The 57,671-nt window shown below is 32.6% G+C and carries 36 protein-coding genes and 8 pseudogenes; 5 read left to right on the forward strand and 39 right to left on the reverse strand.

Annotation, left to right across the window (positions count from 1 at the left end):
- Positions 1 to 119: 119 nt before the first annotated feature.
- Positions 120 to 2,225, reverse strand: coding sequence for a peptidoglycan D,D-transpeptidase FtsI family protein (locus ABH955_RS05970; RefSeq protein WP_078178670.1), 2,106 nt, complete (start codon positions 2,223 to 2,225; stop codon positions 120 to 122).
- 655 nt (positions 2,226 to 2,880) lie between these two features.
- Here ABH955_RS05970 and ABH955_RS05975 point away from each other — a divergent pair.
- Positions 2,881 to 3,729 (forward strand): LysR family transcriptional regulator, encoded by an 849-nt coding sequence (locus ABH955_RS05975; RefSeq protein ID WP_404455347.1) that lies wholly within the window; start codon positions 2,881 to 2,883, stop codon positions 3,727 to 3,729.
- A gap of 161 nt (positions 3,730 to 3,890) precedes the next feature.
- Here ABH955_RS05975 and ABH955_RS05980 read toward each other — a convergent pair.
- The 11 genes and pseudogenes from ABH955_RS05980 to ABH955_RS06030 form a co-directional block, all read right to left on the reverse strand.
- A pseudogene (locus tag ABH955_RS05980) lies at positions 3,891 to 3,992 on the reverse strand (IS6 family transposase); the annotation flags it as partial.
- A gap of 375 nt (positions 3,993 to 4,367) precedes the next feature.
- A complete protein-coding gene (locus tag ABH955_RS05985) occupies positions 4,368 to 5,210 on the reverse strand; it encodes an arylamine N-acetyltransferase family protein (RefSeq protein WP_404455344.1) in 843 nt (280 codons plus the stop codon).
- Between the two features lie 634 nt (positions 5,211 to 5,844).
- Positions 5,845 to 6,135 (reverse strand): annotated as a pseudogene (locus tag ABH955_RS05990) (two-component sensor histidine kinase); the annotation flags it as partial.
- Positions 6,132 to 6,818, reverse strand: coding sequence for a response regulator transcription factor (locus ABH955_RS05995; protein ID WP_404455341.1), 687 nt, complete (start codon positions 6,816 to 6,818; stop codon positions 6,132 to 6,134). The gene ABH955_RS05995 and the pseudogene ABH955_RS05990, both read right to left, overlap by 4 nt.
- A 1,135-nt stretch (positions 6,819 to 7,953) precedes the next feature.
- The gene (locus ABH955_RS06000) at positions 7,954 to 10,419 is read right to left on the reverse strand and encodes a transglycosylase domain-containing protein (RefSeq protein WP_404490962.1); all 2,466 of its coding nucleotides are present in this window, start codon (positions 10,417 to 10,419) and stop codon (positions 7,954 to 7,956) included.
- A gap of 424 nt (positions 10,420 to 10,843) precedes the next feature.
- Positions 10,844 to 11,712: pseudogene (locus ABH955_RS06005) on the reverse strand (serine hydrolase).
- Positions 11,713 to 12,123: 411 nt separating this feature from the next.
- Positions 12,124 to 12,387, reverse strand: a complete 264-nt coding sequence (locus ABH955_RS06010; RefSeq protein WP_242488377.1) for a hypothetical protein — start codon at positions 12,385 to 12,387, stop codon at positions 12,124 to 12,126.
- Positions 12,388 to 12,646: 259 nt separating this feature from the next.
- A complete protein-coding gene (tnpB, locus tag ABH955_RS06015; RefSeq protein WP_404490963.1) occupies positions 12,647 to 13,768 on the reverse strand; it encodes an IS200/IS605 family element RNA-guided endonuclease TnpB in 1,122 nt (373 codons plus the stop codon).
- Between the two features lie 186 nt (positions 13,769 to 13,954).
- Positions 13,955 to 14,020: pseudogene (locus ABH955_RS06020) on the reverse strand (response regulator); the annotation flags it as partial.
- 213 nt (positions 14,021 to 14,233) lie between these two features.
- Positions 14,234 to 14,425 (reverse strand): annotated as a pseudogene (locus tag ABH955_RS29165) (Y-family DNA polymerase); the annotation flags it as partial.
- A 434-nt stretch (positions 14,426 to 14,859) separates the two neighbouring features.
- Positions 14,860 to 16,134, reverse strand: a complete 1,275-nt coding sequence (locus ABH955_RS06030; protein WP_404455328.1) for an alpha/beta hydrolase — start codon at positions 16,132 to 16,134, stop codon at positions 14,860 to 14,862.
- 247 nt (positions 16,135 to 16,381) lie between these two features.
- Here ABH955_RS06030 and ABH955_RS06035 point away from each other — a divergent pair, with 247 nt between their 5' ends.
- Positions 16,382 to 16,831 carry a MarR family winged helix-turn-helix transcriptional regulator gene (locus ABH955_RS06035; protein ID WP_088010268.1) on the forward strand — a complete coding sequence of 150 codons (450 nt, stop codon included), beginning with the start codon at positions 16,382 to 16,384 and terminating at the stop codon, positions 16,829 to 16,831.
- Between the two features lie 551 nt (positions 16,832 to 17,382).
- On the opposite strand, the gene ABH955_RS06040 is transcribed toward ABH955_RS06035, so the two are convergent.
- Entirely contained in the window at positions 17,383 to 18,819 is a 1,437-nt protein-coding gene (locus tag ABH955_RS06040) for an MBL fold metallo-hydrolase (protein WP_016126969.1), read from the reverse strand.
- A 66-nt stretch (positions 18,820 to 18,885) separates the two neighbouring features.
- Entirely contained in the window at positions 18,886 to 20,085 is a 1,200-nt protein-coding gene (locus ABH955_RS06045) for an NAD(P)/FAD-dependent oxidoreductase (protein ID WP_016126968.1), read from the reverse strand.
- Positions 20,086 to 20,608: 523 nt separating this feature from the next.
- On the opposite strand from ABH955_RS06045, the gene ABH955_RS06050 reads away from it, so the two are divergent.
- Positions 20,609 to 20,863 carry a DUF5065 family protein gene (locus tag ABH955_RS06050; RefSeq protein WP_080118804.1) on the forward strand — a complete coding sequence of 85 codons (255 nt, stop codon included), beginning with the start codon at positions 20,609 to 20,611 and terminating at the stop codon, positions 20,861 to 20,863.
- Between the two features lie 681 nt (positions 20,864 to 21,544).
- On the opposite strand, the gene ABH955_RS06055 is transcribed toward ABH955_RS06050, so the two are convergent.
- From ABH955_RS06055 to hblC, 4 genes are all read right to left on the reverse strand, one after another.
- Positions 21,545 to 24,154 (reverse strand): putative mucin/carbohydrate-binding domain-containing protein, encoded by a 2,610-nt coding sequence (locus ABH955_RS06055; protein WP_404490964.1) that lies wholly within the window; start codon positions 24,152 to 24,154, stop codon positions 21,545 to 21,547.
- 511 nt (positions 24,155 to 24,665) lie between these two features.
- Positions 24,666 to 25,799: a hemolysin BL binding component B gene (gene hblA / locus ABH955_RS06060; RefSeq protein ID WP_404455317.1), complete on the reverse strand. Its 1,134-nt coding sequence runs from the start codon at positions 25,797 to 25,799 to the stop codon at positions 24,666 to 24,668.
- Between the two features lie 31 nt (positions 25,800 to 25,830).
- Positions 25,831 to 27,060, reverse strand: a complete 1,230-nt coding sequence (gene hblD, locus ABH955_RS06065; RefSeq protein WP_404455390.1) for a hemolysin BL lytic component L1 — start codon at positions 27,058 to 27,060, stop codon at positions 25,831 to 25,833.
- Positions 27,061 to 27,122: 62 nt separating this feature from the next.
- Positions 27,123 to 28,442, reverse strand: a complete 1,320-nt coding sequence (hblC, locus tag ABH955_RS06070) for a hemolysin BL lytic component L2 (protein ID WP_404490965.1) — start codon at positions 28,440 to 28,442, stop codon at positions 27,123 to 27,125.
- 607 nt (positions 28,443 to 29,049) lie between these two features.
- Here hblC and ABH955_RS06075 point away from each other — a divergent pair.
- Positions 29,050 to 29,136 (forward strand): annotated as a pseudogene (locus ABH955_RS06075) (undecaprenyl-diphosphatase); the annotation flags it as partial.
- 7 nt (positions 29,137 to 29,143) lie between these two features.
- On the opposite strand, the gene bla reads toward ABH955_RS06075, so the two are convergent.
- Entirely contained in the window at positions 29,144 to 30,070 is a 927-nt protein-coding gene (bla, locus tag ABH955_RS06080) for a class A beta-lactamase Bla1 (RefSeq protein WP_404491022.1), read from the reverse strand.
- Positions 30,071 to 30,352: 282 nt separating this feature from the next.
- Positions 30,353 to 32,488, reverse strand: coding sequence for a peptidoglycan D,D-transpeptidase FtsI family protein (locus ABH955_RS06085; protein ID WP_404455311.1), 2,136 nt, complete (start codon positions 32,486 to 32,488; stop codon positions 30,353 to 30,355).
- A 410-nt stretch (positions 32,489 to 32,898) separates the two neighbouring features.
- Here ABH955_RS06085 and ABH955_RS06090 point away from each other — a divergent pair, with 410 nt between their 5' ends.
- The gene (locus ABH955_RS06090; RefSeq protein ID WP_404490966.1) at positions 32,899 to 34,659 is read left to right on the forward strand and encodes a peptidoglycan D,D-transpeptidase FtsI family protein; all 1,761 of its coding nucleotides are present in this window, start codon (positions 32,899 to 32,901) and stop codon (positions 34,657 to 34,659) included.
- Positions 34,660 to 34,670: 11 nt separating this feature from the next.
- Here ABH955_RS06090 and ABH955_RS06095 read toward each other — a convergent pair whose 3' ends face one another.
- The 19 genes and pseudogenes from ABH955_RS06095 to ABH955_RS06185 all read right to left on the reverse strand — a co-directional run bounded on the left by ABH955_RS06095 (position 34,671) and on the right by ABH955_RS06185 (position 57,211).
- The gene (locus tag ABH955_RS06095; RefSeq protein WP_404490967.1) at positions 34,671 to 35,498 is read right to left on the reverse strand and encodes an SH3 domain-containing protein; all 828 of its coding nucleotides are present in this window, start codon (positions 35,496 to 35,498) and stop codon (positions 34,671 to 34,673) included.
- Positions 35,488 to 36,021, reverse strand: a complete 534-nt coding sequence (locus ABH955_RS06100; RefSeq protein WP_002127457.1) for an RNA polymerase sigma factor — start codon at positions 36,019 to 36,021, stop codon at positions 35,488 to 35,490. Before ABH955_RS06100 ends, ABH955_RS06095 begins: the two co-directional genes overlap by 11 nt.
- 203 nt (positions 36,022 to 36,224) lie before the next feature.
- Complete coding sequence (locus ABH955_RS06105) at positions 36,225 to 36,905, reverse strand: lipoprotein BA_5634 family protein (protein ID WP_002127456.1); 681 nt, start codon at positions 36,903 to 36,905, stop codon at positions 36,225 to 36,227.
- Positions 36,906 to 36,940: 35 nt separating this feature from the next.
- Positions 36,941 to 38,878, reverse strand: coding sequence for an FtsX-like permease family protein (locus tag ABH955_RS06110; protein ID WP_404490968.1), 1,938 nt, complete (start codon positions 38,876 to 38,878; stop codon positions 36,941 to 36,943).
- Entirely contained in the window at positions 38,853 to 39,623 is a 771-nt protein-coding gene (locus tag ABH955_RS06115) for an ABC transporter ATP-binding protein (RefSeq protein WP_404490969.1), read from the reverse strand. The genes ABH955_RS06110 and ABH955_RS06115 overlap by 26 nt, the downstream gene beginning before the upstream one ends.
- Before the next feature lie 128 nt (positions 39,624 to 39,751).
- A complete protein-coding gene (locus tag ABH955_RS06120) occupies positions 39,752 to 40,738 on the reverse strand; it encodes a sensor histidine kinase (protein ID WP_002017026.1) in 987 nt (328 codons plus the stop codon).
- Positions 40,739 to 40,740: 2 nt separating this feature from the next.
- Positions 40,741 to 41,445, reverse strand: a complete 705-nt coding sequence (locus ABH955_RS06125; protein ID WP_404490970.1) for a response regulator transcription factor — start codon at positions 41,443 to 41,445, stop codon at positions 40,741 to 40,743.
- 395 nt (positions 41,446 to 41,840) lie between these two features.
- Complete coding sequence (locus tag ABH955_RS06130; protein WP_404490971.1) at positions 41,841 to 43,814, reverse strand: penicillin-binding transpeptidase domain-containing protein; 1,974 nt, start codon at positions 43,812 to 43,814, stop codon at positions 41,841 to 41,843.
- 451 nt (positions 43,815 to 44,265) lie between these two features.
- Positions 44,266 to 44,859: an SGNH/GDSL hydrolase family protein gene (locus ABH955_RS06135; protein ID WP_404490972.1), complete on the reverse strand. Its 594-nt coding sequence runs from the start codon at positions 44,857 to 44,859 to the stop codon at positions 44,266 to 44,268.
- A gap of 170 nt (positions 44,860 to 45,029) precedes the next feature.
- Positions 45,030 to 46,061, reverse strand: coding sequence for a VanZ family protein (locus ABH955_RS06140; protein ID WP_404490973.1), 1,032 nt, complete (start codon positions 46,059 to 46,061; stop codon positions 45,030 to 45,032).
- A 161-nt stretch (positions 46,062 to 46,222) separates the two neighbouring features.
- Positions 46,223 to 46,354: pseudogene (locus ABH955_RS06145) on the reverse strand (Fic family protein); the annotation flags it as partial.
- A gap of 89 nt (positions 46,355 to 46,443) precedes the next feature.
- Positions 46,444 to 47,601 (reverse strand): acyltransferase family protein, encoded by a 1,158-nt coding sequence (locus ABH955_RS06150; protein ID WP_404490974.1) that lies wholly within the window; start codon positions 47,599 to 47,601, stop codon positions 46,444 to 46,446.
- A 142-nt stretch (positions 47,602 to 47,743) separates the two neighbouring features.
- Positions 47,744 to 48,257: pseudogene (locus ABH955_RS06155) on the reverse strand (transglycosylase SLT domain-containing protein).
- Between the two features lie 754 nt (positions 48,258 to 49,011).
- Positions 49,012 to 50,325 carry a D-alanyl-D-alanine carboxypeptidase family protein gene (locus tag ABH955_RS06160; protein WP_404455290.1) on the reverse strand — a complete coding sequence of 438 codons (1,314 nt, stop codon included), beginning with the start codon at positions 50,323 to 50,325 and terminating at the stop codon, positions 49,012 to 49,014.
- 523 nt (positions 50,326 to 50,848) lie between these two features.
- Positions 50,849 to 51,931, reverse strand: a complete 1,083-nt coding sequence (locus ABH955_RS06165) for a sensor histidine kinase (RefSeq protein ID WP_404490975.1) — start codon at positions 51,929 to 51,931, stop codon at positions 50,849 to 50,851.
- Positions 51,928 to 52,536: a response regulator transcription factor gene (locus ABH955_RS06170; protein ID WP_404490976.1), complete on the reverse strand. Its 609-nt coding sequence runs from the start codon at positions 52,534 to 52,536 to the stop codon at positions 51,928 to 51,930. Before ABH955_RS06170 ends, ABH955_RS06165 begins: the two co-directional genes overlap by 4 nt.
- A gap of 344 nt (positions 52,537 to 52,880) precedes the next feature.
- On the reverse strand, positions 52,881 to 54,047 hold the full coding sequence (locus ABH955_RS06175) for a hypothetical protein (RefSeq protein ID WP_033731040.1): 1,167 nt from the start codon (positions 54,045 to 54,047) through the stop codon (positions 52,881 to 52,883).
- 538 nt (positions 54,048 to 54,585) lie between these two features.
- Complete coding sequence (locus ABH955_RS06180; protein WP_404490977.1) at positions 54,586 to 56,433, reverse strand: FtsX-like permease family protein; 1,848 nt, start codon at positions 56,431 to 56,433, stop codon at positions 54,586 to 54,588.
- A 16-nt stretch (positions 56,434 to 56,449) separates the two neighbouring features.
- The gene (locus tag ABH955_RS06185; protein ID WP_404490978.1) at positions 56,450 to 57,211 is read right to left on the reverse strand and encodes an ABC transporter ATP-binding protein; all 762 of its coding nucleotides are present in this window, start codon (positions 57,209 to 57,211) and stop codon (positions 56,450 to 56,452) included.
- Positions 57,212 to 57,671 lie beyond the last annotated feature (460 nt).

Genomic DNA, 57,671 nt, shown 5'->3' on the forward strand with positions numbered 1-57,671 from the left:
CCCATCGCTATCAAGTTATTTCATACTTTAAAAATAGTTCCCAATTCCATGTCTTTCTACAGTATTCATTCAGATTACTGCCTTAAGTCAATTTGGTTCTACTTCCTTATTACATAGTTTTAGTTTGCATACTTCTCCTGATTATTTTTTAAATTAAAATACGCATCTAAAACCTCTTTACCAATTATTGAATTAACTTTATTGCCTTTGTCATTAATTATCCATGGGACAACAACAGAAAATGCCACCTCTGGTTTATCATATGGAGCGTACCCTGTTAAAGTTAAATTATAACAACGAACACGATTGCCTTCCTGATCCTTACCAACACTATTATCATCACCGCCATAAACTGTTTGTGCTGTCCCAGTTTTACCAGCAGGCTTATAAGGAAGGTTTTTGAAAGTACTCACACCAGTTCCGTCACCTTCTTGAAATACACGTCTAAACCCTTCCTTTACTCGATCTATATATTCTTTTTTCATATCTACATGGTTCAATACAACTGGTTCCATTGATTTCACAATTTTACCAATGTCTTCAGTTTTTGTAGTTTGTTCTCTAATTTCCCTCAAAATTTGTGGTTTCAATCGATTTCCTCCATTTGCAATAGTAGAAACATACTGTGCAAGTTGCAAAGGAGTATACGTATCGTACTGTCCGATAGCTAAGTCTAGCAAGAAACCTGGTTGATAATTTTCTTTTTTCATTATTCCAGATGTTTCGTTTGGGAGGTCAATTCCAGTTGGAACCCCTAATCCGAATTGCCCAAAATAATATCTCATTTTTTCAAATGCACTTGCCTTTATATCTAATGAGCTATTTGGTACGTAATCTATTCCTGCTATTTTTAATGCCGTATTAAACATATAGACGTTAGAAGAAACTTGTAAGGCTCTTAAATCATCAACAATCCCAAAATCTTTCCAAGATTTCTTCTCCTTTGTCCCTTTAAACTTCATAGGCGCATCATTAAAGTTTGTACCAGGTGTAATAGCCTTCGTTTCAAATCCCGTTAACACTGTGGCACCTTTTACAGTTGATCCAAGTTCATATGAGCTCGTCATCGTACCTAAAGCATAATCAGCTATTTCTATGTTCCGATCTTTCTTCCCTAATTTTTTACCCGCCATAGATAATACTTCTCCAGTATTCGGATTCATCATCACTACAAATGCCCGATCTAAAAGAGGCTCTGACCCCTTATAAGCTTTTAATTGCTTTTCAAGAATTTCTTCTACCGCCTTCTGTAATTTCATATCAATTGTCATAATTAAATTATTGCCACTTTTCCCTTTAGAAATCGTTTCCGTTTGAATAACATTCCCTTTTTTATCAGCAACATTCTTAACTTCTCCCTTAGTTCCATGTAGTACGTCTTCATATCGTTGCTCGATATAACTCTTTCCCACACGATCATTGCGATTGTAATCACGAACTAAATAGTAATCTAAATTTTCTTTTGGAAGCCCCTCTTCAGTACTTGTTATATTACCTAGTACAGAACGGAATAATTCACCATTTACATAATTACGTTCCCAGTCAATAGTTGCATCAATACCTGGAAATTCCGATAAGTTTTCACTAATTGTAGCGTATTCTTTCTCAGATACATTTTTCTTTATAATTTGTGGTGTCATTTTATAACCTGAATTCATTCTCCCTTTAATATTTAATATCTTTAAGTCTTGTGGACTTAATTCACTCAATTCCTCTGCTGTGACGCGTCCTCGTCTCAATTCATCTATTTTCTTATCAAATTCTTTTCCTTCAATATTTTGTTTACGTAGATTTTCTTCATCTTTTTTTGTAATCTTTTTTTTCGTTTTTTCCTTGTTTAACTGCATCCAGTAATCTTTTTTGTCTGTTTCAGTCAACCTATTTATATCTTCTTCTGTTATTTCAAGTATTTTCGAGAGCTTTTTTGCTATTTTTAAGATTTCTTCAGAAGTGATATCTTTCCCCTTTGTATACGAAATGGTACGAACAGCAGTATTATTAACCACTTTCTCACCTTCCCTATCAAAAATTTGACCACGTGGAACAGAAGTACTAACCGTCGCATTTTCTTGCTTTTCAACTGCATTCTTATAACCCTCCCCGTCAACAATTTGTACTTTTCCAAGCCGAATGATAATAGCTGAAAATGATAAAAAAATGCACAAAAATAGTATATTTAACCTTATAGATACCTTATTTTTTTGTAATGTTTTTGATTGCTTCATATTAATCTCCTTTTAATACTCAATACAATGAACTAATATCCTTAAAAAATCCCCATCACGTAACCCAAAAGTATTTCCCCCTGCATTTACATTATGTCTACAATAACTATTTGAAAATTTTCCAATAATAAAATTTCCATACTCACTAGATAAAAACATATGCAACAGAAAACAACATAAATTTTATATAAAGATTATATAAAGATGTATATTTCAAGAAAAAATTTAGGGTGTAAATTCATGTGAAAAATAAATATTTAATACGTAGAATTTATATAAAAGTTCTCAACAGACTGATTTTTTTATATAAATCTGTTTATTCCAAAAATGTATAATTGTAACATGCGAAATAAAAGTTATACGTTGATTAAAGATATTGTCGTAAGTAATAATGTAATTCAAGAAAAATTCAAAACACATAGCCATCATTATTTAAAGTTTAAGCTCTTTAAAGTATAAATGTATTAGTATATTTGAGCTTTAGTACATTGAGACCCCCATAGTTTCTATGTACTAAAGCTATTTTTACAGTTAAGAGTTAAAAATCTATCTTTAGTACATTCTATACTTATCAATCGTATTATGAAAAATTGTTAAAAATAATGGAACACATCATTCAAAATGATCACAATAACATATAAAGGTGGAGAGAACGTTGGATTTTCGAGACTTAAAAATTTTTCAAACCGTAGCAAGAGTTCAAAATATTACCGCAGCTGCACGAAACCTTAATTATGTACAATCAAATGTAACAGCGCGCATTAAACTGCTAGAACAAGAGCTAAATACATTGTTGTTTTATCGACATGCTCGGGGTATCACATTAACTGGTGATGGACAAATATTTCTTAAGAAAGTTAATAAATTGTTAAAAGAATTCGAAGAATTACAAAATACGTTTACAGATGATAATAATCCCACAGGTCTTCTCAATATTGGAACTGTAGATACTGTTCATCCCTTACCAACCATTTTGGCCAGCTATCATAAACAATTTCCTAATGTAGATATCTCTTTAAAAACTGATGTTAGTCAACGTCTGATCTTAGACATCCTAGAATTTAAGCTAGATGGTGCTTTTGTAACAAGTCCGATTCAAGATTCTTCTTTAGAACAATATAAGGTAAGTACGAAGACACTTGTTCTATTTTCAAATCGTCCTACATTTGATATACAAGATTTGAAAAATGAAACATTTTTAGTGTTTAGCTCCGGATGTGGCTATCGTTTTGTTTTAGAAAAATGGTTGAAAGATGAAGGAATTCTTCTTAAGAAAATTATGGAGTTTAATATGTTAGAAATGATTTTACATAGCGTATCACTTGGTCTAGGCATTACGGTTCTTCCAGTTACAGCTCTAACTTTTTTCTCAAACATTCCCAATATTTATTGGCATGAAATACCTGAACAATATGGGAAAATTGAAACAACATTTGTTAGAAATAAGGATATGGCTTTGTCGCTTACTATGAGAAAATTCATAGAAAATATACAGAGTTTATAGTAAATATCTATAAATAATAATATTTTTATAACAAATATGACTTCCTTCACACATTTCAATTGAAACATATTCCTTTGCGATTTCTTCTAAACTTCTCATTCCTATAATTGATTTGAATAATTTACGGAAAATAACCGCAGTTGATGGTGACCTTCTTTTTGAAGCGATAAAAAAATTAAATGGTACCGCAGGTACCACCTTACTGTTAATAAGATTAGTTCGGGCTGATAATGCTTCCAATTAAACAAATTCTCCTTTTCCATACTGATCACGCACCCTTTCTAGAGTAATAGTATCAGTATGTCCAAGATTTATAGATTCATTGCAATTTTCTCGAAGTTTTTGCACCAGAACCCCTTAAAATACAATATTATTCGAAATTATTCTATTAAAAGTAAAATACAAATCAGTTACTTTTATAGCTATATTGATTTATAATTTTATGAATGAAAAAAGCACTCTTTCGAGTGCTTTTTCTAATACTGCATAAAAAATTATACTTTTCCACTCTTAAAACATATTGTAAATAAAGTATACTAACTATCTCAATTGAAATTATATAAAGGTATAAAAATGTAATTTTATTTAAACAAATCTATTTTTAAACGACAAAGAAATTTTATATGAGTTAGTTTAAGCTAGTCTCTTTCTAAAATTTTATCGAGGTATTTATTTAGAGAAATATTAAATACTTCTTTAAGAATCTGCTGATATTCTTCTTCATTTATAGTTCGTTTACTTTTTTGGCCTTTTCTTGTTTCTGTAAAACTTTTTTTAGTAAGTGAAATATGTCCATCTTCAATTAATTTGCAGACAATGTATCCTTTGTTAAAAGGTGATTCGGGGTGCTCTACAATAATATTTTGTATAGCATTTACTTTGTTTGTATCTATTTCATCTAATGAAAACGCAAACCCAGTGCACCATGTATTAGTAGGTTCAGAATTAAGGAATTGGGCACTCTCCCCATCTTCTCCTTTTTTCAATTCTAGTAGGTAAGTTCCTTTTTCAGTATTCTGTTTACGAATACGATATTTTCCCGTTTGAGATGAGATCACTTCACCACTAAATGGAACTGGGTGTAATGGAAGATGTGAGGCAAGCCCCCCATCTATAATATATTTCTGATTATTATAATTTAAAATAATAATCACATGTCCATCGTCAGGCTTCCACTTATCACCACCTAAATCGTAGACCGTACCAGATATACGATAGACATCAAATCCACAATCAAGTAAAAAATAATATAATACGGTATTGAGCTCGTAACATAGTCCTCCGCGTTGAGTTAGGAGTAATTTTTCTTGAACATTTTTTCTAGTAATTTTCCGGATATTTTTGTTCATAACGTCTAAATTTTCATAAGGTATTACATATGCCATTTGCTGAAGAATTTCATGTAAATTTTCAAAGCTTACATCTTCTTTCGGAGATATCTGTAACCGTGAGAAAATTTTTTTTTGTAAATCAGTCAACATTGTATATAACCTCCCATTTATAGAAAATTTAACCATCGAACACAATGATACACTAAATAAATATATAATCAAGTGTAATAAAAACAAATCAAGTTATTTTATGGCTTGTTTTTACATAAGAAGCCTCACCATATCAAAAAAAGAAAATTGTAAGCTTAGACATAATTCAGGCAAACTTTCATTTTCTATTGATGTTCTTCTTATTTACAGGGCAATTAACTTTTACTGGCTAATTTTTTAATTTCTGGAAAAATATACTTATTTATCCCTTTTCTCATATAGTATCTTTAATAATCATTTATGAAAAAGGCGAAAACAATACTATTGGTTTTATCTTCCCTTGTTGTTAAATACAGCAATGGTATCCCTGATAGAGTTTTATACTACTTAAATATGAGATTAAAAAATTAATTTTAAAAGAAAAGAGAACCCATATAGGCTCTCCTTCCTTGGCATACTTACAACATGGAGAATGTTGAGACAACTCTTTCAAAACTTTATTAGGGGAAAGTTTTAAAAAATGTACTCACAATAACCTTTACATAAATGTAATATATAGTAAATTGATATAAATTTTTCTAATTATTTGTAACTTTCTGATACCCATTATAACCCTTGTCCTACAAGAAGGTACCAATTTTCCATTGGCAATATCATTCACATTATCAGAAATGAGCTTCAAATATACTATTTTCTTTCGAACCAATATCAAAAAAATTACTATAAAGTTAAAGATTGCGAACGTGAATAAGAACAACATTGCGAATCTGAATTCAAACATGCCAAAATCTTCGTGTTTTATAAATAATGGATCTATGACGTATACCAAAATGAGGATTGTTAAACCAAATGAAACAAAAAAACTAACTGCAACAGCACCAAGAAGTTTTATAATGATCCTATTTCTAAAACTAACATTCTTCATATTTTATACCCAATTCCCCAAACAGTTTTAATATAAATGGGATGTTTAGAATCCTCTTCAATTTTGTCTCTTATTTTTGTAATATGCACCATGACGGTATTATCTGATTTATAAAAAACCTCTTTCCAAACTGCTTCATATATTTTTGCAACACTCAGGACAATCCCTTTGTTACGGGCAAGTAGTTCGAGAATATCAAACTCTTTTGGAGTTAGCCTTGTTTCCTTTCCCCTTACCCATACTTGACGTGTATCTGTATTCACGGTTAAATCACCAATTTCTAGGATGCTTTTATTATGATTTATTGACGTATTGTATTTTTTAAACCTTCTTAATTGGGATTTTATCCTAGCGATTAATTCCAATGGATTAAACGGTTTTGTTAAATAATCGTCTGCACCAGAGGCTAGACCCTGAATTTTGTCTATATCCTCAGATTTTGCAGATAGCATAATGATAGGCATATTGCGGTCTTCCCTAATCTTCATACACGCTTCAATACCATCCATATTAGGCATCATAATATCTAAAATAATAAGATCAAACTCCTTTTCTTCTAACAGTTGTAAAGCTTCAATAGCATCTTCAGCCTTTTGAGTTTTCAGACCTTCATTTTCCAAATAAACAGAGATAAGATTTCTAATCTCTTTATCATCATCAACAATAAGAATTTTTGACTCCATATTATTCCTCCACATTTTTTCTAATATTGAACAATTAAAGACATTTGCAGGTGAGACATGTCTATCGTCTCTTTATTGTTAACTTGCAAACGGAAAACAAGAAATAACATAATGAATATAGTGATATCAATCCCCTAATATATTGTTCAATATATACTGCTAAGCCATATTACAATTCATAAGATTCCTTCTTCTTATAATTAATTTCCCTTTTAATACACGTGTGCTTGGCCCATATTTGACAATGTAATTTACTTTCTTCAAATCAATTCCTTCAATCATTTTATCTCCAATAAACCTTAAACTTGGAAGGGCTGCACCAACTGATTTTTGGCTCATTATATACAGAAATAAGAAAGTGAATTGTATTCATACTTAATCACCCCACTGGTAAGAATTCATACTCATACTCTAGAATCCAACCCTTAAGAAAAAGGGGCAAAAGTTCTTAAGAATTCTTAATCTTTCTACAGCAGTTTGTCTTAAAAATATATAGTCACTCTTGAAATGTCCACTATTAGCTTCTCATTGTAATAATATTTATTAATAACACCTAAAAAATAAAGTAAAGTATTAGATTCAACTTCCAATAATCCAAGAGGGAGTCCATAGTAATTTATAGAAGATTCTGGGGTAGGCATTACATTAAATAATATCGTAAAGAAATTCGTAAATTTAGTAAGATATATACGCTAGCCCAAAAGGAGACTGGTGCAAATTTTCTTAGCAGATAAAAAGTTGGTATGATTGCAGATGGATTTTATGCGATCGTTAGTAATTGATGTAATTCATCGTACACTAAAAAAACGAAATTTCGTTGTTGCAAAAGGATTATGAATATCTAATCCAATTAGAAGAATACAATAATCAATTATCCGAAGTTAACTTCATACAAAACTAATAACAAGCATTAAAAAACTTTGCCTACTCTTTAAAATGGAAACATAATCTATTTATCAAGTAGTCAATAATGAATAGAAATTTTGGGGCGCTTTACAAAGAGACTCCGCCTTTTCAGCGTACAATGAATCTCAACAATTACTAGCTACTTCCTAAACATTGTTTCTCATTTATCAACCTGTTTATGCTGGTTATAAAATTTGCAACAGAATCAACAATTTCTTTATATTACTTATTAACCATTAGTTGCTGGATCTTCTCCTGTATTCCCATCATAACTTGGTTGCGTTGGCGTTCCACGACCATCCCCATTGTTTGGCGGCGCTGTATTTCCTTGACCACTACCGTTGTTTGGCGATGTTGTATTTCCTTCGCCTCTACCATTGTTTGGCGGCGCTGTATTTCCTTCGTCTCTACCATTGTTTGGCGGCGTTGTATTTCCTTCGCCTCTACCATTGTTTGGCGGCGTTGTATTTCCTTCGCCTCTACCATTGTTTGGCGGCGTTGTATTTCCTTCGCCTCTACCATTGTTTGGCGGCGTTGTATTTCCTTGACCACTACCATTGTTTGACGATGTTGTATTTCCTTCGCCTCTACTATTGTTTAGCTCACTTTGCTTTTGCTCTTCTGGTTTCTTTTGCTTTTCTTGTTGCTTATTTTGATTATTATTACTTGGCTGTTCAGTCATATTTGGGGAAGAATCACGTTTCTCACCTTTAATACGTAATTCGCTACCTTCTTGAACTACACTGTTCGGCATTTTAAATTGCGACTTATCTGTAGCAAACTTACTCATCATTTCTTTAAAAATTAACTGAGCAATTTTCGTATTTTTACTACTAATATAATCGTCTTTACTATCTTTAATATATCCAGTCCATACTGCCATCGTATATTGTGGTGTATAACCAGCAAACCAACTATCACGAGTTGCACTTTCTGGTAGATTATATTGTGCTATTTGTTCTAAAGAATAGTTTGTTGTCCCTGTTTTACCCGCTACATCTAAAGAACCTATATTAGCTGCTGTACCCAACCCAGAAGAAACAAAAGTACGAAGCATATCAGTAATCATATATGCTGTAGAATCCTTCATAACTCGTTTGGGCTTTTGCTCAAAGCTTTTTGATTTACCATCTGAATAAACGACTTTCTTAACAAAATGTGGCTTCGTATACTTACCATCATTACCAAATGCCGCATAGGCACCTGCAATTTCAGTTGGTGACGCTTCATTTGTACCTATCGCTGTTGATTCGGTCGGTGCTACATTAAATGTAATACCTAGCTTTTCAGAGAAAGCTTTTGATTTATTCATTCCTACTTCTTTTGCAGTTTTAATTGCCGGGATATTTCGGGACGTTTTCAATGCATCACGCATTGTAATTGGTCCTAAATGCTTTCTATCTGCATTTCTAACTTCTTGTCCTGTTGAATACTTAAATGGAGAGTCGTCAATTTGATGGTAAGTAGCCCATTTTAAATATTCAATTGCAGGAGCGTAATCAAAAATTGGTTTCATCGTTGAACCTGCTGAACGATTTAATTCAATCGCTATATTATGTCCTTTAAATACAGCTTTATTTTCACCACGCCCGCTACCAATTGCACGAATTTCTCCTGTTTTCGTATCCATAAATGTGAAAGCCCCTTGGAATTTCTCATTTGGATAATTTATAATGTTTTCATTTAAAAGCTTGTCCGCAAAATCCTGTGCCTTTTGGTCTAATGTAGTATGAATTTCTAAGCCGTCAGATCCAATATTAGCATCTGGCAACTCTTTTTCAACCTCTTTCACAACCGCATCCATAAACGCAGGATATGGCATTTCTTTTTGTTCAGTTGCTTTCTTAAGTCCTTCTGTTACTGGAACTTTTGATGCTTCTTCCATTTCTTTTTTTGTAATATAACCATGTCGATTCATTAATTCAAGTACAACATTTCTTCTTTCTGTTGCTTTTTTGATATTTTTTTCTTTTGTTGGATCATAGTTATTAGGTGCTTTCATTAAACCAGCAAGCATCGCAACTTCTGGTAGTGTTAAATCTTTCAATTCCTTACCATAGTAATTTTGTACTGCTGTTGCGATTCCGTATGAACGGTTGCCTAAGTAAACTTTATTTAAATACATTTCTAAAATTTCATGTTTTGAATACTGTTGTTCTAGCTTATACGCTAAAAATATTTCTTGCGCCTTTCGCTTTGACGTTTTTTCCATCGATAAGAAGTAATTTTTAATAACTTGCTGAGTAATCGTACTTCCACCTTGAGAGCCGTAATCACCTTTTAGGCTGACTAAAACTGCACGTGCAGTACCTTTAAAGTCTACGCCACTGTGCTCGTAAAAACGTGCATCTTCTGTCGCTAAAAACGCATTTTCTACTAATTTAGGAATTTGATCATACATAATATTCGTTCGTTTTTCTTTCCCATATTCATATATCAATTTTCCATCTTTATCATAAATTTTTGAGGATAACGGATTAACAAGTTTTGCTTTCTCAAGTTTTGGTGCATCCTTGATCATAACGAAAAAAGTAGCAACCCCTGCGACTAACCCTACAATACCAAGTAGTAAGCAACTGATTAAAAATTTGCGAAGAAACAATGTTTTACCTTGTTGTTTTTGTTTTTTAGAAGTTGGTTGTTTTTTCATTTTAACTTGTCGTCGCTCCTCTCGAGAACGATAATTTTCTGACATGTTACTTTCTCCTGCCTTTCAATTCTCCCGTTGATTTACTTAAAACTATTGAGGTCACCTTTAGAAATATACTTATATTAAAAAAGTATGGTAATCGAGATTAGTAAATATTTTTCTAATCAGCAGATTATAAAACTTAGATTAACTCTTGAACAAAATAGTTTCATATCTATTCTTTATAATAATGCTGCCCTTTAAAGTAAGGGAATGGTGAGCTGTTCCTCACCTCTTTGTACTATATCTAATGTTTGTAATAGTGAGTTCTTGAATTACTCGTCTAATTTAATGGTTCTTGTTAGCATAATCATAATGAAAAGAATGTGAAAAACGATTCTTTTGATGTAAAAAAGAATCGACTTCTAATTTTATCCTATAGATGGTATGGAATATAGGGAATCAGAAAGCAAAGGTAAAATCAATACCCTCACTTGAGAGCATCTATTGTAACCTTGGCAGTCTGCGCGATTAGCTCAGTATCATATATAGCATCTTGACTGGACAGAATTGCAATGATAATCGGTTCTCTGGTTCTCTATTCGGTGGCTAAACGATGGCAATATATCATTAGGTGTTCCGTAGCTTCCGGCTCCAGATTTATCATCGACTTCCCAATCTTTTGGTACACCCGCATGGATGAGTTCGTCTCCTGTAGCGTTTCCACGCATCCAATCCGTAGGGATTTTACGTTTATCAGTTTGGAGTGCATCTCTGACCGTGAAAGCCTTAAGATTGGTAGCAAGTGTTTTTGCTGTACTTGTATCACAAATGTCTCCCGGAATAGCTTCGTTCAAATCCTTTAGGTCCGTCTAATTTCTTGAATAAAGTGTTCCCCGCAGTGTTATCACTGTAACGAATAGCAGCCTCCGCAATTTTCCCAAGAGTCATACCGCTATCCACATGTTTCTCTGTAATTGGTAAATACTCTACTAAATCATCTTTTGTATAAGTGATAACTTCGTCTAATTTGTCAATTGGATATTGTAGTAACAATACCCCTGTAACCAGAGCCTTAAAGGTAGATGCGTAAACAAACCGTTCATTAGGTGATCGATAAGTAACTGCCCAGTTTGTACTGGTTTCGATTTCATAGACACCCAGTCGAGCGTCAAACTTTTTCTCGAGTTGTGCGAATTCTCAATGAGCCGCATGATTTGTATGTTTAGTTTTCTCTACTTTTTCTTTTGCTTCCACCTACAATGGTTCACCTGTAAAAAGTTTTACACTTGCAAGACTTAAACTTAGTATTCCAACACACATCCCTATTTTTAACATCCTTGTACTTTTCAAGATAATCAGTCCTTTCGTATTTTGCAGTACTTAAAATAGATGTCAAACCAGATTCAGTGTATCAAGTTTGGGCACTAAGTTTTTAGGATTACACTTAATAGACAATCTAAGTAATAAATTTGTTCCACATTTACAAATAAATTAAATTTAAGATAAAATAAAATCTTTGGTTTGTATAGTAACGGAACAGAAATGGTAATAGGGGTACGGCAATATCGCCATTAAGCTAAGATTTTAAAGTACCCCCTAAACGAAAATTTTCTTTCTCTAAAGGTAGTTACTTTGAGAAGTCAGATCACTTTTTTCGTTTTGGGGGCTAATTAGTTTTTTAACTTGATACGTTATGGTGGAACCCAATATGTAATTATAGTTATAGATAATTGTAATTCTTAAATACAGTTATCATGCTGATATTCTTCACAAATATTTAGATGTTGATAGTAGGATACTAAGGTATGTTATTTTGAAAGTATAAGATACGGATATTGTCTTATGATTTCTACTAATTTTTATCCAATTTCCTTCTGTTTTCCCAACTCTATTAATATTTATGTTTATAGTTAAAGAAATAGGGGATTTCCCTTCTAGAAACGCTTCAAAAACTACTGTTCCTTCTGGCTTATCATGATTAGCCAGAGCGGTTTCAAAGGCCTTTTCTGTTGCATCAGTTAAGTAAAACATACCTTTATCCTTTACACCTGGATTGCCAATACAATCCTTTTGATAGCTGTCTAGATTATTGTTACTAAGAAATATGAATTTCGTACATTATCAAGAATTTTTTTCTAAAAAATCCTTAAGAGAAAAAACATTTACAAGTTAAAATATAACTAATATGAAAATGCCTTTATTTAATTCCTTGTTTTTGAACTACCCCCACTTTCACTTCGATTAGAAGAGAGGGATTCCTAAGTAAAGAGTTCTATCGAACTCTAATTTATTAGGCTATCTCCACAGTCCTTGCGGTTAGAAGCCTTATCGCTTCATTCTTTAGATTGATACTTGCGTTAATATCCCTATCATGGTGTGTACGACAAGAAGAGCAGTCCCATTTACGTAGGTTTAGATTTTTAACGTCTTTGTTTTGATATCCACAACAAGAACATAATTGGCTTGAAGCAAATGTTTTCGATACAACAATGACTTGTTTGCCGTACCATTTTGCCTTATATTCCAACATAGTTCGAAACTGAGACCATGATACCTCACTAATTGCTTTTGCTAACTTATGATTCTTTAATATATTCGATACTTGCAAATCCTCTATACCGATAACATCGTGGTTTTTGATGATTTCAGTCGAGATTTTGTCCAAGTAATCTTTTCTAGCATTCGTCATGTATTCATGAATTCTAGTTACTTTTACTCGTTGTTTATTCCAGCGAGAAGATTCTTTCATTCTTCTAGAAAGAACACGCTGTGCTTTTGCCAACTTCTCTTCTAATGATCGAAAAAACTTCGGATTTTTATAGGTTGTTCCATCTGACAAAATGGCGAAATCTTTTAGTCCCACATCCATTCCGATGTAAGATTGTGTTTTTGGAAGTTCTTGCACTTCTGTTTCAACTAACAATGACACAAAGTATCTGCCAGAAGGGTTCCGTCTAACTGTAACATTTAAAATACGTCCCTTTACTTCACGACTTTTGGCAAATCGAATAAGACCTAGTTTAGGCAATTTAATTTTATTTCCTATAACGGCAATGTTTTCATTTGTTTGTTTTGTGGTATAAGATTGTACGTTATTCTTCTTAGATTTGAAACGAGGGGTATTGTTTTGTTTTTTGAAAAGGCGTGTATAAGCATCCGCAAGGTTACGAACAGACGACTGAATCGTAATACTATCCACTTCTTTTAGCCAAACAAACTCTTTCTTCATGGCAGGAAGTTTGGCAGAGCATGTACCATATGTCAAACCTTTTCCTGTTTCTTTGTATGCATGATCCCATAGAGATAGGAAGTGATTGAATACAAAACGAGAACAACCAATCGTTTTATTGATTAGGGTCGCTTGTGCTTTATTTGGAGAGATACGAAATTTATATGCTTTATTGATCATCATTCGTTTCACCCCCATTTCGATATGTGTCTATTATACAACAAACGTATATTCGATAGGTAGTGAAGTAACAGTTTATGTATGTCGAACAATTAAGATGGCTTCCTGCCATCCCTTGTCCGAAGCCATTTCATCTCCCACCTACTCACTTCGCGTTCCTTGAGGAAGGAGTCTTCTTGGCTAAAATGATAAATAATCCTTCATAATTTCACGTAAAATATCTTCATCTTCCACAATTAAAATTGTTCTTTCCATATTCTATCTTCCCCACGATTTATTTTCACGAAAAAATACTTTCTTTTCTAGTTTAATCAATTAAAAGTCTTTCACTATTTCCATTATTAATAAATGTAAGATACTTACATGAGGAGAATAACATGCTGATGTAAAGATAAAATGCAGAGATATGAAAATGCAAAATCTATTGTGAATTTGTAGTTGATGGAGGTACATAAAACCAAACCGTAATTTTATAACTAATTGTTTTAGTGGTTTAGTAGCAGCTAAAACAACAGAACCTGGTCTTGCCGTATCAATAACTACTGCTAACTTTGTTTGTAGTGGATCATAACCTAATTTCAAGCAAGAAACGGATACGAAAAATGACACAGGATCTAGGCAAAATACTGTATTGTTTGGGCAAAGTGAATAGTCATACACTGCATTATCCCCATTACAGAATATTCGCTCTTAATATATTCCTACTTAACCCAAATATTCAACCTATTTTACGAAAATACGTTCGCTGTTTTGATGGATTTTAATATAAATAGTTACGAATCATATTTCTCAATAATTCCCATAGATTAATATGGTAAAATAAATGTGATATGAAAGATAGCTGATATATTTGTAATTGTAAGAAGAAATGGATGTTATTAAAATTAAGATGGTTCAAGTAGGAGAAAAGACACTCTATGAAGAGTGTCTTTTCTTTGTATACTTTATTAGATTTGAAATTTTCCAACTATTCCATCTTGATGAATAATAACTTCTTTATTTACTACGTCGCTTCAATTCGTTAAATAATAGATACATAACAAAACGGACCTGACACTTACTGCAGAACCTTTTTTTGAATCGGAGTAAATCTATTAATTTTTACAAGCATTTAATGTTTTACATTTTTTACGTGCTTTAATTTCAGCTGGCTCAGCACCAAGCCAATAGGTTGGAAATGCAGTCCCCTCAGTGACATCGCCATCACGGTGCATGTAATAGCGTTCATCATAGTGAGTTTTAACGTTACCTTCAAGCGCAAGTTCTACCCATTCTGCACCAAAACGGAAAATTTCTGCAGCTACTCCACCAAGCGGATGGAATTCATTCTCGTAGACGCGCAGCTCTTTTGGTGCTTCTACAAGCTCATAAAGACTTAATGCTTCTTCCAAACGGGTTAGTTCATCAAATTCTCCTATTCCCATGAAGACTGGACAAGTAATCTTTGGAGCCAATTTCCATAGGTTCATCTGGCTACTCAGCTCGTTTTCAAAAGCAACCTCATCAGTGTAGCCCGACATATACATAAAGTTTGCTTTGAAACTCGGCTGTGCTCGGTTGAAGATGGTATCAAATTCGCCATATACACCTTCAAAAGTTGCTAAAGCGTTTATACGATTATCACTTGCAGCAGCCCGCATCCCCCAATACCCACTCATACTGATGCCAAAAAATCCAATCCGATTGGGATTAACCTCAGGTCGTTTTGATAGAAAATCAATATAACAACTAACGGCGCGTTCGTAATTAGTCAAATCAACTTTTAGACCTCCTGATACAGATTCACCTTGACCTGGTCCTTCAATTGATAGAGCTACGATACCACGAGACGTATAATAGCGTTGCGCAATCTGTATATAATCTTCCTTAATCATATCCATACCTGGGCCTAATATTACTGCTGGTGCATTACGAATTTCACCTGAAGGTAAATGAAGTAGTGCATATATCTGTTTGCCTTCAAATTCTAATACTATACGTTGTACCGTTCCCCCTCCAAGTGACGAAATAGCTGCCACACATTCGTTACAACGCTCTCGAAACGCTAATTTTCGTGGATCATCATTAAAATATGAATATTGTGCACGTCCCCACATAACAGCAGCTCGCTGATACAGATCACGGGCAGTAACTGTGAATCCTTTTTGTTCATAATGTTTTGCTCGTTCTTGAGCTTGAGCAGCAACCGTGGCCCATGCTTTTGGTATCATTGCTCCACTCTTTACTTGAGAAAAAACTTTATCAAAATCAGTGTGGTCGTGTCCTAACTGTTCCATAGTTGCCTTTGCTTCAGGGTGCAAAGCATCAAACCCACCAAGTGCAAGAGCTATATCTAAAGCCCATCCTTGAGATTGTGAACGTTGAGTCATAATAATCATCCTTTACAATGTAATTAAGTACTTAATGATTAAGTACTTAATTAATATGATGAAGTATACTATCTACTTTTGTCAAGTCTATAAACTAAGTCGTTTTATTTAGGATTCAAAGTAAGTAGATATACTATTGCTTGGAAAAGAACAGCAAATCTATACTTAATTTGACTCTACTCTTTTCCATATGTTAATGTTAACTTCATATAATTAAGTACTTAGTTAATAAGAAAATGGTGATATTATGACAAATTCTATAAATAAGATAACTGCAATAGACGAACTTAGTCAGGCTATATATAGTCTGACTGCAGCCGATGGACGTTTAAGAGGGCGAGCTACTCGTACATTAGGAGCAGTTTCAATGGTCCATGCTCGAACTCTTAAAGTATTAGCTGAAGAAGGTGAATTATCAGTCAAAGAATTAGCTGATCGAGCAGAAACTACCGCCGCTGGTATTACTCAATTAATCAATGGATTACAACAAGCAGGCTACGTTGAGCGTGTTCGTTCAAATAACGATCGGAGAGTTGTCAAAGTCCGGCTTACGCCTAGTGGTTTAAATTGTCATTTAGAAAGGGAGGAAAAACTAAAACATATTCTTAATGCGAACCTTTCAGATTTTGATGCAGAACAAATCGAGAAATCTTCTGAAATAATTAGGTGCCTAGTTCATGTGCTTGATCAACTATAATAGTATTCTAAAGCTTTCTTAGGTTCTGAGAACTAACTCCATCGCCATTAAGTTAAGTAATATATCACCAGCAAAATTGAAAAATGGGCTGAATACTCAAATATAACTGTAAGATTTTGAACTACTCCCACTTAACGACTTTGCGGCCTTTTTGAAGTGGGAGATTTCTGTGAACATCGGTGTACCCACCAGTTATCTTAGTAGGATCCGCCCGTAGTTCCTATGGTGGGAACTGAAGTGTCTTTTACGTTGCCTCACCACGTTTCCTACTTTAGCTTGATTTTCGCAATTTCGGCAAGCGCGGGACGATAGGACGTTGAAAATTTTACGATTGCAACGAATTTTCTGCAACCAACCTCATATCTTCAGTTTTCAAAGATCAATCTGTACAAGTATATGGTTAAAAACATTTTGGCTTACGCCAACCGACATGCATCCCCCTCTTAAAATTGACGTTTTACACCTTCACATTTTTAAGAAAGGAGTCTTTTGTCAGAAATCGATAAAATCGCTCCAATTCCTATTCATATAAATTAGTAAAAAATATTTTCCTATACCTTGGAATTAAATGTATCATAAGGCAGTCCTGCTTTTTTCCATGCAAGAAATCCTCCCTTTAAATTAACTACTTTCTTTATATCAGCTTTTTGTAAAATGCTAGCTGCTATAGCGGAACGTAAACCCGTTCGACATTGTAAAACTATTGGACAATTTTTCGGTACATCATCTAGCCGTTCAAGTAGATTACCTAAAGTGATATGTATTGCATCATGAAGATGTCCTTCATCCCACTCTTTTTTACTACGCACATCGATAACCTTTACACTTCCATCTTTTATTAACGGATATAATTCATTTGATGTTTTTTCCTTATAAATCTCTAAACTATGGAATCTTTGAATTACCTTTGAAGGTGCAAAAGCAATAATATTATCTAAGCCAATGGACTCAAAGTCTCTAATAACTTCCTCCACTTTAACATTTTCCGCATCTAAAATTATTAAAGTTTCTTTTTTATAATCTAATATCCCCCCACACCAAGTTGTGAAAGAATTGTTATAAGGTATGTTAATTGACTTCTCGATGTGGCCAGCAGCAAAACACTCTACATCCCTTATATCAACTATTTGCTGAACACCCCTCATCACTTCTTGAAGTTCTTCTATTATATAAATAGCAGTAATCTCTCTCTTCTTACGAGTTGGTGGACCATACTTATTTAAATGCTTCATTAATGGAAAATACTTTGGAGGCTCTGGCTGTCCCGTCAATAAATTCGATATAAAATTATCTTCATCATTACATTGAAACGCCCAATTAAACATCTTTTCATAACCTAATGTGGAAGTTGGAATTGCTCCTAATGCTTTTCCACATGCACTTCCTGCACCATGTGATGGCCATATTTGCAAATAATCGGGGAGTATTTTTATTTTTTGTATAGAATCAAATAATTGTTTCGCTCCTATTTTTGCGGTATCTTTAATACCAACAGCAATTTCTAATAAATCGGGTCTACCTATATCTCCTACAAATATAAAATCACCTGTGAATATTCCTATCGGTTTATCATTCATATAATTATTTTGACTTGTATCGGTTACTAAAAAGGAAATACTTTCAGGCGTATGCCCTGGGGTATGAATGACATTGAATTTTATATGACCAACCTTAAACTCCGTTCCCTCTCTAACCAAATTGTATCGGCCCTCGTTAAGATTTTGATATTTCCAATCACTATCTCCTTCATCTGATACATATAAATTTGCATTAAAAAGAAGGGAAAGTTCTCTAGACCCAGATAGAAAATCTGCATGAATATGAGTCTCAGCCGCAGCAATTACTTCCATTCCCTCTTTCTTAGCAAATTCTATATATTGTTCTATATAGCGGCTGGGATCAATAACAATTGCTACGCCTTCCTTCTGACAACCAACTAAATAGGAAGCATGAGCTAATTTTTCATCATAAAAATATTTTAAAAGCATAGCTATTCCCTCCAAATGCTTATTTCAAATTACTTCTCGGTTGTTACAACAACTCTCTATCTTTCCTTATAGAATCCCTTTCAACATTAAATTCCAATACATATAGGGCAACATATACCTTTTAAGTAAAAACATACTATACCGTTCTTTCGCTTGATTAAACGGAAACGTTTCTTGAGGCTCATGTTCATAGTTAAATTCAGCGAGTATAAGACTTTTATATCCTGTAACAATCGGACAGGATGTATACCCATCATAATTAGCCTGCAAGTCTCTTCCATTAAGTACGTCCAAAATATTTTGTTTTAAGACAGGTATTTGTTTTCGAATTGCCGCTCCAGTTTTAGATGTAGGTAAATTGGTACAATCTCCAAGTCCAAAAATATTCTTATATTTTACATGCTGCAAAGTATAAGGACTTATATCTACCCACCCCTGATGATCACTTATCTCACTTTCTTTAATAAAGTTAGGTGGCCCCATTGGTGGAACAACATGTATCATACTATATGGTACTGTTTCTCGTTTCAGTGTTTGCGTATCTTCAAAAATTGCTTCTCTCTTTTCAGCTATAATTTCTACTAAGTTTTTATTATAGTTCGTTATAATTTGCTTTCTTTCTAGTACTTGTTCTAATGTTTCAGCATAACGCGGTACCTGAAATATGTTAGCGTTCGCAGAATAAAACATTACTTCACTTCTGTTTTTCAAACCGCTATTACAAAAATACTCTTCTGCTAAATACATAATTTTTTGTGGGGCGCCACCACATTTAATAGGAGTATTGGGGTGGGTAAAAATCGCATTTCCTCCTTTGAATTTTTCAATTTCTCTCCAAGTAGAATCAACATATTTATAAGAATAATTGCTACAAACCCCATTAGTCCCAATAGACTCCTTTAAGCCTTTAATACCACCCCAATTTATTTGTATACCGGCTGCTACAATAAGAATCTCATATTCAAGTAGCATTCCATCATCTAAAAGTATCTTATTTTGATCTGGAAACAACTTAACAACACTTTTAGGAATCCACGTTGCTCCTTTTGGAATAAGTGATTCTTGATCACGCATCGTACATTCCTTTGAAACAATTCCTCCCCCAACTAAACTCCATAGTGGTTGGAAGTAATGTTTTTTAGATGAATCGATAATAGCTATACTTTCTTTCAATAGGGATACATTTCGTAACAAATGTGCAGTAGAAGATAGTCCTGCAGTCCCAGCGCCAATCACAATAATTTTATAATTATCTCTGGTCTTCATTATCCTCTTCCTATCTGAATTTAATTTTTAAGTTAACTAATTATTAGCCTTATTTCATCGTAGTAACAATATTATAAGATAAAAATACTATTATTTTATCTTATTAAAACGAATATTCCGTTAACTTTATCCGTCGACATTACTATATGCGTAAATCCCTTATGTTACTTCTTTAATTTGTTTCAAACTCTACAAACTTTACATTTCTCAATATTAGCCTGTATCCTATCTCACTTTAATGACATTACACTTCTATAGATAATGAAATGCAAGTTTCTTTGGTATGGTTTGTCCATCCTCCTTTTCAGGAGATAGACAAAAACAATCTTATTCCAATAGCTATATTACCTATTCTTTTTTGAATCTTTGTTATAAATATCTATACATGCATTTGAGAACGTCTTTGTTGTTTTTCCAGTCCCTCAATAATGTGAGAATTGCTATTACCATATTTCCCGTAGCCTTTGATTTATAGGGAGCTGAAAATAGTACATACCAACCCGACTGGAATATTGAACACCTCATAACAGGAGATACTTTCTACTTAACTCAACGTTTTGGTAGAGCGCATTTTGGTGCCAAAATGAAGATTTTCAAGGTTCACCCTGACGGCACTTTACAACGCTTTATTACAATTGAACCAGAATTTATTACTACGCCTAAAGGGTTAGAAATTTGGAGAACACCAATTACAAATGTATATACTAAAGGGACATATATTGCAGTAATTAAGTATAACCGAGAATTTACCTACTCAAATCATTTTCAAATTAATTAACTCTTTCCTACTCAGTAGCTAGAATTGATTAATTAGGTAGCTATGAAGAATTAAGATCTTAACCAGCTTCAATTTGATTTTAACTTTTTTAATATAAACACATTTTACTTTTAATAGAAGTAAGTTAACTATTATATCCACCTACTCTTCGTATGCAATATTGCATACGAAGGGCCTTAAATATTTTGGTATACTATGCATGTGGATTTTTCATCCAAAATTCCACTCAAACGCATATTTATGTATATGCCGACCCTAATTGCTAAAAGTGAGAAGAATGTTATTCATTCTTCTCACTTTTTTTATTTAAAATGTGTGCTTGTACTTAGGTCTTTAGATATTTTACATTTTGAATCTTAATACTAATCCACGTATGTGAATTTCCTTATAAAAATAAACTCCAAAATAGAATTAATCTTCCAAATTCCACCTATGGAGTCAGTTGTTTTCTAAAAAACATTCCAGCGTTTTTATCAATTGATTTTAGAATAGTCAAATAATAATACCGTATACAAGCTCTGCATAAATTATTCATTTTCTTTTATATAATACCTACCTTTTTACTTCTAATAAATCATTAAACATTGGATTATATTTCACTTTTATATAAATAAAAGCCAAATAGCCGTTCATAATGAACGACTATTTGGCATCTTACTAATAATTTGAAGTTTATTCATATTAATCTATTTTGCTTAATCCCGTAGAAGTAACTTGATAGGTTCTTTTTTTACCTATATATTCTTGTTTATTATTCTCAAGGTTAATAAGTGTAGCCCGTGTCTTTTCCTTTACTGCTTCCCCTTCTATATGGGTAAACTCGATATAATCTCCCACTTTGACTGGCACAGTTTGTCTTTCAGCAGTTTGCTGTCTATTTCCCACTATTTCCTTATTGTACACAACACTACCGGATGAATTCTGTACTTTGATACTTGCATACGTATTATTAAAATAAGAATGTGGTACGCCTGCTTCTAAATTCACCTGTATTTTCTCTGTTACCCTATTATAATTTACTTTTGCAATTTCTCTATCACTATATCCTTTTAAAGACCAACCAAATTGATTTCCGTCTAAAACCGTTGTTTCTGGCATTTTTTCTACTTTCTTCAGACCTTCTTTTGTAACTTCGTACATTGCTTTTTTTCCAAAGCTTTCTTGTTTACTATTATCTACATTTGTGAAAGTAGCTCTATGCACACCTTCTAGATGTGTTAACTCAATATAATCCCCTACTTTAACTGGAACTTTTTGCGATTCAGCATTTTGTTGTTTGTTTCCATAGATGTCTTTATTGTATACTACTTTTCCTGATGCATTTTGTACTTTAATACTCGCATATGTTTCATTAAAATAATGATGCGGTACACCTGCTTTTAAGTCCACTTGCATTTCTTCTGCCGACTTATCGAAATTGATTTTAGCAAACTCGAAATCACTAATTCCTTTTAGTGACCAGCCAAATTGATTTCCATCTAAAATTGTTGCTTTTGGCATTTTTTCTATTTTCTTCAAGCCTTCTTTTGTAACTTCGTACATTGCTTTTTTTCCAAAGCTTTCTTGTTTACTGTTATCTACATTTGTGAAAGTAGCTCTATGCACACCTTCTAGATGTGTTAACTCAATATAATCTCCTACTTTAACTGGAACTTTTTGCGATTCAGCATTTTGTTGCTTGTTTCCATAAATGTCTTTATTGTATACTACTTTTCCTGATGCATTTTGTACTTTAATACTCGCATACGTTTCATTAAAATAATGATGTGGTATGCCTGCTTTTAAGTCAATTTTCATTTCTTCTGTCGACTTATTGAAATTGATTTTAGCAAATTCGAAATCACTAATCCCTTTTAGTGACCATGCAAATTGGCTTCCTTCTAAAATATTATTTTCATTAGGCACATCTGGTTTAATTGGATTAGAATCCGTACCCTTCCAAATCTCTGCTGTTAAAATTGGATATCCTAATGCAGCCACTTTTTGAATGGTATCGTTATTTGGACGCAATCCCCACTTCTCAAAGAAAGGTATCAAATTTTGTTTGGCTACTTTTGATGCCGAAATCATAAATAATTGTTTTTTATTTTCATCAGTTTGTGGAAGTTCACTTGAAGACATGTCTCTATACAATTGATGCAATTTAGGATAGAAGTCCTCTCCATATGCTAACTGTAGTTGCCAAAGCATAACAAGCTTAACAAAAACATCACTAACTTCGTCATAATTTTTATTAGGTTGTTCTAAGTATTGAAATGCCTTAGTATAAGCGCCCTCCTGTTGCAATCTAAAAGATTGATTAGATGTAAATGCTTTTTCTACAGAAAGGCTGTAAATATTATTTTGTACTTCTGTCATATTATAAAACTTCCAAGGTGATTGCTGTCTCAAATGCCCTGCCTCATGCCAAGGACCCCAGCCATCTTTTATAAATTTATTAATATCTAACACGTATTGGATTGCATCTCCTACATATGCGGTTCGATAAGAAGTTGCATACATATAATAATCGGGAGAATGATTTTCTTCTACGTAATGAATATAATGTTTATCTACTTGTTCCTCGGATAAACCAGCTACTTTGTCTTGAATTCGAGTAGCTTCATCCATCTTTTTTAAGAGTTGTACAGGATCTGTATTAGAACCTAACAAATATTTCTTAACACGTGCAGGGCTGGCCGTAATTAATACACGTTCTCCTTTTAACTCCACTGCATGTGCATTGGGATATTGGTCCAGCATGTTTATTAAATCTTGTCTCGTATGCTTTCCTAGTTCAAAAAAGGGAGTAGTCGTTCCACCTGTTGTGACTGTTGTTCGAATGGTACCACCTTGTTGTTTATTATAAAAATAAATCATCCCCCCATTTGGAGATTGGATTGTGTTTATACCAGGTTTTAATGTAAATGATTTTATTTTAGAATCTTCTCTCCAAGAAGCATCATACGAATACGTTCCAATGTATGCTTGAATATTTTGATTTCCTTCTACATTAATCGTTATTTGTTCATTTGGCTTTGCATATAAACCAGTGGGTTCATATGGACTAAATGCCATACTTTTTCTTTCCTGTTGTTTCAGTACCTCAACATCCCCTTTTCCTGGGACTGTATATATTCTGTTTTCTGATTTAACTGGCTTTTCCTCTTGCAGTGATGTCGATATTTTTTTTTGCTGCTTTGTTTCCTCTGCAAAGACATCTGATGAAGAAACCATTCCAGTCGTAAGCATAGTTACTGTAGCAGTAGCTGCAAGTATTTTTCTAGTTTTATATTTTGAGTTATTCCCCATATTATCTCCCTCATTTTCCCTTAGTACATTTAAGGATTATTATTTTATTTATTACGTTTTTACACCAAAAATTTTTTACGCTATTTATGTTGTATCTAATACTCTATTTTTCCTCATAATAGTCTCCTTTTCTTTATTTCTAATTGTTTATAAATGTTATTTGATGACACATAAAATAACAACTTTACGATAAACTCATCAATAACAACCTATTATGTTTTGATTTAGTATTGTTAACTTCCATCTAATTGTATAAAAGTATTCAATTAGGAAAATAAGAATATAAAGCTCACTAATCATAGATTAGGTTTTATGGGAAAATTCATAAAAATCATTCACTTTAAAATTTCAAACTTGTATAACTATTTTCCGCATATAGGATGGAATTATAAAAATATTTCAATAAAATAAAAGACAGAGGCCTGATGATACCTCCGTCTTTTCAATTTATAAAGAACAAAAAATCATTTTATAACTGTATAAATGCCCTTGCAACAAATACTGTATTACGCTATTTTTTTGAAGAAACAGGATCCATTTTTAATGTTTTTATCCCTTCTTTTAATGTAAACGCATCCGCTCTCAATGTTTTCCAACTATCTTTCGCTGCATTCAAATTAGGTTTTAGGAATTTGAATTTATTTTGATCCGCTTTTTGGGATGCTTTATCAATATGACTAAGCACTCCCGAATATTGAGAATCTAAATCATGCCATTGTGCAGACATATAGGTAAGTGCATTAATAGCCGATCCAATCGCATTGTGCATTTCATTAATATTATTATACGCAACACCAACTACACGATTTAATGTTACTTTATAATCTATAGTCTGACGTAATTGTGCTAACAACGGCTCTAACGTACCTAAATTATTTCTTGCTACCCCTATCATTACACCACCAGCAATCCACGTAGGAATTGAGGGAATTGATACAGTTATTATTCCATCTGATTCTACTTGTTTAAAATGTCTTACTTGCTCTAAAACTTCATTTAGGCGCTTTTCATCTTCATCAATTCCAGATGCTTGGTTTTTCAGAATCGAATGCAAAATATCTTTATGACCTGCAAATGCTCGGACATCTTCTCCAATACTATCTCTTAACTTAGCTAGTTCTTGTATTAAATTCTGTGTATATGCTTGATTTTGTTTAATCTCACCTTGTAAATCTGTCATGCCTTCTTTTAATGTGTCTGCATCCCCTTCATTAATCGCTTCTACTAATGTGTCATAATAATTGTCGAATTTAGTATCATACTCTACAATCCCCGTCAGTGTATCTAAAAGTTGTTTTTTTATGTGTGACTCCCATTTCGTAGCATGCTCTCTTGCATTCTTTTGATCTTGTAGAATTTGACTAGGTAGATTTGTATATCCTTTAATGTCAATCCCTTCAAAGTTAACATCTGGGTTTTTAATTAACAAATAAGAGTAATCATTCATGGATTTTGCAAATACCCCAGCATCTTGCAAAGCTTTTTTCATCTTTTCGCTGTTTACAGAAAGAGATATATCTTCGGTACTAGTTTGTTCCATTTTACTTTCACTTGCGAAGGCTGCCACTGGAGAAACTACAGTAGTTGTTGTCAGAGTTAAAAACGTCGATACAGCAAGTAGTTTATAAGGAAAGTTTTTATTCATTTTAATTCCTCCTATACATATATATTGATTTTTAATTTGTTTTTTCTTGTTTAAAAGCAATGTCTTTTGAAATGAATTCTGCATCCTTATGAATATCATTCCAACTTTGTTTTGCAGCCTTTAAATCATCAGGTATTAAAGAAAGTTTATGTTCTTGCATTTGGTCGATATTATCATATAGATCTTTATAATTCGCTCCCATCGTATTCCATTGTTGCTGAATACTTGTTAGAGACATAATTGCTTGATCAACTGTTTGATACAAATATGTTAAAGTGTCTTTTGTATTAGTAAGTGAAATAACTGCTTGGTTAGCTAAATCAGCTTTCATACTTAATTCTCCAATTTTATTCGAAATTTCATTATAGGAGTTCATATGATTAGATGCCTCAACACCAGCTGCTGTTCCTAAACCGATACCAGCTGCCCCTAGAGCTGTTAGACCACCAATAACAGCTGGTGTCGCTGTGCCACCGGTCACAACAATTACTACCGCTCCTGCAATCGTTCCAATAACTAAAATAGCTGCTCCTAATCCACCACCAATTGACCAGGCTAATACATTATCAAAATGTGCTTTCTGCGTAGAACGTAAATTCTCAATTTCGACCTGAAGTTGTGGGAATAGTGCTTGTTTTCCCGCTAATATAGCCGTTAATCCCCCTTGTCCATCTGGACCTCCAACATTATTTTTAAAATCTACAGTATTTGTATACAACTTTGTTTTGAAAGCTTCTAACATCTTAATAACTTCCGTAACTTCATTTGAATTTGTATGAATTGTACCGATTAAATCCCCTATTCCTTCTTTGAGGCCCGCCTTATCTTTCTTTTTTACAGTATCTACTAGTGTGTCGTAATAATTTTGAAATTGTTCATCATAATTTACAATATTACGTGCTGTCTTTTGAATGTTTGGCTTCGCTGTATCTAGCCAGTAATTTGCATTGATTCGTGACAGTTCCTGATTCAGGTGAATGTTTTTGATTAATTCTCCCCCTCCTGAACCTAAATCAATGTTGGATAAATTTACATTCGGTTGCTTAATCATTGTTTTTGCGTACAAATCCATTACAAGAATACGAGAGCCTGTTTCAGCCAACACTTTCTTTAACCCTTCAGATCCTAACGCATAATTTTCTATTTTCTGTTCTTGTGCTGTCTGTTCTTGTGCAAGTGCGTGAATAGTACTACCATTCGTAGCAGTTATAACCGTTGCTAAAGTGGCCAAAGTTATGACCTTAAATGGAAATTTCATTATTTGATTCTCCTCCTTATTTTCAATTGAGTTATTATCTTTTTATTAAACCTAAATTCTTAATATTAAAATTTACAAACTTGTTCTTCGAGTTGATTTGTTACATTTTTTAGTCGTCTTAATGTATCTTTTTGAGACTGAGTGTTACTAGTATCAACTTCAGTCAATAATTTTGTAATACTATTATTTATTAGATTCAAATCCTCTTTATAACGTTTCATTAGCTCAATTTCTCCATCTACTTGATTAGCAAATGTATGCAAATCATTTTGCATGAAAAGAATCATTGATTTTTGTAAATCTGCTACTGTTAATTTAGTTGTTAAGTCATATAATTTCTGATTTTGTTTCTCTAAATCATTTAAATATACTCTTTGCTCTGCTGTTAGTTTATTAATTTCGGCAAAGGTACTATATGTTTTTTTTATTTTTTCAGGATCAATCACTTTCATAAGATCATACTCTTTCGTTTTTGTAACTGCAGCTGCAGCAATTTCACCTTTTTTACTTTTCTCTATCGCTTCACGTGCTTCTTTTTTGGCAGCTTCAATTTCTATAGCTGATTTTCCCTTTTCTGTTGCTTCCTGCTCTGCTTTCTTCTCTGCTTCTACAATAGTATTATTTATTTCTTTTCCTTTGTTATACGCTACTACCGCTGTTTGAGCAGCCGGTTCAATGATATCTTTTGATAGGCTATAAATCTCTTGGAATACCTTTAGCCCTTGTTCATTTAAAGCTCCTGGTAATAATGCTATTTGCTCTAAATCATTTTGAATTGATTTTTTTGTATTTAGCATTTCATTTTTTAACTTGTCTATTTTTCCTGTTCCCTCTGAACTAAGTACACTCTGTGCTTTTACCACATCTGTATCAAGATTTTTCAGTTTCTTATCTACCTGTAGTTTAAGATCTGTTAACTCATTAATCTGACGTTGCACGTTTTCTTTGTTTGTTATAGTCATATCTTGAAGAACTTCCAGTCTATCTATAAACCCTTCTTTATCTTCCTTATTATCTACAAATCCTTTTAATGTTGGATAATAGCTATTAAATTTGGTTGCAAATCCTTTACTTTTTGAATTTAGTAGAATTAATTTTGGATATAGTTCTGATGACCACTCTTTCATATCTTGTTTAATTAGAAATTGAGTTGTATTTAAAGATGGAACTTCTTCAAGTTGCACATTCGGACTTGCTAAGGCTCCATCTATAAAGGTTTGTGTTAATTTGGAGTGTGCACCTATTTTTCGTAATGCTGAGGAAATATCTATATTATCTTGTTTCGTTTCTGCCTGAACGATTGGCATTGCGAGAGTATTGATAGGAATAGTCGCTCCAGTAACGATTGATGTTATTAAAAATCCTGTCATAATTTTATTCTTCATTCCGTACACCTCTTCACTATTGTTTTTTACAGTTTTAATCGTAAATTTTGTACAACCTAACGTTAGGATTTCATCACACACACTTGAGGATAGAAATTTTTTCGATAGAGTAATCGTATCTCGTTTTTTATTTATTTTTGATAGAATATAAGGACCTTACTTCCCCCTCATTTTAAACACTATGTTTTTCATAAGTAAACCTGAAAATCACATTGATTAAATTTAATTTTTCAGATATTTATTATTCGAATTTAAAAATATTATATTTAAAAAAGTTAAATACAAATTTCATTTCATAAAGTGAAATAATTATACTATGATAATTAAACATAAAAATTCTTTGATTCCCTTAAATCTATATGAATCCCTTACTTAAAAATGATTTCAATATAATTTAATAGTGATTAACACATATGTGTCTTTTATATGGATATGTAAAATTACATATCCATATAGGAGTATCTAGCTTAACTACTCCAAAATATTATTATCGTATACATAATAATCATATTGCTACGAATACCACAGGAGAAAATTTCCCTCATGCACTTTAGGGGATAAATTGTCCATGAAATAATAATTTTCGCTTATATACTTACTATTCATTATAGGAATACAAAAAAGCGATTCTTTTCACAGTAAAAAGAATCGCTTTCTAGGTTCCTATTTTCAATTACATTACATAAAGAATTGAGAAATTATCATTTAAGAGCCTTAACTATAACTTCAGCTGCATCTGCAATTAATTTATTATCATAGGTAGCTTCTTTCTCATCTTTACTAGATAAGATTGCAATGATAATAGGTGCCCTGTTCGGTGGCCAAACGATAGCAATATCATTTCGTGTCCCATAACTTCCAGCTCCTGATTTATCTCCAACTACCCAGTCAGTTGGTACGCCTGCACGAATAAGTTTGTCTCCTGTAGCATTTCCTTTCATCCACTCTGTAAGAATTTTACGTTTATCAGCTGGAAGTGCATTTCCGACCGTAAAAGCCTTAAGATTGGTAGCAATGGCTTTCGCTGTACTAGTGTCACGAATGTCTCCTGGAGTAGCTTCGTTTAACTCTGGCTCAAAGCGATCAGCCATAGTAACCCCATCACCCATCTGTCTAAGTGCTTTTTCATATCCTTTAGGTCCGCCTATTTTATTAAATAAAATGTTCCCGGCGGTATTATCACTGGAACGAACAGCCGCCTCTGCAATTTCCCCAAGTTTCATGCCTGTATCTACATGTTTCTCTGTAACGGGTGAATATTCCACCAAGTCGTCTTTCGTATAAGTGATAACTTCATTTAATTTCTCAGTTGAGTTTTGCTGTAGCAATACTCCTGCCGCTAATGCCTTGTAGGTTGATGCAAAGGCAAATCTTTCGTTAGGTCGATAAGCAATTGTTCGATTTGTACCAGTATCAATAGCATATACACCTAATCGAGCATCAAATTTTTTCTCAAGTTGAGAGAATTCTTTATACGTCGCATGATTTTTATGTTTAACTGGTCCGGTCTTTTCTTTCGCTTCAACTTGCAATGCCCCTCCTGTAAAAGCTTCTAGGCTTGTAAGACTTAAACCTAATATACCAACACATAAACCTATTTTTAACATCCTCTTGTTTTTCAAAATCATCATTCCTTTCAAATTTTCAATACTGAAAACAAGTAATAAATTCAATACACTGTATCCTATTTGAAAACCTGTTTTTATACGTACACATAATAGACCATCTAAGAAACAAGTTTGTTCCATAAATTTAAAACCTTTTTAACTAGTAGCCAAGATATTAACAAAAGTAAGAGATAGCAACTATGATAGCCGCTATCTCTTATTTCAAATCTTCCTTTTTCTTTAACTTATAAAGGCTTTTATATAAACAGGGTCTCTTCCCCTGAGAAAAGTGCACAAATTTTACTATCTTTGATTCGAACTATCTGTACTAGCAGCTCCACCATGCATACGTTGCTTTTTTAAATCAAAGTATACATCTAAAATTTCCTTTCCAATTATAGAATTAATTCCATTTTTATCATCATGAAGCCATGGGACTACTACAGAAAATGCTACTTCTGGATTATCATATGGAGCATATCCAACTAATGTTAAGTTGTAACATTCCATACGTTCTCCTTTTGCATTTCTACCAATTGGATCATCTCCACCATATACAGTTTGAGCTGTCCCTGTCTTTCCTGCTGGTTTATATGGCGCATTTTTGAAATACTTCACGCCAGTTCCATCACCTTCTTGGAATACCCATCTAAAACCTTCTTTTATCCGATCAATATGTTCTTTCTTCATATCAACTCGATTTAATACGACAGGCTCTATAGAGCGTATAACTTTACCGACCTCTTCTTCTTTTATTGATTGCTCTCGTATTTCTTGTACAATTTGGGGTTGCATTCTATATCCACCATTTGCAATAGTTGAAATATATTGTGCCAATTGCAATGGTGTATACGTATCATACTGACCGATAGAAAAATCTAGTAAAAACCCAGGTTGACTATCTACTTTTCTCGTTTGCCCAATTATTTCATTCGGTAAATCAATACCTGTTGGTACCCCTAAACCAAATTGTTTAAAATAATAACGCATTTTATCAAATGCTTCTTGTTTAATATCCAATGAACCATTCGGTACGTAATTAACTCCCGCAATTTTTAAAGCTGTCTGGAACATGTATACATTCGAAGATACTTGTAAAGCTCGTAAATCATTAATATTACCAAATCCGGATACATTCCATGATTTCTTGGCTTGTGTACCTTTAAATTTCATCGGTGCATCATAAAATTGATCTCCTGGCTGTATTGCCCCTGTCTCATATCCAGTTAATAACGTTGCGCCTTTTACAGCTGACCCTAGCTCATACGAAGTTGTCATGTTACCTAATGCCAAATCCTCAATCTCTATTTTCCCTTCTTTTTCTACAATCTTTTTGCCTGCCATAGATAAAATCTGTCCGTTATTTGGATTTGTCATGACGACAAACGCTCGGTCCAACAGTGGCTCTGAACTCTTAAAAGCTCTCAAATTTTTCTCTATACTTTCTTCCACTTTCTTTTGTAATTCCATATCAATCGTTAATGTTAAACTATTACCACTTTTTCCTTTAGAGATTATTTCTGTGTTTATAATGTTTCCTGATTTATCAGTAATGTTTTTCACTTCTTCTTTTGTGCCGTGTAATACATCTTCATATCGTTGTTCAATATAACTTTTTCCTACACGGTCATTACGGTTATATCCACGTACCAAATAAGAATCTAAGTTTTCTTTCGGTAATCCTTCTTCACTACTTGTAATATTACCTAACACGGAACGAAATAAATTACCATTTACATAATTACGTTCCCAATCAACTGTTGTATCTACTCCTGGAAACTCCGCAAGTTTTTCACTTATCCGCGCATATTCTTGATCTGTCACATCTTTTTTTATAATTTGTGGTGTCAGTTGATAACCTGAACTCATTTTACTTTTAATAGCTAACAGTTTTAAATCTTGTGCTGTTAATTCTGCCAATTCTACTTCTGTAACGCGACTTCGTCTTAAGTCTTGAATTTTTTTGTCTAGTTCTTTTCCCTCTATTCCCTTTTCTTTAAACTTTCCTATGTCGTTTTTAGTAATCTTTGATTCCGCACGTTTCGTATTCAATTGCATCCAAAAATCTTTTTTATCGATATCGGTTAATTTATTTATATCTTGCTCAGGCATTTCAAGTACCTTCGCCAAGTCTTTTGCTGTTTTTAAAATATCTTCACTCGTAATCCCCTTCACCCTTGTATACGTAATTGTGCGAAGAGATTTATTATTAACGACCGTTTTCCCTTCTCGATCTAGAATCTGTCCACGTGGAACTGGTATACTAGTTGTTTCATTTTGACTGTTTTCCACTTGGTTCTTATAAGCCTCTCCCTCAACGATTTGTACTTTTCCTAGCTGCATAATAATAGCTGAGAATAGTACAAATATGCAAAGGAACATTATATTCAATCGAATAGATATATATGTCTTCTGTTTCTTTACTTTTTGTTCTTTCATAAATCCTCCATATAATTCTTCAGGAAATCCTCACTAATACTTAGTAAATAAATATACTAAAAGCGTTCCCTATATATTAGAAACCACTATTCAGTTATAATAGTGTCTTATCTTTTTTGTTAAATCCTTGTAAGCATCCATTCCTTTTGGTTTAGCCGTGTAATTGATAAATCTCCCTTCCTGTTTTTTTCTCTATTTTTTTGTCGCCTGCATTAGAAATGCTAAACTGTATAATGACTCATATTAAACTTACACATAGACTTACTATTAACATGTACTTTTTTTCATACTGATTGTTCCTTTCTTCATGCTGTAATACTTAATAGACAATCTAAATCATAAAGTTGTTCCACATTTACAAAAAAAATAATTAACTATAAGATGGAATAGGCTACATAAGGGAGGGTTATATGTTACATACGAAAAGATGGAGATTTTTTGCGGTTCTTTCTATTGTAAGTGTGATTTTACTAATTTTATTAAAAATCAACTTCATTTCAATTACTATCGCAACTTCTTCAGCTGAAAGAGGAAAAATTCTTGATCAAAATGGTGTAATACTAGCTACAAATAAGAAAGTTAAGTCTCTATATTGCACTTCTAATGATGAAAAACTATCGAATAAAGATACATCAAACACATTAGCTTTTTTCAATCAATTTTCAAACGAGTTTCAACATGACATTTCTACAGAGGACATAAAATCTCAATTACAACAATCCTGTAATAAGCAGACTATGAATGAAATATCCTTATACTCTGATATAAATGAAAATGAAATTTCATTCATAAACAAGAATAAACCTAAAAATGTAGTGATCAAAGACGAATTCATTCGATATTATCCAAAGAACGAAATTGCTTCACAAGTAATTGGGTATGTAGAAAATGACCTTAATTCTAAAAATGTACCTGTTGGTAAAAGTGGGATTGAGTTTCAATATGAAAATGATTTAAAAGGAAAACCCGGAAAAACTCTGATTTTTAAAATGAATAATAAAAAGTTCTTATGGAACATTCAAAAAGTACAAAAAGGAAAAGATGTCCGGCTAGCTTTAGACTCTAAATTGCAGCAAAAAACAGAGGAAGCACTAAGATCTCAAATTAAGAAAGTACCTGATGCTAATGCTGGTTATGCAGTAGTAACCGATGTAAAAACTGGCGCAATATTAACTATGGCCAATTCGGCAGTTTTTGATCCAAATATATTAAATACACATGTATCATCTAAAAAAGAAAACATTAAATCCCTTTCGCAAAATAAAGCGATTCAAAAATTAAAATATGGTGAATCTTATGTAAATATGGCCTCTACTATAAAGCCACTTACTATTTTAATCGGATTAAACGAAAAGCTTTTTCAACCTGAGGATACATATTTGGATAATGGTAGTTTTCAGTATGATAATCAAAATAACATCACCAATGCTCCTGGAACACCAACAGGTGAAATTACACCGAGTCAAGCTATCATTAATTCATCAAATACATTTATGACAGCAAAAGTAGCTCTCCCCTTATTCAACCGAAATAATGGGAATATAGAAAAAGTAGCAAATATATGGACAGATTATTTAAAGCAATTTGGCCTCCGCTCTAAAACTGGTATTGATTTACCCTTTGAAGAAGACGGAGAATATGAATTTCATCCATCTAATAAGTTTGAAAATGGAATCTCTGCTTTATTAAATGCATCTTGGGGAGGAAATGAAGTACACACCCCTCTACAACTTGCTCAATATGCAGCAACTTTGGCAAGTAAAGGTGATAAATATAAACCTCAAATCGTAAGTGCTATTATTGGTCAAGACGATAAGGAAACAAAAAAGTTTAAACCACTCTTAGAAAGTTCAAATCGTTATCCTATGAAATTTTGGAGTGTCGTGCAAGGTGGGATGAGTCAAAATATAGAGGAGATTAAAAACTTGCCCTTTCATGTCGCGGGTAAAACAGGGATAACTGGCTCTCCGAACGAGCAAGAAAGAATGATAAATCATTCTCTTTTCATTGCATATGCTCCTACCGAAGATCCAAAAATTGCTATTTCTGTCGTTATTCCTGGTAGTAATTCGGAAAAAAATATTGCTGCTCTCGTTACATCAGAAATTTTAGAGTGCTGGAATTCACTTCAAAAAGAGGATAAAGATAAAGAGGAAGGTTCATTAAAGTGAACCTTCCTCTTTTACCATATAGAATCTATATTCGTTATTTCCCATATACCTTCATCATTCTTTTCAAATATGAAAGAATATTTAATATCAGTTAAAACATACTCTTTTTGTACATATCCAGTATAACCGTTAATTGTCGATACTTTTATAAATCCATCATTCTGTACTTTTTCTGGAATCAAAGCTTTTACCATTTCATTAGATACTTCATATAAAACTTGTGATTCTCGTTTTGGTTCAGCTAAAATTTCCGTTTTATTTCCAGTAACAGTTGCATATATAAAATGCGATTGCTTTGGTTGGTTACTTTCTGTCAATCCACTTGGTACTTTGTATGCTTTCTTTGTATCATTTGCAAATTCTCCCCCCATTGTAAGAGCGACTTGCAACTCATGAAAAATATCCTCATCAAACTTCAATTCATCCTTCTGATAACTTTTCCCTTTAAATAGAACTTCATCATTTAACGCTCTATACAGGTCATTTTCATTTTTTGAATTTGTACTTCGATATAACTCATTCATAAATTGTTTTAATGATGGATCTTGAGCAGACTCATCTTTTGTTTTAGGCTTAATTTGAGTACTACTTTGTACCGGTGATTTATTATCATCAAGCCAAGGTTGTTGAACAATAAAAAATAACATTGTACAAACCAAAACAACTACAATAGGCAATGCTTTTTTACGAAATGGTCTCTTGTATGGTACAGAGTCTACTTCACTATTTTGGTATATCGATTGCTTTATTTTATAAATAAATGCTTCTTCATCTTTACGACGCTCCATTGGTCCATTTTTTAATTTGCTATACCAGTCAGGATTTTTTTTACTGTTCATCACTTCTACCCTCCCCTATTAATTTTGAAACTTTACTTCTTGCTCTGCTTAACCTAGATTTGACTGTTCCAATGGATACACCTAATGTTTCAGCCATTTCTTCATAAGATAATTCATATTTCGCGTCCAATATTAGTATTTCGCGGTGTTTTTTAGGTAGTTTTAATACAACATCCCACACATCATTCATTTCCTCTTGATTAAAAAATTCTTGTTCTGCCGATGGAGATTGCTTATCGTCACTAAAAAATCCCACTAAAGATATCCTTTTAAAATAAGAGGATTTCAAATAGTTTATTGCCGTATTTCTTGTAATTTTTAATATCCACGTTTTAATAGATGACTCCTTTCGAAACGAATTCCAATGTTTAAAAACCTTAATAAATACATCTTGTGTGATGTCATCTGATAAGTGTGGATCTTTCGTAATAATAAATGAATAATTCCATACATCTTGCCAATAGTCTTTTATAACATAGTCAAGCTCATCATGATTACATTTTTCAATAAACTTCTGTTCCATTTCCACACCTCAAACTTATTTGAATAAACATAAAGCTGCCCTCACTTTTAATATGGTTTCAATATATAGACATGATACAAGTTTCATTTGTTCCATTGTTTATCTTTTTTTTCGACAGATGATATTTCTAAAAAAATGTAATAAAAAAGACCAGGATAAATTCTTAAAATCATCCTGGTTTTTCTGTATTAAATATATTTTCATTATTTTTTTATAATAGAAACCGCATCTAATACATCCACTTGACTCCCCATAGTTTTAGTGAGTTTTTTCCATTCAGTTTCTGCTTGTACAGCCGTAACATCATCTGTGTTATATGGTCTATCTTCACCATACGATTTATTGAAATGAAGGATTTCCATTGATGTTTCATTTACAGGGATTTGATTGAAAGTAGTATTGTCAACAATTACAATCAGCTCCTCATAATCTGAATTACGATAGTGACCAAACCAAGTATCGCTAGCATACTGGACTTCTATTTTCTTTTCATTAATTGTTAATTCCTTAATTTTTTTATTTTTCTTACTAGCCAATAATACAGCTTTACCTTTTGGAGCTGAAGGTAATGACTTTATTGGATCTGAACTCCATACTTCATTATCATTATCTGATTCTCTCAACACACCTATCTCAACCATTTTCTCTGCAGTTTTTCGTTCCATAATTAATAGTTGTTTACCGCCAGTTTCTGCTTTTTTCACTTTATATAAAGTGTTGGTCTTAATTTCACTTTTATGTTGACTTACTATTTCTTTTAATGATTGTTCTTCCCCAATCAATAAAGCGGCATTCCTTGGTTCTTCTTTCTTTCCAAAAGAACAAGCCCCTAACATAGAAATTGATACAACTCCTGCCATACACACTTTCATTACTTTTTTCATTTCTTTTTCTCCTCTTTGCTTGTTTTATCAATACGTTACATGATTTTTTTATATAACCGTTGTAAATAACGCCAACGGACAGTGAAAAAGTACACACTTTGAATGGATATAAAGGCTAGTATAATTAAAATGGACATCTTTAAAACAGAGAAGTCAATTAGCTGTTGCAAGGCTATAAAAGCGACACCACTATGAATAATCGCTATAATTAAAGGCAAGAAGAACATTAACGTAAGCTGACGCGTTACGATTTTCTTTAGCTCTCTTCTACTTAGACCGACCTTCGCAATCATTTCATATTGTTGTTGTTCCCTTTCTAAATCTGCATATAGCCTGAAATATAAAAGACTGGCTGCGAACGTAAAGAATACGATCCCTACTAATACACTGACAATAAGTAAAATACCGTTCTCTTGTTTCGAAAAAATCCATTCAGAATACAATGCTTTAAAATAATGATGTGCTTGCACCGAATTATTATTACCCATTGTTGCTTCTAATTTTTTTGTAACCACTCTTGATTTCTCCCAATTTTCCACTACAAATCCATATTGACTTTTCATTACGTAAGAATCATCTTCTGTCTTTCTATTCGGGATTGTATCGTACAAAGAATCCGAAACAACAATAATAGCTCCAATTGTATTTGGGAGAACTATATACGGGACTGCCTTCTTGACCCCAAGGGACATCTCTAAGTTTTCCTGTACTACATCTATTTTCTCGGGTATATCTTTTCCTCTTGCATACTTTTCTTTTTGCGAAATTATTGAGGGTACTATAATCGCTTCTTGATCATTATCTATCTTTTCCATTTCATACCCGAAGATTTTTGCAAACTTGTTATACTCTGATACTTTGATTAGCACTAAATTATTTTCCGTGAATTTAGGATTCGTAACCGCTACCTGATAAGAAAAATTTGAACGAGTGAGTTGTTTTTTTATTTCTGTAATGTGCTCTCCTTCTTGGGGATTCTCGCCTAACGAGGTATAGGTAAATGCAAATGGATTGATCATCTCCGTTAATCCCTTATTTCCCATTGCTAAACATGTACCAATTCCTGTGAAAGCCACCGCGGAAACAATCGCTAGCATAAAGAACATAGTTGCATTATCCTTCATACGATAAGCCAATTCAGATATGGTAAGTAGGTTCGTTTTATTAAAAAATACAGTGTCTTTTTTCTTTAAGACACGTATTACATACACGCTCAACTGTGAAAATAGAAAATATGTCCCTACCACTACAAAAACTACTCCTCCAAGTAAGTAAGGCATAATGAAGTTTCTTTCTAGTACGAAATAGAACACACATCCATACCCTAACCCAATTAATAATACGGAAAGGAATGCTAATGCTTTTGATGCCTTTGGCTCTGGTTTTGGCTTTTCCTCTGATTTCATCAAATCAATTAACTTGTTTGCTTTTACCATTTTAGAAGTAAACAACGAAATGACTAGAAACAGAATCAAAAATGCGCCAGTTGTCGTAAAGACAGCTTTTATAGGAACGTAAAAAGGAAGACCCTTATCAATCGCTAATATATTTTCACTTGCCAATAAATTGAGCTTTGAAAATATCAAACCAATTAAGATACCAAATGTAATTGAAGCGACTCCAATTAACATATTTTCTAAAAAAATTAATTTATTTAACTGCGCCGGTGTCATACCATGCATGATTAAAATTCCAAATTCTTTTTTTCTTGTTTTTAAAAAAGAACTCACCGAATATAAAAGAAAGAAGAATGAAAATACAAAAATGAGATATTGAGAGATTTGCATCCCCATTGTTCCTAAAAGGCTCATTGTTTTACTTGTGGAGGCTAGTCCTCCTTGTAAATCAGGATGAAAAAGTAAGAGTGAATATGTGAAAAAAACCATAACTGAAAATGAGCTACTTAGAAAGTGTGCAGCATAAGTCCGCTTACTTCGAATGATATTATTAAAAGCGAATCTTTGAAAAGTCATGCTTACGACCTCCTAGTAATGCAAGTACATCTATAATTTTTTGATAAAACTTTTGTTGGTTTTCTCCGTTATAAATTTCGTTATATAATTTTCCATCTTTAATAAATACAACGCGATCACAAAAACTTGCAGCCACTGGATCGTGCGTAACAAGCATCATTGTTGCATCTTGTTCTTTATTTAATCGTTTTAATAACTCCATTACATCATTAGCCGCTTTTGAATCTAAGTTTCCTGTCGGCTCATCTGCAAGTAATAATTTAGGTTTATGAATTAGAGCACGTGCAATTGCTGTTCTTTGTGCTTGTCCGCCCGATATTTCATATGTTCGTTTATTTAATATATCTTGAATGCCTAATTTTTCTGCAATACCTTCTACACGCTGATTCATATCCTCAACTTTAGTACCATCTAACGTCAGAGGAAGAACAATATTTTCTTTTACAGTTAATGTTGTAAGAAGATTGAATGCTTGAAACACAAAACCTAATTCACGTCTTCGAAATAATGCCAGTTCATTTTGAGATAATTGATATGGATTTTCTCCATTAATCAATATTTCTCCTGATGTGGGAGAATCAATAGTAGAAACCATGTTCAACAAAGTAGTTTTTCCACTTCCTGATGGTCCCATTATTCCTACAAACTCCCCTTTTTTCACACTCAAATTAATGTCGGTGAGCGCTTCATAAGATACCTTTCCTGTATAGATTTTACTCAGTTCACAGACCTTTAATATTTCCATATCGTTTTGCTCCTTTTTATCTTTTAATAACCTAAGTTTATCTAAGCGTCCCTTCTTCTCATATCGATTAACCTTTCATATATCTAACAGGTCTGTAATGTTTCTGAAAAGTCAAACTAAATACCGTTCTAACGATTTGCATAAGGGAAAATAATACAGATTGTTGTTCCTTTTCCTACTTCCGACTTTATTTCAATATCATGTTCCAATCTTTTTATAATATTTTTCACAAGATATAATCCCATCCCAGTAGATTCCTTAAATTTCCGACCGTTTATTCCCGTATAAAATGGGCGGAATACTCTTGGGAGGTCTTCTTTTGGAATTCCCACACCATGATCGTGTATTTCAAGGATTACTGAGCGCTCTTCTTCTAATGTAGTAATAGTAACGTTTTTTCTACTTCCTGCTGAATACTTAATGGCATTGGATATCACTTGATGAATAACAAACCGAAGCCACTTTCTATCGGTTTCTACCATAATAGTTTGTTTTACTTTTACTTCTGGATAAACATAGCTACGGATAAACAGACGTTTATTTTCACGGATTACTTCTTGAACGATTTCCTGTAACGAAACTCTTTCCACATAAAAATCTTGCTCAAACGTTTGTAATCGCGCCATATATAAGACCATTTCTAATCCGTACTGCATTTGATCTACTTCTTCCACAATACTTTCAAAAACCTCCCCATTCTCTTCTTGTGTGATCAGTTCAATAACTGATAGGGGCGTTTTCATCTGATGCACCCATTGATTAATAAATGTAAGGTGCTCTTTTTGTTTATATTCCCAAGTCTTTAACTGTTGATGATATTGACTGTATTGTGTCTTTAACACACGCTGAAGTGCTACTGATAATGGAGTGGAATCGAGTTCTTCTAAGGAGTCCTCTAATGTTTCAGAAGGGTTGGATAATTTGTTATAAAATCTACGATGGCTAAAGTAGCGATAAAGTAAAAACGCAATTAAAAAGCATCCTCCTAAAAACACACTATATAACGCAGTAGATAAGTGGTTATATCCATCCAGCCAATAAACAGTTAGAACGACAAATAGCTGAATGATTGAGAAACAGATGAAAGGGATATGTTCACGTAAAAATAAATTCATTATTATACCTCATCATTCTTCCAAGTTATTTTCAAACGATATCCAGCACCACGAACTGTTTCTAATGCATTTTTTATTCCGATTTCCTCTAATTTTTTTCGGACACGTGTAACATTTACACTTAACGTATTATCATCTACATACGTATAGTCATCCCAAAGTTTTTCTAAGATTTTCTCTCGACTAACAATACTAGGAGATTGTCGTAAGAGAGTTTCTAGTAAAACAGTTTCTTTTTTTGACAGTATACACATGCTATCATTTAGCTTTAATTCCATTTTTTCTGGATAAAGTATTAAACCGGATTGCTGAACAACTCTTTCTTCCGCTTTCGGTGCGTATTCTCCGTAAATTCTTCGAAGATGACTTCGGATTTTTGCCATTACAACTTCATAATGAAACGGTTTAGTGATATAATCGTCTGCACCATGTTCAAGTGCCATAACTTGCTCCATCTCTCCACTACGTGCTGATATAAATATAATGGGACAAGTAGAGACCGTTCTAATTTGTCGGCACCAGTAGAAACCATCAAAACTCGGTAAATTTACATCTAATAAAACTAAATCAGGTTGAATTTTTTCAAAGTTAGCCAAAACATTTTCAAAATCCTCTGTAATATTCCCTTCATACCCGTACTTATTAATATGGGATTGAAGTAGTTTAGAAATTTTTTGGTCATCTTCTACAATCATGATTTTATACATATATTTAGCTCCTTTTATTTATGTATCTATTTATTATCTAGAAATATCTAATTAATACTTTTATCTTTTAGTATAAAGAAATTCCCCTCTTACTTATATTGAATAACCTTACTTCAAACTAACAGTTTTGTAATATTTCTGAAAATAAAGTTAAGTATAATAGCTCTTATTTTTTAAATTTCAATTATCTAATTTAACATTTTAAAATTTGTTGTTTTATAATTTTAAAATAAAAAATAATCGTATTTAATTGTGTAAAAAACACGTAATTAAATACGATTATTAAAATCATAAAATCTGCGTTTAGACATAAATTAACCGATTCCTAATATAATCTTGAATCGGTAAGGTTTGTATATTTACTAAAGAAGTAAATTTCACCTTCTAATTAAGTATTATTTCTGAAAAACATGTTTTATTTTTTCACCTGGAACGTTGCTCCCGCCTCTTCCTTTTACATCTTCAATCATCATGGTAACAATCATGTTTGGCGTGCTTGCATCGAAAGCTGCAAACCAACCAAGTTCTTTACCCTCTGCTTCTTTCGATTCTTTCAGTTCTGCTGTACCTGTCTTACCAGCGAGAGTTATACCATCAACTTTAGCAATTCTCCCAGCACCATCAGGATCATTAATAACCTTTATTAACGCACTTTTTAATATCTCTTGATTCTTGGTAGAAATCACATTTTCTTTCCAATTTCCCGCTTCTTTTGTTTTTTTTATAAGATGCGGTGACGGAATGTTACCCTCATTGACAATCGGTGCATAAGTCAATGCTAAATGAAGAGGTGTCATTAATACTTGTCCTTGTCCGTATCCCGTGTCTGCTAATTGAATATCATTTTTTATCCCATCTTTTGCAATGATTGAAATAGGGAATTCGTATTCAATTGGTAATTTTTCATGAAATCCGTATTTCTTAAATTCATTTACATACTGATCTTTTCCTATTTTCAAAGCTTGTTGAGCAAAATAAATATTATCAGAGTACTTCATTGCCTTATCAAAATCAACTGGACTAGCATCCTTCACACGTGTTACATAATAATTTCCCCAAGATGAATCTTTTGTCCACTTTAATCCTTGAATTCTAAATTCTTCCTTAGGATTTATTGTGTTTGTTTCCAAACCAATTGCACCTGTTATCGTTTTAAATACGGAACCTGGTACAAATGCTTGTGTGAAGCGATTCATCATTGGCAGTTTCGAGTCGTTATTCCATGCTTCCCGTTGAGCTTTTGATGCTCCTCTAACTATTGTATTTGGATTATAAGCAGGGCTACTTACAAGTGCGATTGTTTCACCAGTTTTAGGATTGACCGCTGCACTAGATCCTGCTTCATTTTTCATCTCATTAAAGATTTTTTCTTGAATTGCAGCATCAATTGTTAACGTAACATTTCCCCCTTCTTTTGCTTCTTGTTTTGCTACGTTTTTAATCTCTTTCCCGTTCTCATCTTCCATAAATACGCGTCCACCCTTTTTACCACGCAATTTATTCTCTAATACTTTCTCTAAACCTGTCTTACCCACTAAATCATCTGCTTGATAACCTTTTTTTTGAAGCGATTTTAACTCCTCTGCATTTACCTTTCCTATATATCCCGTTAAGTGTGCCGCTGCTTCTCCTAATGGATACGTACGAATATTTACTGGGCGAGATAAAACTCCTTCTAATTCAATATAATCATTCTGTCTGGTTCCCTCTTTTAAAATACCAATTGGTACAAAGGAATCTGGTTTTATCCATTTCGCTGCGAGCTTTTGATCGACCTCTTCTGTAGACATATCAAGTAATTGTGCTACTATTTCCTTTGTTTGCGCTGCCGTTTCACCTAGTTTCTCTGGAATAATTCCAACCTCAGTCGCTTTTCCATTCGTTGCAAGCCCTTTTCCATTTCGATCATATATTTCTCCGCGTTTTCCTTGCTCTGTTTGCATACGTACTTTATAATCTTTTTTCATACCTGGGAAAATGAAGTCTGGTGTCCAATCTATTTTCCAAGATTCCTTATCTTTATCTTTCACGAGTTTTGCTTCATGGATGAATGAAACAGTTCCTCCATCCGTATCCATATTAACTTCAAAAAGAAAAAGTTCTTTATCTTTATTATTCTCTCCTTTCATTTTAATTTTTAAATTCTTAACTCCTATACCCTCATAAATTTTTTGATATTTCTCTGTGAACTCCTTTTTAGAAATCGTTTTTTTTGCATGTTCTGATAAATGATCATACATATTTGTAAATTTTTTATCATTCCATAAATTGATATATTCTTCAAATGCTTGTTTTGAGGGTTCGTTTTTATTACATCCTACCAACATAATTCCGAAACAAAAGAAAAGTAGCATCCATATTTTTTTCAATTCAATCTTCTCCCTTAGTTATAAATGATTATTCCTTTCTTAATTTATTAAATAAAAAATGTTTTAACGCTTAATAGACAGTGTAAGTAATGAAATTGTTCCACATTTACAAAAAAATTTAATTTATGGTTAAGCTGCATTCAAAAAGGGAAGATTTTAAGATTCTTACAAACGACGAATATATTTAGCGAACGTTATCATTATTAGTGTTGTTTTAACAATTCATTTAAAATACCTTTTAGTTCATTTTCGCCAATTTCATCTTTTTTCTTTATAGATTATTGATACAAAAAAAGAATCCTTATACTAAGGATTCTGCAACAGAAAATAACAAAATTATAAACAATAAAAAGAATTACTTAAAGTATAATTTATAGGCACTCTATATCCTTCTTTTTCGCACCCAAACTCCCTGTACAGCATGTGACAGGAGTTTAGGTCATTCTACAGCTTATTTAAAAGAGTCGTGTACAGGTAAACTACTAAAAATCAATTCAGCAACTTTTACATATCCTTTTGAGTTTGGATGAATTAAATCCGTAGACCAAAGCGTATTGTCATTAACTAAATGATGATTCCAAAAGTCAACATGATGAAGCTTATACTCTCTACTCAGTGAAAGTATAACTTCATTTGCCTCTAATAATTGTTCTTTTAATACTTGTTTTTTTTCAGAAGAAAAAGGAAGCCGAATCGTAAAATCTGGAAGGTTTGCTATAATAATATCAGCACCTGCTTTACTTAATGTATCTATCATAAATTCCATATCGTTCTTATATGCTTGATGATTCCAACGTCCTTTTAAAACATCGTTTGCACCTGCAATTAGACTAACCACATCTGGATTAAAAGTTAATGCCTTTTCCAATTGCTGTGAGCGAATTTCTTTAGTTACTAACCCACGCTTTGAAAAATTAGCATATTCTATATCGTTTACACACAGTTGAACAAAATGATCTACCCAGCTTTTTAATGCTATTCCCTCAACTTCATCCCCTATCCCCTCTGTAAAACTATCACCAATCGCTACAAATCGCTTCCACATATATAGTCCCCCTTTTTTGTTATTCATATCTACACTATACAATAGCCCACAGCGTAATTGTTCTTCTTAAATGTTTTTCAATTTCAATTAAATTCCATAGGAGATTTTTCAAATGAGCAAGACAACTCGATTAAACTATTTCACATGAACAAAAACATGAAAAATCTACGTTATCTTCTTGCAGAAATAGGTTGAGACCAACTATCTTTCCCATTATCATTTAAGCGTACTTGAAAAACATATATAGGTTGAGAAAAGCCTTTTGTATCAGCGTAGTAATCTATATTATAATCTGTAATGACTAATGTATCACCTGCTTTGAAAGATATTATAGGATCAAAGTCTCCTTGTTTTAGTTTTTGAAATACTTCTTTTGGAGACAGAATTTCGACATCTCGAATATGTGATTTTTTTGTAACTGGCTCATTGTCATTAGGCATTTTTGTAATTTCCTCTTTGTAAACAGGCATTTTATTACCTTCGTCTTTTAACTCTATTGATGTTTTTATAGTGACATCAGTCATGTCTGTTTTTGTAATGGGATCTAAAGGCATATTCCCAAATTCCTTCATTTGATACGAAATCATTATTCCAAGTGCAACAAAACTTACTGTAATCGGAAGAAATAAATATTTGGTCATTTGTGTATCTGTTTCTTTTTTCTTCAACAATATAAGAACTATATTTAACATAGAATATCCTAGCATCATTCCTAAAGTATTATGAAGTAAATCGGCTAGTTCCATACTTCCACGTTGCATTGTAAATTCAAGGATTTCAATCAATAAACTTGCTATAATTGAGCTGATTAACATCCATTTTGTTTTTTGAAAAACATTACTAAATAAAGGTAATAAAATTCCTAACGGAAAAAGCATACCTATATTCACAATGATATGGAAAAAAGAAGAAAATGAAAAGGTATTCCATGCTTTTTTATAAACACTAAGTACATCAAAGTCAATTGTTCTTGCGAAAGTTATATCATCTGGACGACCAAATGAAGTGGCTGATAATACAAGGGAATAATATCCTATTATCAATATAAACAATATAACTTGTTGTACGGTAAATTCCCTCCCTCCTTTGCATACCTTTTTGTATACTACAAAGTAGCTAAAAACAAAAATGAGTAGTAACAAGAATGTGAGTTGTATTGTAGGAATTGCAAAGGTAACAAGTAGTTCGGAAATAAAATTCATTTTACACCTCTGTTTTTACGAATAAAATATTCAATAGTTTTATATAACATTTTAGATATAGATAGCGATGTGTTGTTACCCCTAATAATTATTAATACAGAATTAAACCTGTATACATGAGCATTTCTTCCTCTTGAAACCAGCTTTATTTGACCAAGCAGCTACAAGGAAACTAGCGTTTTACTAATTGTACTTTTGGCTATGTCTGGAAAAACGTTACGAAGATTCTCTTTAGTAAGAGGATTTTTGGAGTTAAGTATAAAATTAAAAATTTGTTCAATTTTAGTATATTTATATAGAATCCGTAATTGACCGATTCCTAATATACTTAGGAATCGGTAATATTCGTATATTTACTAAAGAAATAAAATTCCTTCAAGTATTACACTTTTTTTCGAAAATTTGTTGTTCTTTGTTTTGCCCAGTTGATACATTTCTTTTCAATTAAATGATACGAAACTATAGAAAAAAGTATTGTCATTGAAATACACAAAGCAAGAAGGAAAAAGATAGGTATCTTTGTATACAAAAGTTTAAATAGTACCATCATGATTGGAAAATGACACAAATAGATACTGTATGAAATTTCTCCTAAGTATACAAATACACTCTTATTTAAAAATGCTCTTACTTTTAGGTTACTCATGGCCATTATTATAAATATACTAACACCGATTACGACACCCCAATCTTTTAATAAGAAAGTAGTATCATTACGGGAAAAACCATAAATTAAAATGGAATATAAATATAGAATAATCCCTAATGCAATAAGAAATCCTTTATTAAATTTTTTCATATTCCTATATAAGTAGATAAGCTTTTCCTGATGCTTAAAAAGTAACATTCCAACCATAAACATCGATGTGAAATGCAGTGTATCGGCATAACCATTATAAAATCCCTCTGCTTTCCCTATATGCAACATATTAAGGAAAACACTAATTAAAGAAAAGCTCAAAGCAAATAGTATCGTTTTCTTCCAACTCAGTTTATAAAAAAGAAGGAATAACAAAGGAAACACAATAGATATACGCATTTCTTGAGCCAATGACCAGATAACTGGATTATAATTTTCCGTAAAAAAGTTATTAAGAAGCACAAAATGGTTTATAATATCTATTTTTGTTATAGACCCTTGCCACCTATCATAGAACCAATCCCGTAGTCCAGCCACTTCATACGGCGAGAACAAAATAAATAAAGCAAAGGTAATGATTATCCAAAAATAATAAGGAATATAGATTCGTACAAATCGCTTAATTAAATATCCCCAATAATTTGTTTTTGAATGATAAAGTGCCATAGATAACACAAAACCACTGAGTACATAAAAAACGATTACAGCTTCCCCGCCAGCCCATAAAAACCTAAGCGGGGAAAATTTAATAGAATTAGGCAACGATGGTAGCATTAAACAAAAATGTCCAAATACCACTGTCAGTGCCGCTAACCCTCGTATGGAATCTAATTCTTTTATTCTCTTACTCATAAAATGTTCTCCTTGTAAATTGTAGATTTTGCTGTTAATAAAGGCCACTATACTAGTGTAGTGGGAGAATTATACATATTGTTTCTTTAAATTCCTAATATAAGCAGTACAAAGTCAATCTATGCGTCTGTATAAGGGAACTTTCTTATTTAGGCATAAATTATATAATAATAGAAAGAAAAAAGAAATTTCATTCTATAAAATCGTATTGTCGTTTAGAAAACATTTTAAAACTGTTTTCTAACCCCTCGTTATAGTCTGTCTGCTTATTTGTCCATTGAACACCCTTATTCCCAGGCCACCCTGAGATTAGCAACATGTTTTAATAGCTCTGGTCCTTTTAAATTTTGCTGTAAACCACGGTTATATGCATTTTTCATATTAGATATTGCAATTCGAGTATTAGTTTCTATATTTTTCAAATCTTCGTTCGTTAAATCTTTAGGTGCTAGTCCACCTCGATGGAGCTGAAACAGTCCAAATGATGTGCCCTGATCTCCGACTGCATTTTGATCAAACTTACTTTCATGGAATGCAATAGATAAAGGAATCCATGGTGGTATACCATGCTCTATTGATATTTGTTGAATCGTGTCTCTTACTTTAACTCGGTTAGTATGATGGTCATATGCGTATTTTGTAAGATATAGCCCTCCTGTTAAAACTAAAATAAATACTCCACTTTTTATTAATGGCCCTCTCATCGACGTCACCTCACTTGTCAGTATCAAAGATTGTCACTAGTAATCCTATCTTTTTGGGATATTAACTCGTAATCATGTATCATTTTGTTATTCTTTGTTTCATTAATTACCGATTTTCAGGTGAAATTATTAGTGGGTTCCCTCCATATAACATTCGCTTTTATCACTTTCGGTACAATTTACTTTTGTATGGGAGAGCGTTTTCTCTGTATGGTACCGTACTTTTTTCTCGAATACCTTGCTTTTTTATTCGATTGAAATTAAAGAATAACTATATACATAGGGATACACGCTATAAAGAGATACTTAAATTTCTTTAAAAAATTCATTTTCTGGCCTCCATTTCTTTATATAAATAATTTAAAACAAAATATTTAATAGAAAGAAAAGATTTTATTAAATTTTTATAAAATTTAATAACAGGAATAAGTACCAGGTATTTATTTTTATTGTCACTTGATGGAATAATGAATGTGTTTTCATCATGTAACTTTATTAAACTAGCCTTGCACCAGAACCCTTTGAATCGAACAATTCATAATAAACGCCATCCTTTCTGTATATTTCTACAAAAAGAATAGCGTTTTTTGATTATATGGATACAAATTTATCTTAGCTTGATTGCAATACCGAAAGTTCCGAAGAACCAGATTTGAGAATTAATGCAATCTTCCATTCCAAGCCATCCACATAAGAATCTATAATACTTTGAAACCTTTTATTTCAGGCTAATATTTAGTTTTATCCTACAAAGTTAGCCTTTTACTATATCAACCGCACTATTCCACATACCGCTAAAGAAAGATCCTATTTCGCGCATAAAACGTGTAAACCAATTTGCTTGTTCTACTTCAGATTTTGTTACAAGGTCTACTTGTAATGATTTACCTGATAAGAACCCAGGATCTGTAATATCTTTAGGCGATATAATCATTTGACTAATTGTTACACCTTTTTTAATAGGCGCTTCTTGTTCTTTATTCGATACTTTAAATTCTTTTTTATAAACGTCTTTGTTGCCCTTTGGCATTGGAAGTAAAATAGCTTGCTTCGTTTGAACAACTATATCTTTGTCCTTTGCATTTGCTACTCGCACTGTTTCATGACCTTTTACTACTGAATCTTTTCCATAGACCTTCTTCACTTCAAAATTCGCAAATCCATAATCATATAATTTCTTTGTTTCATCAAAACGTGCTGTATGAGAGTTTGCTTTTATAACTACAGAGATTAGACGCATACCGTTTTTTTCTACTGTACCAGTAAAACAATCTCCGGCTTCTGGAGTAGTTCCTGTTTTTAACCCATCTACACCTTCGTATTGCTTAATTAAGCCTTTTAACATCCAGTTAAAGTTCGTCATATCAATCGGATACTTGCCACCCTTTTGGAATGTTTTTTTAGGGATTTTTGCTGTATCTAATATTTTCGGGAAATCTTGAATAAGACGTTGTGCTAAAATCGCACAATCTCTTGCGGACATTTTATTTTTCTCGTCTGGAGTTGTCCCTTCTGGGTGATGTCCTTTTAAATCATGGTTTGTTAAACCTGTAGAGTTTACAAATTTATAATTTTTCATTCCAAACTCTTTTGATTTATCGTTCATCATTTTCACGAAATTGACTTCTTTTCCAGCAATCTCTTCAGCTAAAGCAATTGTTGCACCGTTTGCAGAGTAAATTACCATTGCCTCATATAACTCTTTGACCGTATAAGAGCCACCATTTTCTAATGGAACGTTTGATAATGAGCGATCTTGCGAAATCTTATATGCATATTCAGAAATTTTAACTTTTTGATCCCATTTAAGTTTTCCTTTATCCACCGCTTCATGAACTAAGTATTCACTCATCATTTTTGTCATACTAGCAATTGCTAATGATTCATCTGCATTTTTTTGATATAAAATTTTCCCGGAATTTGCTTCTACTAAAATTGCTGATCCTGCTTCTACGTCTATAGCAGGAACTGTTTCCGCTGATGCTCTTCCAAATGTAACGGCCATGCTACAAAATAGTGTAAGCACTGTTACTATTGTAATAAATCTCTTGCAAAACATACTTTTCACTTCTGTTACCTCCAATATCTTTGTACTCAAAAAAACGTTATTTTAACATAATCCTCCAAAAAATAGACAGCGTTATCAAATTCTATATACATATAAGACATTAGAACCACTTTCATATAGACCATCTCATCCCACCCTTTTAGGCACACTGACACTTAGTGTTCCCACACATATCCCTCTTTTTAATACCTTTGTATTTTTCGAAATGATCTGTACTTTCATATCTTTTAGGATTACACTTAATAGACAATCTAAGTAATACATTTGTTCCACATTTATAAAAAAATAAAACCAGTGTGCCCCGGTTGAATACCAAAACACACTGGTTGCTAAATTTACTATCGTCTCTTACATTATTCATATCAATGAACTTCCCCTTTATTCGATTAATCACTTTATAATAATAAATCAAATTAACTTATCAGTATCATGTCTACTATGAATGGCCTACTTGAATTATTAACTTAAGAAGTTTCTTAAGTTTAAAAAAAAGCTTATGGAACCTTTCATTCCATAAGCCATTCTATTTAATTGGATGTTCAACAATAAAGGACATCCAGCCTACTTTATATTCTGCATGTATATTACCATTATGAAGTTCAACAATTCTTTTTGAGATAGCGAGTCCCAGCCCATTTCCTTGATCATCTTTTCTTGCCTTATCACCCCTGAAAAACCTTTCAAATAATTTATTAGGATCGCTAACAGGCGGCTTCTCGACTTTATTTGATACTTTCAAAATTGCTTTGTTACCTATTAGTTCAAGACATATTGATAATTTGGATGGTTTCATGCTGTACTTTATCGCATTCATAAACAGATTTTCATAAACACGTACCATTTTTTCTACATCCATGAAAATAGGTATTGTTTCTTCCGTTATTGATTTTTGAACACTTAAACCTGCCTTTTCAAATATAGGAATATATTCTCCAACTATTTGCTCCAACAAGCCTGATAAATCAACTTCGTTAATGTTTAACTTAGCATCGATGTCTGATAAACGGGTGTACTCAAATAGTTCATCAATTAGATATTTCAATCTCTGTGATTTTAAATAAGTGGTTTCGAGATACTCCTGTAATTGTGTTTTACTGTTGTATTGCCCTCTTTTTAATAAATCTATATAGCCAATAATAGATGTTAACGGTGTGCGTAAATCATGAGATACATTGGTTATAAGTTCATTTTTTGTACGTTCTAATCGTCTTTCCTGTTCAAATGTATTTTCCAATTTCTTGGACATATAGTTGATATTTTGAGCAAGTTGGGTTAATTCGTCCTTCCCGTTAATCCCAATAGTCAAACCCAGTTTTCCATTGGCAATATCATTCACATTATCAGAAATGAGCTTCAAATATACTATTTTCTTTCGAACCAATATTAAAAAAATGATAATAAAAGTAAAGATCGCTAACGCAAATATAAGAAATGTAAGTATATTATTTTCAAATGTACTAAGATCATCAAGATAGTGATTTAGATTTAATGGTATTATAATATATATAAAAGTGAGGATTGTTAAACCAAACGAAACAAAAAAACTAACTGCAACAGCACCAAGAAGTTTTATTATTATCTTATTTCTAAAACTAACCTTCTTCATATTTTGTACCCAATTCCCCAAACAGTTTTAATATAAATTGGATGTTTAGAATCCTCTTCAATTTTGTCTCTTATTTTTGTAATATGCACCATGACGGTATTATCCGATTTATAAAAAGCATCTTTCCAAACTGCTTCATATATTTTTGCAACACTCAGAACAATCCCTTTGTTACGAGCAAGTAGTTCGAGTATATCAAACTCTTTTGGAGTTAGCCTTACTTCCGTGCCTCTTATCCATACTTGACGTGTATCTGTATTTATGGTCAAATCACCAATTTCTAGGACACTTTTATCATTATCTGTATTTGTATTATATTTTTTAAACCTTCTTAATTGGGATTTTACTCTAGCGATTAACTCCAACGGATTAAACGGTTTTGATAAATAATCATCGGCACCAGAGGCTAAACCCTGAATTTTGTCTATATCCTCTGATTTTGCAGAAAGCATGATAATAGGCATATTTCGTTCTTCCCTAATCTTCATACACGCTTCAATAGCATCTTCTGCCTTTTGAGTTTTCAGACCTTCATTTTCCAAATATACAGAGATAAGATTTCTAATCTCTTTATCATCATCAACAATAAGAATTTTTGACTCCATATGATTCCTCCACATTTTTCTCATATTGAACAACTAAAAGCATAAGCAGACGGTACATTTCTATCCTCTTTTTTGTAAACCTGCAATTGAATGACCAAAAGTAACATAATCGATATAAAAGATAACGTCTTAAATATTGTTCAAAATTTTCTTTAGATCCATTTACAATTAATAATTTTTCTTCTTCATTAAATTTAGCTTTTAATAAAAAAAATTATTTTGAGATTCCTTCTTTTAATTAATTTTTTTTGATTACACCGGTAGTGTATATAACTTATAAAATGAAAAAAGAATCCTCTTCAATACGCTCTTTAAAGAAAATTCTTTTTCAAATCGTATTTTCTTTACTCGTTACTTATTTTCACCAGTTTTTCTCCTTGTTCTAAAAGTGTTTCATAGTCATTGTTCTCTTTAATTTCTTTGATTTTATTTTCAATTGTGGGCGTATTATTTATATTAAAGTACGTATTTAATACTTCATATGGTGTCTTTCCTTGTTTGATTGCACTATCTTCAATAGCTTCTTTCCATGGAATATTTACTTTGTCCATGCTTAATTCAAGGGCTGAACCAGTCTCATATCTCATATTCCGCTCTAAAAACCTTGGAGATTCTGCCTGTCCATTAGCAATGAAGTTGAACGCCTCCATAAAAGTAACATGATATGGCTTCTGTTTCTTTGCAAGTACCATAAGATTTCCACCAGTTAATTTACTATAACGATACTCTAAGTATCGTGCTGAACCTTCTATTGCTTCAGTTTTTGTTTCTCCAATTAATTGAGGCCATTTTTTATAGCGATAGTTACGTACAATTGTCCAATCATATAATGCCTGATTAATACTTTCTGGGTTCGTATCAATCATTGCTTTATCTAATAGCTTAAATTCTAATCCCATTAGCGCGTAATTTTCTTTATTAATCGGATATTCGTGAATAGACTCTCCACCATTTGCATCATATGTCCAATCTTTTTGTTTATAAGCATGAAAACCTTCATGTAATAAGAAAGATGAAAAATCAAAATATAAATCTGGATTACTAAACATTTTAGGATGATATTTTAAATAAAATACATCCATATCGTTAATATTTATTGTCCCAAAGTTCCAAGGAATCCAGGTAGAAATAGTTCTAAAATCAAAACGAGTTAAGCGATAGACTTTAGATAGATGCAGAGAATTTGAGACTTTTATTTCCTTTGCAAAAATACTATTTTCTAATCCCGTTACATTAACTGCATAAGCTTCTTGTCTAAAGAATCCCCCGTCTTTATTACTACGTATCAGAACCAATGGCATTTTTTCGAAGCGATAATCTTCATTCCAAAGTTTATCACTCGATTCTTCGAAGCTCTTATAAATAGTAGATAATTCTTTTAACATGTTTTGATCCGTGTTATCTAAAGACTTAAACTCTGTATGATATGTTTTATTTAAAATTATGCTTCCCAACATAATTCCTATAAATATTACTAATAAGATTAAAATTACCTTTAAAAATTTTTTCAACACACACTCCTTTTCTAAAACGATAATCCTTATGATGAATAAAGTTTACAAGTTTTATGTTTATTTACACTCTTTTGGTGCAAACCCAATTTTAAATAATAGCTATAATAGACACAATGAATACAAGATATTTTTTTGAAAATTGTTCTATCCTGTCAAAATTCCGATAATAGTTAACAATTAATATTGGATGATTATTCAATTTTATTGTAAGGGGATAGTGCAAGAGTTCCTACAAATAAGGTTAAAGTAGTACTCAATGTAGGAACGATGCTATTTTCCCTCTTCTTTTCCCTTCATTATTAAGATATAGAAAGAATAGTATTTTTCTCTTTTAATTGCTCATACATATCTTCTTGTAAGTTATACATGAAATGCGCCCCCTACTTGTATTTACTTTTTTTCTAACACTTTCTGCCGCTCATTGCTGCATATTTGTATCTCAAATCCACTTTCTATTTTGCTTACATGATATTTTTTCACTTCATCATAACGGGGACCAATTATGATGATACTTAGTATACATAACATTATTACATTAACCTTCTTTCGGAAGTACAATTCTTTTATACAATTGAACTGTAATCCAGTAGTAAATCGAGTAAATCACTATGAAAATAACAATTGGTAACCAAATACGAAAATACGGATCGATTAAAAGAGGGCCAAACATATTCATACCAACTAATATGTGAACAATCCCGATAATTGCTGGGACTAAGAATACGAAGGATAACTCCTTATAAATCGATTGTGTTAATAATTCCTGGCGAACACCAATTTTACGAAGCATTTGGTAACGTATACTATCTTTAGATGCACCAGATAGAATTTTAAACATTAAGCAACTTGCCATCATTGCTAAAAACGCAATTCCAACGAAGAACCCCATAAACATTAGTCCGCTGGAAAAACCTTGATTTGCAATATATTGTTGATACTTACTATACAGCTCTTCAGATTTCACATTTTTATACTTAACTACCTGTAATTCATCAAGTTTTTTCCATTCTTTTAAATATGCTTCAAAATCATCTGTTTTCCCAATAAACACAGTACTTTCTTTACCTTTCATACTATCGTATATGTTTTGATCTACAATTTTTATTTTATGATCAGGATATATATAATTTGGCTGAATTGTTTCGAAAGCGTCGCTCCATTGTTTTGATTTTGCATCCTCTTTACCCCATTGTCTTGACAATGCAAATGCATCCATGGGAATCTCTTCTGAAACTTTCATTATCTTCTCATTTTTTCTATCTTTTACTAAAGGATGATTGTTCTCTAGCTCTTCTTTTATATAATAAACATACTTATCATCTACTTTGTAACGATATTCAAGTTTCTCTTGAAATAAAATACTACTCAAAATGTTCTTTTCTTCTGCTGTTGGATTATGAACTACCGAATCGTAAATTGTTCCTTTATCAGTCTGCTTTAAAACGTCGTTTTTAAATGCCATACCACACGCAATTCCACCTGCTCCAAGGGCTACTAAGATTGCTACCGTCGCAAGCACATTTGTTAAGCCATTAATGCGGAAGTTTAATTGAGCAAAGGTAAAAGCATTAAGCCCTTTTTCACTACGCTTTTTATTACTTTTTATTTTTTTTATCATAACTGGGAGAAGTGATCCAAACAACATGTAAGTACTAACAGTTGCTGCGATTAATCCAAGAGCCATTAATGTAGGAACGGTTCCTAGATTTTTTGCCTGTGGTATATAGAGCAATGATGCATAACCAATACCTAACAAAATCAGACCAAGTAATGCAACTACAACTGTCATTTTTCCTTTTACCGCGCCACGCTCTGTTTGTGCACCTGCATGTACAAGTTGTAATATAGAAATACGTGACAATTTAATACTATTCATACTTGCTGATAGTACAAATAATGCAAAGAAGAAGATGCAAGTAACGACCATTGATGGAATGTACAAAGCTTGGTAACCTTCTCCAGTCAACTCCAATTGTTTCATTAATAACTGTCCGATACCTTCTGCAAGTCCTACACCACTTGTAATCCCAATCACAAGTGACGCCGCACCTAATATAATTGTTTCAAGGAACATCAGTAATGTAACTTTATACTTTTTTGCTCCTAACATCATATACATACCAAACTCTTTTTGGCGAAGAGATAATAAGAAAGAGTTTGCATACATAATGTAAAAAAATGTTACAATCGCTAATAAAGAGGAACCTATTTGGAATATTAATACAATAGGACCAATGTTTGCATTAGATTCAAGGAACACTTTATTTAGTGATAGCGTTTGAAACATATAGAAAGTAGAAATAGATACAATAAGACCAATAAGTAATACAATATAATCTTGCAATTTACTTTTCAACCCTGACATGGAAAGTTTAAATAACATGCCCAAACCTCCTTTCTTACGCTTTTTGTGTGCCTAAATCTGCAAGCACGTCTAAAATTTCTTTATAAAACTCTTCACGTTTACCACCACGGTAAATTTCTTTATATAACTCACCATCTTGAATGAATAAAATACGCTGACAGTAACTTGCACTGTATGGATCATGCGTAACCATCATAATCGATACGCCTTGTTCTTTGTTTAAATTTGTCATCGCATTAAGTAAACTAGTTGCATTTTTAGAATCAAGAGCTCCTGTTGGCTCGTCCCCTAAAATAATTGCAGGCTCATGCACTAACGCACGTGCTGCTGCTGAACGCTGTTTCTGTCCACCAGATACTTCAGATGGGTACTTTTGAAGTATTGTTACAATCCCTAACATATCAGCTACCTTTTCTACTTTCGGCCCAATTTTTCGTGATGGGACACCTTGAAGGGATAATGGAAGTGCAATGTTTTCGTAAATAGATAAATTCTCTAATAAATTAAAGTCTTGGAAAATGAATCCTAACTTTTGCGAACGGAAATCAGAAAGCTCACCTTGCTTCATTTTCGTAATATCCGTTCCTGCAATTTCAATAACGCCACCTGTCGCTTTATCAAGAGTTGAAATTACATTTAATAATGTCGTTTTGCCAGAACCAGATGGCCCCATAATCCCAACAAACTCCCCCTCTTGAATCGAGAATGAAACACCTTTTAATGCTTGTGATTGATTCTCACCTTTTTTACCGTACACTTTTTGAATGTTTTTTACGTCTACAACTTGTTTCGTCATATATATCCTCCTACGTTTGTATGATTGATAAGCTACTGTTTGAGTTATGTCTTTTTCGTTTCCACTTGCAATGCTTCATCTGTAAAAGTATTAAACTTGTCCACCACCAATACACATCCTTTTATTTTTCAAAATAATAAGTCCTTTCATACTTTTGTAATACATAAAAATGGGTATCAAACGGGATTTATTGTATTTAATTTGAATATCCATTTTTAGTAATACATGTAATAGACAATCTAAGTAATAAATATGTTCCCCTTTAAGATAAGAAAGCACTAGATGTTTTGTTAAGAAAACACAATGAATTGCACATAAAAAATCCCTTTTCGCCATCTCACAAAAAAAGAATCATTGCTGCAGATTTTATAAACTGTATAATGGCCGGCTCATGCACAAGTACACATGTTGCTGTCCACCAAATACTTCAGGTGAATACTTTTGGAATATCGCTGAAACT

Source organism: Bacillus sp. RC240 (assembly GCF_044907945.1).
GTDB classification, from domain to species: Bacteria; Bacillota; Bacilli; order Bacillales; family Bacillaceae_G; genus Bacillus_A; species Bacillus_A mycoides.

What these genes read in the sequence shown, in the direction of transcription:
- ABH955_RS05970 (WP_078178670.1), bottom strand. Translation starts at nt 2,225, where the DNA reads ATGAAGCAATCAAAAACATTACAAAAAAATAAGGTATCTATAAGGTTA.
- ABH955_RS05985 (WP_404455344.1), bottom strand. Translation starts at nt 5,210, where the DNA reads ATGTTGACTGATTTACAAAAAAAAATTTTCTCACGGTTACAGATATCT.
- ABH955_RS05995 (WP_404455341.1), bottom strand. Translation starts at nt 6,818, where the DNA reads ATGGAGTCAAAAATTCTTATTGTTGATGATGATAAAGAGATTAGAAAT.
- ABH955_RS06000 (WP_404490962.1), bottom strand. Translation starts at nt 10,419, where the DNA reads ATGTCAGAAAATTATCGTTCTCGAGAGGAGCGACGACAAGTTAAAATG.
- ABH955_RS06010 (WP_242488377.1), bottom strand. Translation starts at nt 12,387, where the DNA reads ATGTTTTACTTAACTGATGCAACAGAAAAGGCCTTTGAAACCGCTCTG.
- tnpB (WP_404490963.1), bottom strand. Translation starts at nt 13,768, where the DNA reads ATGATGATCAATAAAGCATATAAATTTCGTATCTCTCCAAATAAAGCA.
- ABH955_RS06030 (WP_404455328.1), bottom strand. Translation starts at nt 16,134, where the DNA reads ATGACTCAACGTTCACAATCTCAAGGATGGGCTTTAGATATAGCTCTT.
- ABH955_RS06035 (WP_088010268.1), top strand. Translation starts at nt 16,382, where the DNA reads ATGACAAATTCTATAAATAAGATAACTGCAATAGACGAACTTAGTCAG.
- ABH955_RS06040 (WP_016126969.1), bottom strand. Translation starts at nt 18,819, where the DNA reads ATGCTTTTAAAATATTTTTATGATGAAAAATTAGCTCATGCTTCCTAT.
- ABH955_RS06045 (WP_016126968.1), bottom strand. Translation starts at nt 20,085, where the DNA reads ATGAAGACCAGAGATAATTATAAAATTATTGTGATTGGCGCTGGGACT.
- ABH955_RS06055 (WP_404490964.1), bottom strand. Translation starts at nt 24,154, where the DNA reads ATGGGGAATAACTCAAAATATAAAACTAGAAAAATACTTGCAGCTACT.
- hblA (WP_404455317.1), bottom strand. Translation starts at nt 25,799, where the DNA reads ATGAATAAAAACTTTCCTTATAAACTACTTGCTGTATCGACGTTTTTA.
- hblC (WP_404490965.1), bottom strand. Translation starts at nt 28,442, where the DNA reads ATGAAGAATAAAATTATGACAGGATTTTTAATAACATCAATCGTTACT.
- bla (WP_404491022.1), bottom strand. Translation starts at nt 30,070, where the DNA reads ATGATTTTGAAAAACAAGAGGATGTTAAAAATAGGTTTATGTGTTGGT.
- ABH955_RS06085 (WP_404455311.1), bottom strand. Translation starts at nt 32,488, where the DNA reads ATGAAAGAACAAAAAGTAAAGAAACAGAAGACATATATATCTATTCGA.
- ABH955_RS06090 (WP_404490966.1), top strand. Translation starts at nt 32,899, where the DNA reads ATGTTACATACGAAAAGATGGAGATTTTTTGCGGTTCTTTCTATTGTA.
- ABH955_RS06095 (WP_404490967.1), bottom strand. Translation starts at nt 35,498, where the DNA reads ATGAACAGTAAAAAAAATCCTGACTGGTATAGCAAATTAAAAAATGGA.
- ABH955_RS06100 (WP_002127457.1), bottom strand. Translation starts at nt 36,021, where the DNA reads ATGGAACAGAAGTTTATTGAAAAATGTAATCATGATGAGCTTGACTAT.
- ABH955_RS06105 (WP_002127456.1), bottom strand. Translation starts at nt 36,905, where the DNA reads ATGAAAAAAGTAATGAAAGTGTGTATGGCAGGAGTTGTATCAATTTCT.
- ABH955_RS06110 (WP_404490968.1), bottom strand. Translation starts at nt 38,878, where the DNA reads ATGACTTTTCAAAGATTCGCTTTTAATAATATCATTCGAAGTAAGCGG.
- ABH955_RS06115 (WP_404490969.1), bottom strand. Translation starts at nt 39,623, where the DNA reads ATGGAAATATTAAAGGTCTGTGAACTGAGTAAAATCTATACAGGAAAG.
- ABH955_RS06120 (WP_002017026.1), bottom strand. Translation starts at nt 40,738, where the DNA reads ATGAATTTATTTTTACGTGAACATATCCCTTTCATCTGTTTCTCAATC.
- ABH955_RS06125 (WP_404490970.1), bottom strand. Translation starts at nt 41,445, where the DNA reads ATGTATAAAATCATGATTGTAGAAGATGACCAAAAAATTTCTAAACTA.
- ABH955_RS06135 (WP_404490972.1), bottom strand. Translation starts at nt 44,859, where the DNA reads ATGTGGAAGCGATTTGTAGCGATTGGTGATAGTTTTACAGAGGGGATA.
- ABH955_RS06140 (WP_404490973.1), bottom strand. Translation starts at nt 46,061, where the DNA reads ATGAATTTTATTTCCGAACTACTTGTTACCTTTGCAATTCCTACAATA.
- ABH955_RS06165 (WP_404490975.1), bottom strand. Translation starts at nt 51,931, where the DNA reads ATGAAGAAGGTTAGTTTTAGAAATAAGATAATAATAAAACTTCTTGGT.
- ABH955_RS06170 (WP_404490976.1), bottom strand. Translation starts at nt 52,536, where the DNA reads ATGGAGTCAAAAATTCTTATTGTTGATGATGATAAAGAGATTAGAAAT.
- ABH955_RS06180 (WP_404490977.1), bottom strand. Translation starts at nt 56,433, where the DNA reads ATGTTATTTAAACTTTCCATGTCAGGGTTGAAAAGTAAATTGCAAGAT.
- ABH955_RS06185 (WP_404490978.1), bottom strand. Translation starts at nt 57,211, where the DNA reads ATGACGAAACAAGTTGTAGACGTAAAAAACATTCAAAAAGTGTACGGT.